This is a genomic window from Stenotrophomonas sp. SMYL8 (assembly GCF_036320065.1).
Lineage (GTDB): Bacteria > Pseudomonadota > Gammaproteobacteria > Xanthomonadales > Xanthomonadaceae > Stenotrophomonas > Stenotrophomonas maltophilia_A.
The window spans coordinates 1-45,478 of the sequence record NZ_JAWIRR010000037.1 but is presented as its reverse complement, the minus strand read 5'-3'; the positions used below and the strand labels follow the sequence as shown (position 1 = coordinate 45,478).

Below are 45,478 nucleotides of genomic sequence, written 5' to 3'. Positions count from 1 at the left end.
GTCCGGTTGCGGGGGACGCCGTGAATCCGTCCATGGAGGCTCGGTCGCGCCATCCATGGCGCTCACGCCCCCGCAACCGGACCCACCCCGCCTTCGACAGTTTCCCGCCATCTGTCGGAACCTGCTGCTGATGGAACCTGCCGCTGTTGGTGGGTGCCGACCGTTGGTCGGCACGGCAATGATCAGTGCTCGAACAATTCGCCCTGCACCATCGGTTCCTTTTCGCGGAAGCCGCCCAGCCCGACGCCGACCAGGCGGTAGCGCGTCTCCGCCGGCAGGTCGACGCGGGCGCGCAGGGCCAGGGCGATGTCGCGCAGTTCTTCCATCGATTCCGGCGGGCGCTCGGGGGTGAAGCTGCGGGTGAGGATGCGGAACTGCGCGGTCTTCAGTTTCAGCACCACGGTGTGGCCGACGCGTTCGGTCTTGCGCGTGGCATTCCAGGTCTTCTCTGCCAACTGCACGATTGCCTCCCCCAGGTCTTCCAACGGCAGGTCTTCGGCGAAGGTGTCTTCGGAGGAAATCGACTGCACCTGCTGGTCCGGTTCCACCGGGCGCTCGTCGATGCCGCGTGCGCGGTTGTACAGACTGCGGCCGAAACTGCCGAACGCCTCTTCCAGATCGATCAGTGCCCACTGCCGCAGGTCGCCGCAGGTGACGATGCCGCGCGCAGCCAGCTTGCCTTCCATTACCTTGCCGACGCCGGGCACGCGGTTCACCGGCAGCGGCAGCAGGAACGCGTCCACCCGCTGCGGTGGAATCACGAACTGGCCATCGGGCTTGCGCCAGTCCGAAGCGATCTTGGCCAGGAACTTGTTCGGCGCGATCCCGGCTGAAGCGGTCAGGTTCGTCTCCTCGCGGATCTGCGCACGGATGGTGCGGGCGATGTCGGTGGCCAGTTCGATGCCGCTCTTCGGCTCGGTCACGTCCAGATAGGCCTCGTCCAGCGACAGCGGCTCGACCAGGTCGGTATGGCGCAGGAAGATCGCGCGTACCTGTTGTGACACCGCCTTGTAACGCGCGAAGTCCGGCGGCACGAAGATCGCGTCCGGGCACAGGCGCTCGGCACGCACGGCAGGCATCGCCGAACGCACGCCAAACACGCGTGCCTCGTACGAGGCCGCGCACACCACCGAGCGTGCACCACGCCATGCCACAACCACTGGTTTGCCGCGCAGTGACGGATCGTCGCGCTGCTCCACCGACGCGTAGAACGCGTCCATGTCGACGTGGATGATCTTGCGCAGTCGGGTCATGTCAGGCGGAAAGGGCGGGGGCGTGCCGAACGGGCCACACGCCGAAGTATGGTCGTTGCACATCAACAGGATGCGCGTATTCCATTGAAAACACTACGGTTGCGTACGGTTGAAATGTTTGATCGGCGCAGTTTCCACGGGCATCCTCGAGCGCTTGTTTCCCTGTTTCCCCGCTTCCAGGATTGTGCTTCATGACCCGTCTCCACGCGTTCAACCGCGAACAGCTGCTGGCCAGCGCACGCGGTGAACTGTTCGGCACCGCCGCCGGCCGTTTGCCCAACGATCCGATGCTGATGTTCGACCGCATCACCGACATCCGCGAGGACGGCGGACCGCATGGCAAGGGCATGGTACGCGCCGAACTGGATATCCGCCCGGACCTGTGGTTCTTCGGCTGCCACTTCATCGGCGACCCGGTGATGCCCGGCTGCCTCGGCCTGGATGCCATGTGGCAGCTGACCGGCTTCTTCCTGACCTGGCTGGGCGCCCCCGGCAAGGGCCGCGCACTGGGCTGCGGCGAGGTGAAGTTCACCGGCCAGGTACTGCCGGAGGCCAAGCTGGTGCGTTACGAGATCGACATCAGCCGCGTCATCAACCGCAAGCTGGTGATGGCCCAGTCGGACGCCCGCATGTATGTGGATGACCGCGAAATCTACAGCGCGCGCGACCTGCGCGTCGGCCTGTTCACCGAAACCGGGAGCTTCTGATGCGTCGCGTCGTCATCACCGGCATGGGCATCACGTCCTGCCTCGGCAATGATCTGGATACCGTTTCGGCCGCGCTGCGCGAAGGGCGCTCGGGCATCACCGCCCTGGCCGACCACGCCGAAGCGGGCCTGCGCAGCCAGGTCGGCGGTCGTGTCGACCTCGATCTGGAGGCGCTGATCGACCGCAAGCAGAAGCGCTTCATGAGCGATGCGGCGGCCTTCGCCTATCTGGCCATGCGCGATGCCATCGCCGATGCCGGGCTCAGCGCCGAGCAGGTCAGCAGCCTGCGCACCGGCCTGATCGCCGGTTCCGGTGGCGGCTCCAGCGAATGGCAGATCGGCGCGGTCGACCTGCTGCGCGAACGTGGGGTGCGCAAGGTCGGCCCGTACATGGTGCCGCGCACGATGTGCTCGACGGTCTCGGCCTGCCTGGCCACGGCCTACCAGATCAAGGGCGTCAGCTATTCGCTGTCGGCCGCCTGCGCCACCTCGGCGCACTGCATCGGCGCCGCCGCGGACATGATCCGCCATGGCGCGCAGGACATCATGTTCGCCGGTGGCGGTGAAGACCTGCACTGGTCGATGAGCGTGATGTTCGATGCGATGGGTGCGCTGTCGACCAGCTTCAACGAGACCCCGGCCAGCGCCTCGCGTCCATACGACAAGGACCGCGACGGCTTCGTCATCGCCGGTGGCGGCGGCATGCTGGTGCTGGAGGACTACGACCACGCCGTTGCGCGCGGTGCGCACATCCATGCCGAGCTGATCGGTTACGGCGTGACGTCCGATGGCGCCGACATGGTCGCGCCGTCCGGTGAAGGCGCGGTGCGCTGCATGAAGATGGCGCTGCAGGGCGTCGATCGCCCGCTGGACTATCTCAACACCCACGGCACCTCGACCCCGCTGGGCGACGTCACCGAGCTCAACGCGATCCGCGAAGTGTTCGGCGACGCGGTGCCGCCGCTGTCCTCGACCAAGGCGCTGTCCGGCCATTCGCTGGGTGCGGCCAGCGTGCATGAGGCGATCTACTGCCTGCTGATGATGCGCGATGGCTTCGTTGCCGGTTCGGCCAACATCGGCGAACTGGACCCGAAGGTGGAAAGCTTCCCGATCCTGCGCGAGAGCCGCGAGCAGAAGCTGGATACGGTGATGTCCAACAGCTTTGGCTTCGGTGGCACCAACGCTGCACTGGTGTTCGGGCGGGTGTGATGGGGCAGGTGTGCCGACCAACGGTCGGCACCCACCAAAGCAGCAAAGAGTGCCGACCCACGGTCGGCGCCCACCGTTACCTCGGCAGCAGCGGCAGCAGCAGCGCGTGCGCGTCCACCAGCGATCCAACGATGCGGTGGCCCAGGGCACGCAACTCTTCATCCGGATGCACCAGGTCAGGCACCTGGATCACGGTCATGCCGGCCGCCAGCGCCGCACGCGTACCGGCCGGTGAGTCTTCCAGCGCCAGGCAGCGTTCCGGCGCCTGGCCCAGCCGCTGCGCGGCCAGCAGGTAGATATCCGGCGCCGGCTTCGGCCGCGCCACATCACCACTGGTGATCACGGCATCGAAATACGGCAGCAGGCCGGCAGCGGCCAGCTTGCGGTTGGCCCGCGGCTGCCGCGTGGTGGTTGCCACCGCGCGCGGTACCGCGTGCGCTTTCAGCAGCTCCAGCAGCTCCAGAATGCCCGGACGCAGCGGCAGGCCGGTCTGTGTGCGTGCTTCGTACAGCTCATGGCAGCGTGCGGCCACCGCTTCGATCACGCTGTCCTCGATACCCTGCGCACGCAGCAGCGCGTGCGTGTCACGGTCACCGAGGCCGACCATGCGCAGGAACACGGTCTCGTCCAGGCCCAGCCCGAATTCGTCGGCCGCCTCGCTCCAGCAGGCCAGCGAGACCCGCTCGCTGTCGATCATCAGGCCGTCCATGTCAAAGATGACGGCGTCGGGCAGGAACGGCAGCGCAGCGATGGTGGTCATGGAGCGAACAGCGTATCCAGATCGGTGGAGGTGAGCTGCCGCCATTGCCCCTCGTCCAGTCCCTGCAGGTCCAGCCCGCCGACGCGGCTGCGGTGCAGGGTCTGCACGTGGTTGCCGGTGGCGGCGAACATGCGGCGTACCTGATGGTAGCGGCCTTCATGCAGTACCAGGCGTGCGCGACGCGCATCCAGCACTTCCAGTTCAGCCGGCAGCAGGGGGGTCTTCTCGGACTCCAGCATCAGCGTACCGCTGGCGAACAACGCCACTTCGTCGCCGCGCAGGTCGTCGCTCAGTTCCACTTCGTAGACCTTGGGCAGCTTCGACTTCGGCGAGATGATCCGGTGCAGCAGGCCGCCATCGTCGGTCAGCAGCAGCAGGCCGCTGGTCTCGCGGTCAAGGCGGCCCACGGTGGACAGCACCGGATCGCGGTCGCGGAAGCGCGGCGGCAGCAGGTCGTAGATCAGGCGGCCGGTGTCCTTGGTCGAACAGGTGTAGCCGGCCGGCTTGTGCAGCGCGATCGACAGCCCCACCGGCGGGTCCAGCGGCTCGCCGTCGACCCGGATCGCCTCGTGCGGCACCTGGTCGTCGGCATACAGCACCTCGCCGTCGGCGTCGGTGACGCGGCCTTCGCGGAACATCCACTGCACCTGCTTGCGGCTGCCATAGCCCAGGTTGGCGATAAGCTTGACCAGCTTCACTTGCCCTTCCCCTTCACCGCTTCCACCAGCTTGAAGCCATCACGCTCGGCGATCACGCGCACCGCGCCAAAGCTCTCGTTGAGCGTGTACTCGTACGGCAGGTGGCGGTTGGCCACCACGTACAGGCGTCCGCCCGGGCGCAGCGCCTGCGCGGCCACGGCGATGAAGCGCTGGCCGATGTCCGGGCGATCGGCGCGCGAGGGCGTGTGGAACGGCGGGTTGCTGATGATGACGTCGTAGCCCGGCTCGATGCCGGCGGTGACGTCCTGCCACAGGAAGCGCAGCGGCAGCGCGCGCGGCGGCGGCGCCAGGTTCAGTTCGGCCAGGGCCAACGCACGCTGCTCGGCTTCGTACAGATCCAGCGCGGTGATCTTCGGGCAGCGTTCCAGCAGCTCGCGCGACAGATAGCCATAGCCCGCGCCGAGGTCGGCGGCACGCCCGGCCAGGTCGGCCGGCAGGTGCTCGGCCAACAGCGCCGACGCCGGGTCGATGCGATCCCAGGCGAACACGCCCGGGCGGCTGAGGAAACGGCCGCCGACGATCGGCCGCACCGCATCCAGTGCCGACCAGCGCTTGGCCAGGTCGGCGTCGTGCTGGCCCTGCATCGGGGCGGTCCAGTACACGCGACAGTGGTTTTTGGTCAGGCTGCCGCCGAGGCCGGTCAGTTGCTTGAGGTCACCCTCGCCCGAACGTGCACCTTCGTTGTTGGACTGGCAGGCGACGATGCGGCCGCCGTCGGCGACCAGCGCCAGCGCGCGCGCGAACAGGGCACGGGCCTCCTCGCGCTGGCGCGGCGGCAGCACCAGCACCAGCGGGTAGCGGCCCTTGCCGGCCACATCATCCAGCTGGCCGCTGACGGTCCAGCCGGCGGCCTGCTGCAGCGGCTGCGCGAACGGGGCAAAGCTCTGCTCGCAATGCACTTCGCGGTTGCCGGCCGCTTCGCGCAGCGGCCAGCCATCGCGGGCACGCAGGAACGCCACCGGGCCCTCCGGCCAGCGCAGGGCGCCTTGGGAGAACGGCAGGAGCAGGGTCTGCAGGGGGGCGTCGTCGCTGGAGGCCATCGGCGCGGGTACTTCAAGCGTGAGGGCCGTCCATTGTACCGGCTTGGCCGCGCCGGCCCCGGCTGGTCGCTTTGCGAAACCCGAACGGGGCCTTGATGTGGCAGAAACATTGAAACGTTCAGGGTAGAGGCTCCCCCGGAAACCCAGGAGAACCTGCATGCGAGCCTTGTTCGTCGGTGGCGTGGTCGACAACAGCGAAATGGACCTGGAAGGCAGCCATCCGCCCGTGCATTACCCCGAGGACACCGGCGGCGGCCACTCACGCTACCGGCTGCACCAGGTCGGCCATGGCGCCGACGGCAGCGTGGCGTATGCGGTGTACGGCGCACCGGACCTGGCCGACGACGAGGTGGCGAGGGTGGCGGAAGAACGCGCCTATGCGCGCCGGTTCGAGGCGACGCCTACGTTGTTCGAGCATTGATCCCAACAGCCACGCATGGCGTGGCTCTACTGCAACCTCTGGAAAATCCACGCTGTGCGTGGACGGCATGAGGCCTGGCCGATGACGAGGTCACGCACATCCATGCGTGGCCCTTTCCAGTAGATCCACGCCATGCGTGGATGGGGTTGGCAGGTTGCCGTCAGACCCTGGGCGGCAACCTGCGGATGCTGGCGATTTCATCCAGCCACACATGGTGCTGCTGCACCGGCGTGTCGTAGTCATCCAGCCGCAGCTGGCCGTTGCTGCCTTCGTCGCCGGCCTCGTTGCGGTATTGCTGCACCGTTGGTTTCACGGCGACGGTGCCGAGCAGCCGGCGACCATCCTGCAGGGTCAGTTCCACCTGCGTTTCGCCTTCCAGCTGCGGCAGCAGGGCTTCCAGGCGCGCGATCTGCGCCGGATCGGTATGGATGCGGGGAGCTGTACGGGACATCGGCGACCTCCTGCGTGCAGGGTCGCCGATCGGCCGTGAATGCTCAGTGCAGCGCGCTGTCCGCGCGTGGCACCTGCACTTTGCGTACCGCAGCCACCAGCTGTGCCACCGAGTACGGCTTGGCCACGTGCTCCTGGAAGCCCGACGCCAGCGCTCGGCGCCGGTCATCGGCACGTGCCAGCGCGGTCACAGCAACCGCCGGCAGGGTCATCGCATCCACGCCCATGTCCTCGCGCAGCGTGCGCACCAGGCCATAGCCATCCATGCCCGGCATGCCGATGTCGGTCAGCATCACGTGGTACTGCAGGTGCCCGGTATCGGCCAGCAGCGCCAGCGCTTCACCGGCCGAGCTGGCTGCCGACACGCTTGCGCCCTGCTCTTCCAGCATGCGCCGCAGGTACTCCAGCACTTCCGGCTGGTCTTCCACCGCCAGCACGTGCATGCCGCGCAGCGGATACGGTTCGACGATCACCGGCTCCAGGATCGGTCCGCTGATCACTTCGCGCAGCGGCCGCCGTTCGGCATCGGGAATGTGCTGCGGCAAGCGTACGGTGAAGGTGGCGCCGTGGCCATGGCCCTCGCTGGCAGCGGTGACGGTACCGCCATGCAGTTCGACCAGCTGCTGCACGATTGCCAGACCCAGGCCGAGGCCACCATGGCGTCGGGTGGTGGTGCCATCGGCCTGGCGGAAGCGGCTGAACAGATGATTGAGGAATTCGGGCGCGATGCCGTCGCCGGTGTCGCGCACGGTGATCACCCAGTGGTTGCCGTCGGCCTGCAGCTGCAGATCGATGCGGCCTTCGGCCGGGGTGAACTTGATCGCATTCGACAGCAGGTTCCACAACACCTGCTGCAGGCGGGTGGCATCGCCCAGCACCAGGCTGGGCTGCTCCGGCAGCTGCAGGCTCACGTCCAGCGCCTTGCCTTCGGCGACCAGCTCCTGCGCGCCGATGGCTTCGCCCAGCAGGTCGCGCAGGTCCAGTATCTCCACCTCCAGCTGCACCTTGCCCAGCAGCATGCTGCTGAGGTCGAGCATGTCCGAGATCAGCCGCTTCTGCGCACCGGCGCTGTTGGCAATCACGTTCAGGCCCTTGTACAGCGGGCTGGTGTTGTCCACGCGCTGCAGCAGCAGCTCGCTCCAACCGAGGATGGTGGTCAGTGGCGTACGCAGTTCATGCGACAGCGTGGCCAGGAACTCGTCCTTCAGCCGCGCCATGTTCTCGGCTGCGCTGCGCGCGGCACGCTCGGACTGCAGCAGCTCCTCGCGGGCCAGTTCGATCTCGCGGCGTTCGGTCACGTCCGGGCTGCTGCCGGCCAGGCCGATGAAGCGGCCCATCCGCGAGAAGCGCGGACGCGCGTTCATCTCCAGCCAACGCCAGTCGCCATCGGCGCGTCGGGCCCGCACCAGCGCATGCATCGACCGCTGCGCCTTCAGCGCTTCCTGCAGTTCGTACTCGAACACCGACGCATCGTCCGGGTGCACCAGGCCACGCCAGACGTCTTCCGGCACGCGCGTCTCGTCGCCGCCGAAGAACTCACTGAAAGCGCTGTTGACGAAACGGGCATGGCCGCGCTCGTCGAGCACCCACACCGGCATCGGCAGACCGTCGGCCAGCGCACTGAAGCGGGCTTCACTTTCGCCCAGCTCCACTTCCATCTGCTTGCGCGCGGTGATGTCGAAGAACAGGATGCCGACCTTGTCCTCACCCGGGCGGCCCACGCGCACCGCATCCACCGCGAACGAGCGGCCCAGCGCACGCGCTTCCATCTCGAACTGTGCCGGCCGGCCACTGCGGGCAACTTCGCCGTAGATGCGGAACCAGTCTTCCTCGTGGCCCGGTTCCAGCGCCGTCATGCGCTGGCCACGCGCATCCTTCAGGCCGGTGTGGCGCTCGAAGGCGTCGTTGACCTCGATGAAACGATAGTCGACCGCACGATCGCCCTCGAACAGCACCTGGATCACGCAGAAACCGGCGTTGATGCGCTCAAGCACGCCATGATGCAGGTCGGGTTCGGGCGCCGGCACCATCATCGGTGGGCGCTCCACGAGGGGCGGCAGTGTGGACAAGGGCGTCAGTGCAGGCCGGGTTGGAGGCACAGCATCTTCCAAAGCGCGTATTCACAGCGTCAAGCGCCGTCAGTCATGGTTGACGACGATGAATTGGCGGCAACCACTCTTGCGCATGACGCAATCTGCCATTGCGGCGCCCCGGCCGCAGGATCACACTCGATCTGTGATCAACATCGTCCCCATCGCGGGGACGCAGGAGACCGTCATGAAACGCTCACTCGCGATTGCCCTGCTGGCAGGCGCCCTGGTGGCGGGCGGCGCCGCCGCTGCACCGCGCACCGTGACCGATGCGGACGCGCCACGTGCGTTGCAGGCCGATGGCCCGGTCAGCGTGAAATGGGAGGACCCGGCCAAATTCACCGAGATCCGCCAGAGCACCAACCGCTTCGAGGCCGAGCGTGGCGACTGGGTACAGCAGCTGGCACGCTACCTGCAGACCACCGCCGCCAAGCCGCTGCAGCCTGGGCAGACCCTCGATGTGACCCTGGTCGACATCAAGCGCGCCGGTGACTACGAGCCGTGGCATGGCCCGCGTGGCCGCGACATCCGGATCATGCGTGACATCTACCCGCCGCGGATCAGCCTGCAGTACACGTTGAAGGACGCCAGCGGCCGTATCGTCAGCGAGGGCGATGCGCGCCTCAGCGATACCGGCTACCTGCACAACCTGGGGCTGAAGAGCGACAGTGATCCGCTGCGCTACGAGAAGCGCCTGATCGATGACTGGGTGAAGCGGCAGCTGACCAGCCAGGCCACCGCGGCGCGATGATCCCGGGCGGCGCGACCCACCGGTAGGTGTCGACCTTGGTCGACACGCATTCACAGCGCCGACCAAGGTCGGCCGCTACCAGAGCCGTGCACGGCCAGCGTTCGGTCAATCCTGATAGACCTTCGCCACGCGCTTGACCGCGCACGGCAGCTGGTACGCACTCACGCCGCAGCGCGGCGCCAGTTCGGACAGCGTCGGTGCACTGCCCCACAGTTCCACCACGCTGCCGATGCCGGCCTGCGCGTGCGCGGTCAGGTCCACGGTCAGCATGTCCATCGACACGCGCCCGATCAGGGCACCGGGCTGACCATCGATCAGCACCGGGGTGCCATTCGGGGCGAACTGCGGATAACCGTCGGCATAGCCGAGCGCGACCACGCCCACGCGGGTGCGTGCCTTGGCCACGAAGCGGGCGCCATAACCCACCGGCTCACCGGCCTCGATCCAGCGCTCGGCGATCACCTTCGACTGCATCGTCATCACCGGGCGCAGGCGCTCGGTCAGTACGGTGTTGTCAGGCAGCGGATTGGCGCCGTACAGCATCAGGCCCGGGCGCACCCAGTCGCTGCGTACATCCGGCCAGCCCAGCAGCGCCGGCGAGTTGCACACACTGGTCTCGCCTTCCAACCCGTCAGTGGCGCGGGCGAAGGTCGCGGCCTGCTCGTGGGTGCGCTCGCTGTCCAGCTCGTCGGCGCGTGCCAGGTGGGTCATCAGCACGATGCGCTCGACCTGCGGCAGCGCCGACAGGCGCGCATGCGCCGCACGGAAGCCGTCCACGTCCAGGCCGAGGCGATGCATGCCGCTGTCCAGCTTCAGCCACACCGTCAACGGACGCGGACTGTCGAAGGCAGCGACGGCTTCCAGCTGCCACGGCGAGCCGACGGCGAACCAGAAATCATGCTCGGCCACCAGCGCCATGTCGCTGGGCTCGAAGATGCCTTCCAGCAGCAGGATCGGCGCACGGATGCTGGCCTGGCGCAGTTCCAGCGCCTCTTCGATGGTGGCCACGCCGAAACCATCGGCCTCGCCTTCCAGTGCCTGCGCACAGCGCACTGCGCCGTGGCCATAGGCATCGGCCTTGATGATCGCCAGGGCCTTGCCACCGCCCAGTTCACGGGCGAGCCGGTAGTTGCTGCGCAGGGCGCCCAGATCGATCAGCGCGCGGGCAGGACGCATGTGCGGTTCTCTTGTTGCGACGCGTGACCGTACTGGCCGTAGCGGAAAATATCCAGGCCTTCGGTGCTGATCTGCGGCTGGCGCGCGCTCATCAGGTCGGCCAGGTAGCGGCCCGAGCCGCAGGCCATGGTCCAGCCCAGCGTGCCGTGGCCGGTGTTGAGGTACAGGTTGCGGAATGGCGTGGCGCCGATCACCGGCGTACCGTCCGGCGTGGCCGGGCGCAGGCCGGTCCAGAACTGCGCGCGCGACAGGTCACCGCCCTTCGGGTAGAGATCGCTGACCACCAGCTCCAGGGTCTCGCGACGGCGCTGCGACAGCGACAGGTCGAAGCCGGCCACTTCGGCCATGCCACCGACGCGGATGCGGTCGTCGAAGCGGGTCACCGCCACCTTGTAGCTCTCATCGAGGATGGTCGAGGTCGGCGCCATCGCCGGGTCGGTGATCGGCAAGGTCAGCGAGTAACCCTTCAGCGGATACACCGGCAGGCGCATGCCCAACGATGCGACCAGCGCCGGCGAGTAGCTGCCGAGCGCGACCACGAAGCGGTCGGCGGTTTCCAGCTTGCCGTCGATGCGTACGCCGGTGATGCGGTCGCCATCGAATTCCAGGCCGGTGATGTCCTGGTCGAAACGGAACTCGACCCCGGCATCCACGCACATCTGCGCCAGGCGGCGGGTGAACAGCTGGCAGTCGCCGGTCTGGTCACGCGGCAGGCGCAGCGCGCCGACCAGGCCATCGACATGGGCCAGGGCCGGTTCGGCCTGGATGATGCCGGCGCGGTCCAGTACCTCGTACGGCACGCCGTACTGGGCCAGGATCTCGATGTCCTGCGCCGAGGCATCCAGCTGCTGCTGGGTGCGGAACAGCTGGGTGGTGCCCAGGTCGCGGCCTTCGAACTCGATGCCGATCTGCGCGCGCAGCTCGTTCAGGCAGTCGCGGCTGTACTCGGACATGCGCACCATGCGCGCCTTGTTGATCGCGTAGCGCTCGTGGGTGCAGTTGCGCAGCATCTGCCACAGCCAGCGGTACTGGGCCAGGTCCATGCCCGGCTTGATCGCCAGCGGCGCATGCTTCTCGAACAGCCAACCGATGGCCTTCTTCGGCACGCCCGGGGCGGCCCACGGCGAGGTGTAGCCGAACGACAGCTGGCCGGCATTGGCAAAGCTGGTTTCCAGCGCCGGGCCGGGTTGGCGGTCGATGACCGTGACTTCAAACCCGGCCTGTCGCAGGTACCAGGCACTGGTGGTGCCGATCACGCCGCTGCCGAGAACTAGGACTCGCATGGGACTTCTCCAACCCGATCATTCCCTGCACTGGAGCGTGCCGGGACCATAATTGGGGAAGTATAGACAGCCATTCCCAGTTGATTTGCCTGATTTGCAATCAACCGGCAGGATGTTCCCCTGCAATTCATTCCCCAAGGTTGACGGCCATGGCCACCCGTACCCGCGAACTGGACAAGATCGATCGCAAGATCCTGCGCATCCTGCAGGCCGAGGGCCGTATCTCCTTCACCGAACTGGGCGAGCGGGTCGGCCTGTCGACCACCCCGTGCACCGAGCGCGTGCGCCGGCTCGAGCGCGAAGGGGTGATCACCGGCTACCACGCCCACCTCGACCCGGCGGCGGTGAAAGCCAGCCTGCTGGTGTTCGTGGAGATCAGCCTGGCCTACAAGTCCGGCGACATCTTCGAAGAGTTCCGGCGCGCGGCCCTGAAGCTGCCCAACGTGCTGGAGTGCCATCTGGTCTCGGGCGACTTCGATTACCTGCTGAAGGCACGGATCAACGAAATGGCCTCCTACCGCAAGCTGCTCGGCAGCACCTTGCTGACACTGCCGCATGTACGAGAGTCGAAGAGCTACATCGTGATGGAAGAAGTGAAGGAAACGCTGAGCCTGCCGATTCCGGATTGAGTCCGGAACGGTAGTGGGGCCAGATCCCGTGCAGCGGGCTCTGACCCCCGGGTCCGTCAGCGCTGCTGCGGATGCTTCTGCGAGCGCTGTTCCTGCTGCTTGCCACCCTTGTGCGGCTGCTGCGGGTCCATCTGTTGCTGTTGCTGTTGCTGCTGTTGCTGTTGCTGCGGGTTGCGGCCCTGCGGTTCCTTGCCGGGATGACGGTTCTGCTGGTTTTTCATGATCGCGATCCAGTGGACGAAGGACATGCGGCGGCGCAATGCCGGCGCACGGTCACGTTGGTCCCGGAACGGTTAATCGCAGGCGAAAAAGCAGTGATCTGCAGCGGGTTGTTTTCGTGCGTTCAGGCCGGACAGCGTGCGGTAGCCGCCAACCTCGTTTGGCACCCTAGATCAGCGCTTGATCTGCTGGCCATCGCCGGCCGGCACGCTGTCGTAATAGCGGCCGGTACGCGAATCGAACACGCGGTTCGGACCGGCCGGGCGCACGCCAGGCACGATGCGGCCATTGCGGTCGTACACCTTGTCGGTCGGCTTCGGCGCCGGGGTGGGCGCGATCTGGGCGGGACCGGTGGACCTGATCGGCTGCGCCGGCTGCGGCGACGGCAGGACCTGCGGCTGCGGGCGAGCGGCCTGCGGCGGCGGCATCACCGGCTGCGGTGCCACGGTGGTGGCACTGCGGGTGGCGGTCGGGCTCGACGACGTCGGTACCTGGGCCTGCGCGACCAGGGGCAACAGGGCCATCAACAGCAGGGAAAGGGTCAGTTTCATATCACGCTCCGGCGTGGATCACATTTACCTTGCACCTGCACCTGTGTGCCGGCCATGAACGGCCATCACACTTGCAAGCGCGCGCCGGCACCCCCACGTTTTCCGCCATCCCCAGGCCATCAACCCCACGGAGCGCCGCCATGACTGCCTTCGACCTGACGCCCCCCACCGCCACCCAGACCGAGGCGCTGATCGCCGGCCTCAGCAGTGAAGAGCGCCGCGTGCTGCTGCAGCACGGTACCGAGGCGCCGTTCTGCGGCGTGTTCCTCGACAACAAGCGCGAGGGCGTCTACTGCTGCCGGCTGTGCGCACTGCCGCTGTTCCGCTCCAGCACCAAGTTCGATTCCGGCACCGGTTGGCCGAGCTTCTTCGCCCCGTTCGACCCGGCACACGTGCGCGAAATCCGCGATACCAGCCACGGCATGGTCCGCACCGAGATCACCTGCGCGCGCTGCGGCAGCCACCTGGGTCACGTTTTCCCGGACGGCCCGCCGCCCACCTACGAGCGCCACTGCCTGAACTCCGTCTCACTTTCGTTCACCGGCAATGGCGAGCCCTGGCCCGACCCGTTGCAGCGTGGCGGCGCAGAAAGCGGCGTGGCGGGCTGAAACACCCCGCTGACCGATTTCACAGAATTCCCTCTTCAGAAAACCGGGCGACGGGCCGACAAGGAGATATCCCCTCTCCTTGCGTCGCCCCATGCTCATCATCGTTGGATTCCTGGTCGTCATCGTCAGCGTGATCGGGGGCTATCTCGGTGCCCACGGCCGCCTGGGTGCCCTCTGGCAGCCCTACGAGCTGGTCATCATCGGTGGCGCCGCGCTCGGCGCCTTCCTGGTCGGCACCCCGGCCAAGACGGTCAAGCAGACCCTGCAGGCCATGGTCGGCGTGTTCAAGGGCCCGCGCTACAAGCAGCAGGACTACATCGATGTCCTCAGCCTGCTCTATGAACTGCTCAACAAGGCCCGCCGCGAAGGCTTCATGGCGCTGGAAGACCACGTCGAGCGCCCGGCCGAAAGCGCGCTGTTCGGCAACTACCCCAAGGTGCAGGCCGACCACCACCTGATCGACTTCATCACCGACTGCCTGCGCCTGATGATCGGCAGCAACATCGAGCCACACGAGCTGGAGCCGCTGCTGGAACTGGAGCTGGAAAAGCACCACGCCGAGGCCATGGCGCCGTCGCAGGTGCTGACCAAGGTCGCCGACGGACTGCCCGGTTTCGGCATCGTCGCGGCGGTGCTCGGCATCGTCATCACCATGGGTTCGATCGGCGGGGATATCGTCGAGGTCGGCGGCCATGTGGCCGGCGCGCTGGTCGGCACCTTCCTGGGCATCCTGCTGGGCTACGGTTTCGTCGGCCCGATGGCGGCCGCGATGGAAGCGCGCGCCGAGCAGGACAGCCGCATCTACGAATCGGTGAAGACCGCGCTGCTGGCCTGCCTGCGTGGCTACAACCCGAAGATCGCGCTGGAATTCGCCCGCAAGACGCTGCCGTCGAACGTGCGCCCGGCCTTCTCCGATTTCGAGCAGCACCTGAAGACGGTCAAGTAAGCCATGGCCGAGACCAAGCCCACCGTCATCGTCCGCCGGGTCAAGAAGGCCGGCCACGCCGCCCATCATGGCGGTTCGTGGAAGGTGGCCTATGCCGACTTCGTGACCGCGATGATGGCGTTCTTCCTGGTGCTGTGGCTGATGGCCACCACCAACAAGAACGACCGTGCGGCCATTTCCGAGTACTTCCGCAACCCCAGCCCGCTGAGCGGGCAGAACGCCACGCCGGCGCCCGGCATGGCCGGCCCGGGTGGCGCCAGCACCTCGATGATCAAGCTCGGCGGTGCCACCGACATCTCGCGGGGCAGCAGCAACGATCCCTTCCAGAACCAGAAGGAAGCCGTGCCGCAGCCGGTGGACCAGCAGCAGCGCGACAAGCAGCAGCTGGAAGCGCTGATGAAGGAACTGCAGGAAGCGATCAGCAAGAGCCAGGCACTGGAGCCGTTCAAGGACCAGCTGCTGCTGGACCTGACCCCGGAAGGCCTGCGCATCCAGATCGTGGACAAGCAGAACCGGCCGATGTTCGACCTCGGCAGCGCCACGCTGAAGCCGTACACGCAGCAGATCCTGCACGAGCTGGCCAATTACCTGAACCACGTGCCGAACCGGATCAGCCTGACCGGCCACACCGACATCACCGCCTATTCGGCCGCGCGCGGCTACGGCAACTGGGAACTGAGCGCCGATCGTGCCAACGCCGCACGGCGCGCACTGGTGGACGGCGGCCTGGAGGACAGCAAGATCACCCGCGTGGTCGGCCTGTCTTCGTCGGTGCTGTTCGACAAGGCCGACCCGCAGAACCCGATCAACCGACGCATCAGCATCGTGGTGATGACCCAGGCCGCCGAAGCGGCCGCCCTGGCCGGTGCCGGCCCGCAGGTGGGGCTGTCGGCCCCCGCCGCCGACCCGGACGTGCAGGCCGCGCAGGGGCCGGCAAAGTAAACGGTAGATGCGGACCTTGGTCCGCACATCCGGGAAAAGCGTGCGGACCAAGGTCCGCACCCACCAGGGGCATGACCCGGCGCACCCGCTACAATGGCGGTCTTTCCGTTTCCAGGTGACTCCACCCCATGTCCCAGAACTCCAAGGCCAAGCGCGACAAGCGCAAGAAGCAGCAGGCCAAGCGCCCGTTCCTCCGCCTGAACGCCCAGCAGCAGGTGCAGAACCATGCCGTGCTGACCAACGAAGACGGCCAGGTGGTCGCGGCCATCGGCCTGCAGGGCCGTGAGTGGCTGCTGGCCATCGGCGGCCAGACCATGGGCAACGCCGAGAACCCGGTGCCGATGCTGGCCATGCTCAAGCACCTGGCCAACGTGCAGGAGAAGGAAGGCCGCAAGGTCAACCTGGAGTACTCCGAACTGCTGCAGAAGCTGCTGGACACCCTGGCCGCCGAATCCGAGCAGACCGCCGACGAGTACCTGGACAAGCTGGTCGCCGAGTTCGAAGGCGTCGACGCTGCTGAGGGCGAGGAAGGCGAAGCCGCCGAGGGCGACGTGGCCGAAGAAGCCGCTGCCGAGGCCGCTCCGGCCGCTGACAGCGACAGCAAGCCGCAGGCCTGAACCGGCCGCGGCGGTGACGGTCTACGTCGATGACGCGGTGCATCCCTGGCGCGGACAGCGCTGGGCGCACCTGATGGCCGACACCCTGGCCGAGCTGCACGCGATGGCGGCGCAGCTCGGCATTCCCCTGCGGGCCTTCCAGAACAAGGCCAGCGGCGCCCACTACGACGTCACCGCCGAACTGCGTACGCAGGCGATCGCGCTCGGTGCGCGGGCGATCTCAAGGCACACCGACCGCGCGCTGGTCAAAGCGGTGATCGCCAACGCCAGGGCGCAGTACCGGCCGTAGATGGGAGCGCCGGGCATGGCCCGGCGCTACCGATCAATCTCAGAACGGGTCGCTGCCCAGCCGGATTTCCACGTTCAGCAGCGAGCACAGCGCCAGCATCGCGTCGTCGTCGCGGGTCAGCGCCATCACGCCGGTGAAGCCGTCGCTGCCGGCATCCACGCTCCACAGCGTGTAGTTGTGCTCGCGCAGGCGGTCGAAGGCGGTGGACATCAGCTGCACGCCGTCCAGGTCTTCGGCGAAGTCCTCGTCGTCCAGGTCGCCGCCCCAGTCCAGCTGCAGGTTGAAGCGCGCCGACAGCTCGTTCACCGCCGACTGCAGCGATTCCAGGTCATCTCGTTCCACCTCGAAACCGGACTTCCAGGCGATGGCCGTGAACAGCGCTGGCAGCCAGTCGCTGTCCGCTTCCAGCGGCTGCCCGTCCTCGGCCAGGTGCTCGCGCCAGCGGTTGAACTGCTGCAGGGCCAGCTCTTCGTCGCCCGGGTTGATCAGTACCAGCAGGTTCCAGACCCGCGCCTCGAAGCCGTCTTCGTCGAAGTCGTGGATGTCTTCCTCGAAGTCGAAATAGTCGCTGTTGTCGGGCATGGCGGAACTTCCTCTGGGGCAGGCCGGCATTCTACGGTTTATCCTGTGCCGCTGAAGCCGGCCTTGGTGGCCGTCACTGTGAATGAAGCGATGAGCGATACCCCTCCCGACCACCTGGCGATCAACCCGGCCAGCCCCTTCCATGATGCGCAGGCGCTGGAGCGCGGCGTTGGCGTGCGTTTCAACGACGTCGAGCGCGACAACGTCGAGGAATACTCGGTCAGCGAAGGCTGGATCCGCGTGCAGGCCGGCAAGGCCCGCGACCGCCGCGGCAACCCGATGACCATCAAGGTCAAGGGCAAGGTTGAGGCGTATTTCCTGGACCAGAAGCCGGAATAACCCGCGCCGTGGGATCGGTAGAGTCGAGCTTGCTCGACTGCTTTGGGAAAGAGCAGTCGAGCAAGCTCCGGCCGCGGGGGGTTTGCGCCCCGGGCGTGGGGCGTTCTCGTCGCGGGCCCCCCCCCCCCCCCCCCCCCCGACTCTACGTTTCGGGGCAGGGTCACTCGCGCTTGCGCGATTCCAGCAGGTCCAGGTTGCGGATCAGGCGCCGCGAGATCTCATCGGAGATCACCCCGCGCCGGGTCAGCCGGAACAGCTCCTCGCGCTCGGCATTGAGGCCGGCGCTGCGCAGCTGGCGGTAGCCCAGTTCCATGCGTCGCACCTTCTCCGGGTCCACGTCGGGCCCGTCGCTGTCCTTCTCCAGGTGGCGCTGGTACAGCAGGCTGACCCGCGAGGCGGCGTCGTTGTACAGCTGCACGTTCTCGGTGTTCTGGTTCATCACCATCTGCTGGCGCATGCGCTCGACCCCGGCCAGCGCCGCCTTCGACGACAGCCGGCGCGCCAGATCCTCTTCCTTGCGCTCACCCGAATCGGACGGCAGCTGCAGGCCTTTCAACAGCCGCGGCAGCGCGATGCTGGCGCCCAGCAGCGAGAACAGGATCACCGACGCGGCCAGGAAGATCACCAGGTCACGCGCCGGGAACGCACTGCCGTCGGGCAGGAACAGCGGCAGGGTCAACACGCCGGCCAGGGTAATCGCACCGCGCACGCCGGCCACCGAGGTCGCCACCACGATGCGCCAGTTCGGCGCCTCGCCCCGCTCCAGGCCGCGACGGCGCGCGCGCAGCAGGTTCCAGCGCAGCGACAGCCACACCCACAGCAGGCGCAGCACGACCAGTGCCAGATTGATCACCACCACATACACCAGCAGCCACCACGCACTCTGGTGGCCGGTCTCGTTCATGGTGGTGGTGGCGCGTTCGACGATGCCCGGCAGCTGCTCGCCCAGCAGCACGAGCATGATGCCGTTGAAGCTGAACTGCAGCATGTTCCAGACCCCGGCGCGCTGCACGCGCATGCTGCCGGAGACGCGGCCGGTCAGCTCGACATAGCTCATCGCGATACCGGCGGCGACCGCGGCGAGGATGCCCGAGGCATGGATCTCTTCGGCCAGCAGGTAGGCCGCGAACGGAATGAGCAGGTTGACCAGCATCGCCGCGCCCGGCTCTTCGCCGAAGCGACGCCACAGCCAGCGCTGGAAGGTGGACACACCCAGCGTCACTGCCACGCCCACAGCAAGGCCGGCCACCGCCACCCATACGAAGGTCAGCGAGGCCGTGGCCAGCGAGAAGGTGCCGGTCATCACTGCCGCCACCGCGAAGCGGAAGCAGACCAGGCCCGAGGCATCGTTCAGCAGCGACTCGCCCTCAAGGATGTGCATCAGGCGCTTGGGAATCGGCGCCTTGGAAGCGATGGCCCCGACCGCCACCGGGTCGGTCGGCGACACGATGGCCGCCAGCGCGAAGCACACCGCCAGTGGCATCACTGGAATCAGCCAGTGGATGAGGAAGCCGGCGCCGATGACGGTGAACACCACCAGGCCGAACGCCAGCTCGAGGATCGCGCCCTTGTCGCGGAACAGGCCCTGTTTGGGAATACGCCAGCCATCCAGGAACAGCAGCGGCGGCAGGAACAGCAGGAAGAACACCTCCGGCTCCAGCGCGTGGCCGCGGTTGAACACGCCGGCGATGACCGCACCCAGGCCGATCTGCACCAGCGGCAGCGGCAACGAGAACGGCAGGACACGAACCAGGTAGCCGCTGGCGACAACGGCCACCAGCATCGCCAGGACGACTTCAATGGTATGCATGCTTCTTCCAGGAAGCGGCGCGCGGGGAGGCTCGCAAGCCAGCGCCGGAAACCCGGAAAAAACTACCACATGCGGCCATGACCGCGACGGCCGGGGCCGCCGCGCGTCAGCCCCGGCTCATGCCCCGTCGAAGCGGTACAGATCCATGGCGAGGAAGCCAGCATCGATACCGGCGTCGATGCGGCGTGCACCGAAGCCGCCCTCGCCGGCCGCGCCCATCGCGAAGAACAGCGGCAGCAGGTGCTCGTCGGTCGGGTGCGCACGTTCGGCGAACGGCGCCTGCCGGCGGTAATCGAGCAGGGCCTGGCGGTCGTCGGCGGCCAGGCGCTGCTCCACCCACTCGATGAAGGGCCGCACGTACGGCGCTTCCTTGCCGTCCTGGTAGTCGCCCCAGTCGTGCAGGTTGTGGGTGATGCTGCCCGAGCCGACCAGCAGCACGCCCTGCTCGCGCAGCGGCGCCAGCGCGCGGCCGAGCGCGAACTGGTGCTCGGGGCCGAGCATCGGCTGGATCGACACCGGCACCACCGGGATGTCGGCCTGCGGGCGCAGCAGCCGCAGCGGCACCCAGGCACCGTGGTCGAGGCCACGCTGCGGGTCGAGTGCCACCGGCAGGCCAGCGGCGGCGATGCGGCCGGCCACCTCTTCGGCCAGCGCCGGATCGCCCGGCGCCGGGTACTGCAGTTCAAACAGCGCGCGCGGGAAGCCGCCGAAGTCATGGATGGTCGGTGGCTGCGGATGCGCGCCGACCAGCGGCTGCCGGCCCAGCCAGTGCGCCGAGGCCATCACGATGGCGCGCGGCGTCGGCAGGTCGCGCGCCAGCTCGGCCAGGCGCACGCCAACCTGGCCCGGATGCAGGGCGGTCATCGGCGAACCATGCGAGATGTACAGCGAAGGCAGGCGGGACATGGAATTCTCCAGTTGCAGGGTCAGGCGGCGATCAGCGCGAACGCAGGGTCCACTTGCCATCGCCGACCAGGAACAGCACTACCAGCGCCAGTGCCCAGAACGCCGGGTATTCCCAGCCGCCGCCGGCATTGGCGAAACCGAAGCCGTTGGCGCCGTGCACGGTGACGATGGTGCCCAGCAGCAGCGGCACACCTACCAGGCCCACCCAGCGTGCGTAGATGCCCAGCAGGAGCGCGACGGTGATCACCAGCTCGACGCCGATGGTGAGGTAGCCGAGCACGCCGGGCAGGCCCAGCGACTCGAAGAACGCCGCCGTGCCGGCCGGGGTGAATACCAGCAGCTTGATCAGCGCATGGACCAGGAACAGCACGCCCAGGGCCAGGCGCAGCAGGGTGGCGCCGTACGGGGCCAGCGGCGAAACAGGAGCGGTCGTGGTGTGCATGGGGAAACACCTTGAAGGGAGTGGGCACAGGTTATTGCGCCTTCGTGGACCAATAAATACGATGGATTGACCGTATTTATTTCAAAAGGCGCAACAATGGACACCCTCGAGGCGATGCGCGTGTTCGTGGCGGTGGTCGAGCGCAACGGCTTCAGTGCCGCCGCCCAGGCCCTGGATATGTCCACTGCCGGCGTCACCCGCCAGGTCGCCGCGCTGGAAAAGCGCCTGTCCACCCGCCTGCTCCACCGCACCACGCGCCGGGTCAGCCCGACCAGTGCCGGTGCCGCCTACTACGCCCAGTGCGTGCGCCTGCTGGCCGAGTTCGACGCGCTGGAGGCCAGCATCGGCGCGCAGGCGCTGGAGCCCTCCGGCACGCTGCGCATCAACGCACCGGTCAGTTGGGGCATCGCCCGCCTCGGCCCGCTGCTGGCCAGCTACCGCGAACGCTTCCCGCAGGTGGAACTGGACCTGGCCCTGTCCGACCGGCTGGTGGACATGGTCGAGGAAGGTTACGACGTCGCCATCCGCATCACCCGCGAGCCGGGGCCGACGTTGATCGCGCGACGTCTGGGCGAATCGCGGGTGAGCCTGTGCGCCGCGCCGGCCTACCTGGCCGCACGCGGTACGCCACAGACGCCGCAGGAGCTGCAGGCCCACGCCTGCCTGAGCTACAGCTACTGGGCCGCCGGCGACCATTGGCCGCTGCAGGGGCCGGGCGGCGAAGTGAAGGTGGCGGTGAGCAGCCTGCTGCACGCCAACAACGGCGACGTGCTGCGCGAAGCAGCAATCGCCGGCATGGGCGTGATCCTGCAACCGGATTTCCTGCTGGAAGACGCGCTGGCCGATGGCCGCCTGGTGCGCATCCTGCCCGAATGGGAGGCCTCGCCGATCGGCATCTTCGCGGTCTATACCAGCCGCAGCCATCTGGCACCGAAGGTGCGCAGTTTCATCGACCACCTGGTGGAGGCCGGGGTGTAGCCGAGTCTGGCGCTTGCCGGTAGTGCCGGCCGCTGGCCGGCAATCAGACACATCCCGGTCCTGGGCGAATGCCGGCCAGCGGCCGGCACTACCACTTAGGCGGCAACCTCATCCAGCGCCTCGATGATCCGTTCCAGCGGCGCCGGCCGCCCCAGCAGGTAACCCTGCACCTGGTCGCAGCCGTGCGCAGCCAGCCAGTCCAGCTGCCCTGGCGTTTCCACGCCCTCGGCGATGATGGTCAGGCCCATGCTGTGGCCCAGCGACAGCAGCGCGCGGCAGATCGAGGCATTGCGTGGGTTGGTTTCCACGTCGGCGACGAAGCTGCGATCGATCTTCAGGATGTCCAGCGGCAGGTGCTGCAGGTAGGACATGCTGGAATAGCCGGTACCGAAGTCATCCAGCGACACGCTGATGCCCTGCTCGTGCAGCCGCTGCATGGTCTGCATCGCCTGCGCCGGCTTGCGCATCAGGCTGCTCTCGGTCAGCTCCACGTGCAGCGCGCCGCGGGCCAGGCCGAACTCCTGCTGCGCGCGGGTGAACTCGGCCACCAGGTCGCTGTTGAAGAACTGCACCGCCGATACATTGACCGCGATCGGCAGCTCGCCCCAACCGGCCTCGACCAGCCGGCGCTGCGCCTTCGCCGCCGCACGGATCACCCAGCGGCCCAGCGCCAGGATCAGCCCGGTGTCCTCACACAGCTGGATGAACTCGTTGGGCGGGATGAAGCTGCCATCGGCCTGCGGCCAGCGCAGCAGAGCCTCCAGCGCGGCCGGGCTGCCATCGCTGGCGTGCCGGATCGGCTGGAAATACAGCTGGAACTCGTTGTCGATGGCGGCGTGGATGCGTCCGGCCAGGCGCAGGCGGTCGGCCAACCGCGTGGTCACCGCCGCGTCGAACCAGACCACCACATTGCCTTCGGCGCGCGCGGCATGCGCGGCCTGTGCGGCCATGCCGATCACCTGCTCGGCGCTGTGGTCGTCGCCGGCAATGTGCACGGCCACGCCGATGCGCGGCTCGAACTGGTGCAGCGAATCCTTGCCGCGCATCGGCGCCGACACGATCTGCAGCAGGTCGTCCAGCACGCGCTGGGTATCGTGCTCGGCACCGATGGCGAACACGAAGTCCTCCGCCGGCTGGAATGCCAGCGTGCCGCAGCGCGCGCCCAGGCCACCGAGCCGGGTCGCCATCGACTGCAGCACCGCATCGCCGATCTCGCGGCCCAGCGTGTCGGCCACCAGCTGCAGTCCTCGCAACTGCACGAAGGCGATGGTGTAGCCCTCCTGCTGCTCGTCCAGCTGTTCGGTCAACGCACGCACGTTGAGCAGGCCGGTGGCCGGGTTGTGCCGCGCCTGGTAGGCCAGGTCGCGCTCGTAGGCCAGCCGCTCGCTCACATCCTCGGCCAGCACCAGGCAGGCGGGCTGGCCATCGAAATCGAGCTTGGACAGGTGTGCGCGCACTTCGAACACACTGCCGTCCTTGCGCCGGTGCAGGCGCACGGTGGCATCCTGCAGCTCGCCGACACGGGCCTTGGCGATCGCACCCTTCACCTCGTCCCAGCCTTCGCGCGGGCGGATGTCGAGGATGCTCATCGCCAGGAATTCCTCGCGGCTGTAGCCGTACTGGCGCACGGCGGCATCGTTGACCTCGATGAAGCGCAGCGTATCCGGATCGAACACCCAGAACGGCGCTGGATTGCGGTCGAACAACAGGCGGAAGCGGCGTTCCACTTCGCTCATCTGCTCGCGGGCCTGGTAGCGTTCGCTCAGGTCGGTCAGCGCACCGATCATGCGGCGCTCGCTGTCGGCCACCTCCACCCGCTGCCCGCGTGCACCCACCCAGCGCACTGCGCCTCCGGGCAGTACCAGGCGGAACACCTGGTCGAGCACCGCGCCACCGGCGAAGGCCTGGTCGAAGGCCTGCTGCAGGCGCGCTGCATCATCACGATGCACGCGCGCGAAGAAATCGGCCACCGGCAGCGCATCGGTCTGCACGCCGAAGATCTCACGCGCCAGCGGTGACCAGCGCAACAGTGCGGCATCCTCGTCCACGTACCAGGTGCAGACGCGCCCGACCTGGTGGGCCAGGCGCAGCTCGGCATGCCCGGTCTTCAGTTCCTCCGCCATCGACTGCTGGCGGCGGGTGCTGCGGCGCACCGCGTACAGCAGGACCAGCAGCACCCCGACGTAGGCCAGCACGATCGCTACTGACGCCTGCAGGTAGGGCCACCATGGCGCCAGCACGTCCTCATCGGCCAACCCGACCTGCACCGCCAGCGGGCTGCGCTCCAGCGTGCTGATGGTGATGATGCGCTGCACACCATCGACCGCGCCCGGCAGGCTGCCCAGCTCGACCACGGCCTGCTTGCCGAGCAGGTCGCGATGCGGGAGATCGTAGCGACGGCCGACCGTACCGTGCGGGTCCGGTACGCGGGCCAGCATGTAGCCTTCCGCATCGCTGATCGAAACCAGCCCGTTCGGGCCAACATCGAGGCCGCCGATGATGCGCTGCAGTTCGCCGCAGCGCAGCCGCGCCAGCAACCAGCGGTCACCGGCCATCGGCAGCGCCAGCGGCACCACCCAGCTACCGTCGCTGGCGCGCAGCGGCGGGCCGATGTACAGCGAACTGCCCAGGCCTCGGCGCTGCGGATCGGTCCACAGCGGCAGGTTCAGGTCACCTTTGCCGGCCGTCAGGGCGCGGCCATAGCTGTCCAGCACCACGATGCTGTGCAGCTCGGCATGCCGGCGCAGCACGCCGCCGATGGAGGCATCAAGCAGCGCCGGCGCCTGCGCGGGCACGCTGCGGAACACTTCAACGGCATCGGCGGCGATGCCGGACATCGCCCGCTCCAGGTTGCGCAGCTCCAGCGCCAGCAGGCGCTCGCTGCCCACCGCCAGTGCACGGCTCTGGCGCTGTGCGGCCTCCAGCCGGCGGTGATGGTCGTTGGCCAGCATGGTGGTCAACCCGGCCACCAGCAGAATGCCCAGCAACACCCCGCCCCAGGTAATGGCGCGCAGCGGCCGGGCCAACGCCCGTTTCAGCGCGGGCATCGGTTGGTCTTCCTTGTGCAGTCGGCTGGCTTCATGCGCGAACGAATCCTCCACATCCCCGACCTCAACGGCCGGCGGACGCCATTCTTGACGCCTGACCCGCCCCCGCATGGCCACCTCCCCGTGTCCGCGCAGGGCTCCTGAGGCCAGCATGCACCACACCGGTGACGGCGTGAAGATCGCTTCCGCGCGTTCAGCCAGATCCCGCACAGGGCGGGCGGCACTACGGGAGGGCCAGCCGGGGCGGAGCGGATTAGACTTGGGGTTTTCCGCTGCAAGAGAAGTCCATGTCCAAGCTGCGCCGTCCCACCCTGGCACTGGCCATCGTTGCCAGCCTGTCCCTGGCCGCCTGCGACCGCCCGGCCGATCCGGCTGCCGGCACCGCCGCGCCTGCCGATGCCGCACCTGCGGCCGCCAAGCCGATGCTGGGCAGCTTCGGCTTCGATGCCAGCGGCATGGACCGCAGCATCAACGCCGGCGATGATTTCTTCGGCTTCGCCAACGGCACTTGGGTGAAGAACACCGAGATCCCGGCCGACCGCTCGCGCTTCGGCAGCTTCAACGTCATCGCCGAGAAGACCCTGGCCGACACCCGCGCCATTCTCGAAGGCGCCGCCGGCAACACCCAGGCCAGCGGTGACGACAAGCTGATCGGCGACTACTACGCCGCCTACATGGACGAAGCCGGCATCGAGCAGCACGGCATCGCGCCGGTGCAGCCGCAGCTGAAGGCCATCGATGCGATCGCCGACAAGGCCGGGCTGGCCCGTGCCCTCGGCGGCGACGTGCGTGCCGATGTCGACCTGCTCAATGCGACCAACTTCTACACCGACCGCCTGTTCGGCCTGTGGGTGTCGGTGGACCTGCTGCAGCCGGACCGCAACGCGCCCTACCTGGTGCAGGGCGGCCTGGGCATGCCCGACCGTGACTTCTACCTGGGCGGCGGCCGCATGGCCGAGCTGCGCAAGCAATACCAGGCCTACATCGCACAGATGCTGCAGCTGGCCGGTGTCGCCGATCCGGCGGGCAAGGCGCAGCGCATCCTCGCGCTGGAGACGAAGATCGCGCAGGCGCACGCCACTCAGGAAGAAACCAATGATGTGACCAAGGGCGCCAATCCCTGGACCCAGGCCGACTTCAATGCCAAGGCGCCGGGCATGGACTGGAACGCCTTCCTCGACGCGGCTGCGCTGGGCAAGCAGCAGGACTTCATCGTCTGGCAACCCAAGGCCGTGGCCGGCCTGTCCAAGCTGGTCGCCACCGAGCCGCTGGATGTCTGGAAGGATTACCTGGCCTTCCACGCGCTGGACCGCGCCGCTGCCTACCTGCCGAAGAAATTCGCCGATGCCCGCTTCGCCTTCCACGGCACCACGCTGAGCGGCACGCCGCAGCAGAGCGACCGCTGGAAGCGTGCAGTGGACGACGCCAACCATGCCATCGGCGAAGCGATCGGCAAGCGTTACGTCGAGAAGCACTTCGACGCCAAGACCAAGGAACGCGCGGACGAGATGGCGAAGAACATCATCGCCGCCTTCGCCAAGCGCATCGACGCGCTCGCGTGGATGTCTCCGCAGACCAAGGCCAGCGCCAAGGCCAAGGTGGCCGGGCTGACCGTGGGCATGGGTTACCCGGAAAAGTGGCGTGATTACACCGGCCTGGAGATCCGCCGTGATGACGCGCTGGGCAATGCGCAGCGCGCCGAACTGTTCGAGTACCAGCGCAACATCGCCAAGCTGGGCAAGGCGGTCGACCACAGCGAGTGGGCGATGCTGCCGCAGACCATCAACGCGATGAACGTGCCGCTGGAGAACCGCCTGGTGTTCCCGGCCGCGATCCTGCAGCCGCCGTTCTTCGACGGTGCTGCCGACGACGCGGTGAACTACGGCGCCATCGGCGCAGTGATCGGCCACGAGATCAGCCACGGCTTCGACAACGCCGGTGCGCTCTTCGACGAGACCGGCAAGCTGCACAACTGGTGGACCGCTGAAGACCTGAAGCAGTTCAACGCCGCTGGTGATGCGCTGGCCGCACAGTTCAGCAGCTACGAGCCGTTCCCGGGCGTGCATGTGAACGGCAAGCTGACCCTGGGCGAGAACATCGCCGACGTGGCTGGCCTGGGTACCGCCTACGATGCCTACCAGCTGTCGCTGCAGGGCAAGCCGGGCCAGACCCTGGAAGGCTTCACCCCCGACCAGCGCTTCTTCCTCGGCTTCGCCCAGGCGTGGCGCAGCAAGAGCCGCGAGCAGGCGCTGCGCAACTCGCTGCTGACTGATGTGCATGCACCGGGCCAGTTCCGCGCACTCACCGTGCGCAACATCGACGCCTGGTACCCGGCGTTCGAAGTGAAGGAAGGCCAGAAGCTGTACCTGGCCCCGGACAAGCGGGTCAAGGTGTGGTGATGTAACCGGAACGGGCGCCAAAAGGCGCCCGTTTCATTTCCTGGTAGCTGCCAACCCTGGTCGGCACATGCCCCGCTCTGGTGGGTGCCAACCTTGGTTGGCACGGGGCAGGAATCCACGCATGGCGTGGATCTACCTGCGGGTGGTGGCAACCATCAGGAGAGCGCTCGCAGCCAACACCGCAGCAGCCCAAAGCGTGGCGTACGGCCCGACACCATCCAGCAGCCGTCCACCGCCCCACGCGCCAAGCGCGATGCCGATATTGAACACGCCCACATACAGGGCGGTGGCGATCTCCACGGCCTGCGGCACCGCTTTCATCATCCAGCTCATCAGGCCCACCGATACACCGCCATAGGCCAGGCCCCATAGCAGCAGCACCGCAATGCCACCGCTCGGCGTGCCCCCCACCCACAGCAACAGCAGCGGGGTCAGCAGCAGGCCCGATGCGATCGCCAGCAACGTACCGCGCGGATGGCGTGCTGCCAGCGGCCCGGCAATGAAGTTGCCGGCGATGCCGGCCAGGCCGTAGGCAAACAGCAGTGCCCCGATCCACGACGCCTCCATGCCCGAGACGGACGTCAGCAGCGGCCGCACGTAGGTGAAGGCGATGAAGTGCCCGGACACCAGCAGCACGGTCAGCCACAGGCCACGCCGCAGGTCGCGCTGGCCAAGCTGCTGCACGAACTGCCGCAGCCGCACCGATGTACTTACAGGTAACGCAGGAACCACCCGCAGATGCAGCAGCATCACCGCCGCACTGAACAACGCCATCGCTGCAAAGGCGCTGCGCCAACCCACTGCATCCCCGATCAGCGCGCCCAACGGAACGCCCAGCACCGACGCTGCGGCCACGCCGCCGAAGATGATCGAGGTAGCCAGGCCGATGCGGTCAGCCGGCACCAGGCGCGCAGCCAGACCGCCGGCGATGGCCCAGATGCCGCCCATGCAGAACCCCACCAGCACCCGTGCGGCCAACAGCCAGCCGATGCCCGGTGCCAGCGCCGACGCGAGGTTGGCGACCAGCAGAAGCGCAAGCAGCGCGCACAGGATGCGACGGCGATCGATGCCACCGGCTGCGATCACCACCAGCGGTGCGAATACTGCCGCCAGCAGGGCCGGCAGCGAGATCATCAGGCCGGCGGTGCCGGTGGACGCGCCGAGATCTTCGGCGATCGGGGTCAGCAGGCCGACCGGCAGCATTTCGGTGGTGACCACCGAGAACGTGGCGAGGCCGACGGCGGAAACCGACCACCACGGATGACGAGGCACAGGCGCGGCGTGCGCAGGCGATGAAGCGCTCACGGGACGATTCCTTCAGGGGATGTGGTCGAGGCAGACGGGCGCAGTGCACGGTGCGCGAGCACGGCGAACAGCAGCACACCACCGCCTGCCACCAGCGCAACAGCAAAGCCGCTGCGCACGCCCCCCGCATCGACGCTCTGCCCGGACAGTGCCGCGCCCAGCGCCACGCCGATGTTCAATCCGGCCAGCAACCAGGTCATGCCTTCGGTCAGGCGCGATTCGGGCACGTACTGTTCGACCAGCGACATCGCCACGATCATCGTCGGCGCGAAGAACACCCCGGCCAGCAGCACGGCAACGGCCAGGGCAGGCAGGCTGCCGACCCACAGCAGCGGTAGCGTGGCCAATGCAGTGGCCGCTGCTCCGGTCAGCAACAGGCGCGGCAACGGGATCTGCAGCTTCAGCGCACCAAACAGCAGGCCCGCCGCGCAGCTGCCCAGCGCATAGGCCGACAGCACCCAACTGGCAGCCAGTGGCTGCCCGCGCTGTTCGGCGAAGGCCACGCTGGTGATGTCGACGGTACCGACAATCACACCCATCGCCAGCATCAGCAACGCCAGCAGGCGGATCTCCGCTTGCCGCAGCAGCGAGCGCGAGGGTGTTGCGCCTTCGCAGCACTGCAGCGGTGGTTCGGTACCGCGTTGCAGGACCAGTGCGGTCACCCCGAGCACCAGCAGCAGGGCGGCGGCCAGCACGCCGGCCTGCGGCCATACCGCCACCGACAACCCGATGGACAACGGTGGCCCGGCGATGAAGGTCACCTCGTCGAACACGGTCTCCAGCGAATACGCAGTCTGCAGCTGCGGGCGTCCGCGATGGATCGCGGTCCAACGCGCGCGCACCATCGCCGACACGCTGGGCATGCAACCGGCCAGCATCGCCGCAACGAACAGCGTCCAGTCCGGCGCGGCCAGCAGCGTGCACGCAAGCAGCAACAGTAACCCGGCCGCACTGGCCGCGGTAGCCCACGGCAGCACCCTGCCCTGCCCTCGCCGGTCGACCCAGCGCGATACCTGCGGCGACAGCAACGCGTAGGTCAGCACGAAGGTGGCCGACACCGCACCGGCCAGTGCATAGCTGCCGCGCAGCTGGGACAGCAGGGTGATGATGCCGATACCGGTCATCGGTAGAGGAAGGCGTGCCAGCAGCCCGGCCAGGGCGAGGCCGGCGGTGCCGGGGGCCGCGAACAGGTCGCGATAGGGGGTGGCCATCAGGTTCTCCAGGGCAGTGACTTGCCTGGCGCACCGGGCGCCACGACAATACATACAGAGCGTATGAATAAGATGCTACATTCATACGTACCGTATGTAAATAATCATGCACTGTGTATGTAAGGAGCTCCGGATGGTTCGTCGCACCCGCGCCGAGATGGAAGAAACCCGCGCCACCCTGCTGGCCACCGCCCGTCGGGTGTTCAGCGCGCATGGCTATGCCGCCACCTCGATGGACGACCTGACCGCCCAGGCCGGGCTGACCCGCGGCGCGCTGTACCACCACTTCGGCGACAAGAAGGGTCTGCTGGCGGCTGTCGTCGCCCAGCTCGATGCCGAGACCGACCTGCGTCTGCAGGCGATCAGCGATGGCGCGGATGATGCCTGGGACGGCTTCGTGCAGCGTTGCCGCGCCTATCTGGAGATGGCACTGGAGCCGGAAATCCAGCGCATCGTGCTGCGCGATGCGCGCGCGGTACTGGGTGGCGCCTCACCGGAATCCCAGCGCCACTGCGTGCACTCGATGCAGCACCTGATCGAACATCTGGTGGCGCAGGGCGTGGTGGCAGCGGTGGATGCGCAGGCACTGGCGTCGCTGATCTACGGCAGCCTGGCCGAAGCCGCGTTCTGGATCGCCGAGGGCGAGGATGGCGACGCGCGCCTGCGGCAGGCGACGGCGGCGCTGGAGATGCTGTTGCGTGGGTTGAAGTCGGCCGGGTAACGCCCATCCACGCATGGCGTGGATCTACTGCGGAATCCGCTCTGGTAGAGGCCAACCTTGGTTGGCGCTTCTGCGGCACCGCGCGAAATGCGTGCCAACCAAGGTGGGCACCTACCGGAGCAGTTCGGGCCACTCGCGCAACACCGCCACCGGCACGCCCATGCGCGTGCAGGCGCGGCTGGCCAGGCCATCGGGCAGCGCGCGGCGGAACAGCGGCGCCATGCCCTGCATCAGCTTCGCCGACGCTGCAGCTTGTGCGCGCTGGCGCGCATTGCGTTCCAGCATGCCCTCGGCCCAATCCGGCAGCAGCGCCGCACCGGCGCCGAGGAACACTTCGCGCGACAGGCCCGGCACCGGTACCGGCAGGCGCACGCCGGACAACACCTCCAGCACTTCGCGCGAGCGTTCGTCGACGCGCAGTTCCGGCTGCCGCGCGCAGAAGTACGCGGCCACTTCCGCTTCACTGCGCGGCACATCCACCGCACCCAGTGCCTCGGCCACGCAGCGGTACTCGTCGTAGTAGCGATCGGCGATGTGCGCCGGCACCTCGCGCCCGTAGCGGCGGAAGCCTTGCAGGAAGCCAAACGCCTCGGTCACGTGCACCCACGTCAGCAGCTGCGGATCGTCCGCCGCATAGGGCTCGCCCTGCGCGGTCTGGCCGCGGATCTGCGCATGGATGCGGCGTACCTTGGCCACCAGCGCCTCCACCTCGCCGCTGGGCGCATAGCTGGTGCCGGCAACGAAGGCGGTGGTGCGGCGCAGGCGTCCCACCAGGTCCTGGCGGAAATTGGAGTGGTCGTAGACGCCGGCCAGCGCGCGCGGGTGCAGGGTCTGCAGCATCAGCGCACACAGACCACCGGCCAGCATCGAGGGGAACTCGGCGTGCAGCCGCCAGGTGACGCTGTCCGGGCCGAACCAGCCCGGGTCTCCCAGCGGGTGGTCGTAATCGATGCCGCTCTGGCCACGCGGGAAGGCCTCCAGTACCCAGCGCCGGATAGGCGCGGTGACGGGGCGGGAGAGTCGCTGCAGCAGAGCCGGCATCACAGGTCCAGGAAAGGCGGAAGAGCGGCCGCAGGTTGCGCGGTCGGCCCCGATTCTGGGCGATCACGACGCCGACGGCGAGTCTCCGCGCTCAGCCACGGTTTCATGTGCAGCCGCAGCACGTTTCACCCTGCGACATCCTGTCGCAGGCTGCGACGATGATGTTGCAATGCAACAACATTCACCCATTCAGACAAAACCCTTACGCCGCTAGGCATTGCGCCCATTGCACGGCTCGCTGGAAGTGCTAGAACTGAACCCGCCACACCGTCCAACGCTGATCGATGCACGTTCCACAAGGAGCCAGCCATGATTGCTTTGTTCAAGGGTTTGGGACTACTGCTTCGCGACAACGAGCTCTACAGCAGCCCGTTCGAAAAACAGGTCGCGCACTGGCGCAGCCTCAGCGAGCAGCAGATCCGCGATGAAGTGGCTGTGCTGGCCCAGGCCAAGTGCCAATGGCTGATCGCCTCGATCGTCGGCTGGCAGGCGGCCTCGCTGCTGATCCTCGGGCTGATCACCAACTACCTGTGGCGCGACGATTACCACATCACCTTCACCCGCGTGGTCGTGGTGTTCGGCTCATGGATCTCGATCCTGTTCGTGATCTGGTTCATGGCCAACATGTTCGACCGCACCGCCGGTTTCGAGCGTTGGATGAAGGCCTTCAACAGCCGCGCCCGCATCAGCTCCAAGGCCGACAGCGTCGAGAACGTGGCTGAGGCACTGGACCTGGCCGAGCACTACCCGGAAGTGCTGGACTACAAGCAGGCCGTCACCGCCAAGCGCGAGCTGCGCCATGAGGACATCCGCATCATGACCGAGATCGGGCGCATGAAGCAGCACTCAGAACTGGTCGGCCGCCTGAACCATGTGGGTGAGAACGAGCACCACCACGACCTGACACTGCAACCTGCCTACTGACCCTTCAGGGAAGCGGGGGGACCCACAATGCCACCGTGATCACTCACGGTGGCATTGTTCTATCGGGTCCTGGCTGACGCACTGGCGGAAGCCGTTGGGCAGGCCACGCATGGCCTCGGTCTTTCCCACCGCCACCGCGAACCGGCGCAGCGGCGGCGTGGCACACGCGGCCCCGCTGCTGCATGCAGGGTCCAGCACCACGTAGTGGCAATGGCCACTGCTGCTGGCGATGCACTGGAACCGCGCCTCGCCATCGACCACGGTGCGTTTGCTGTACAGCGTATCCACGCCGTTGGCATTGGTACGGGTGATCGAGGTTTCGCTGGACTTCTCGCAGCCGGCCAATGACAGCGCAGCAACGCAGGCAAACAGGAACAGGCGCATGGTGCCTCCAGGGTGCGGCTACATGCCGCGGAACAAGCTCATGAAGGGTTGGCTGACCACCAGCGTCTCCGTACGCCCACGCAGGCGCAGCACCCCGCGCCCGGTATCGTCGCGGCTGACCGCTGCCACCGCCTTCATGTTGACGATGGTCGAGCGATGGATCTGGCGGAAGTGCTGCGGATCGAGCACTTCCAGCAGCTCGCGCAACGGTGTGCGCAGCAGGCTCTCACCGGCCGCGGTCATCACGGTGGTGTACTTGTTGTCAGCACGGAAGTAGGCCACGTCTTCCAGCATGATCAGCTGCGTCTCGCGGCCGTTGCTGGCGGTGATCCAGGCCAAGGGCGGGCGCTCTGCCGCCCTCTGCGACGGCCCCAGGCGCTGAAGCAGGCGTTCGAGTACGGCATCGTCCTGGCGCGTTGATGGCAGCCGCGACAGGATGCGTTCGCGCGTGGCCAGCAGGCGCTCATCGCTGACCGGCTTCAGCAGGTAGTCCATCGCACCCTGCTCGAACGCGTCGATGGCGTACTGGTCGTAGGCGGTAACGAACACCACCTGGGTGCGCGGGCTCAGTTCGGACAGCGAACGCGCCACTTCAATGCCACTGATGCCGGGCATGCGGATATCGAGGAAGGCGATGTCCGGCTGTTTCTCGGCCAGCTGTTCCAGCGCACTGGCGCCATCCTCGCACTCTGCCACCAGCTTCAGGTCCGGCCACAACCGGCCCAGCTGCTCGACCAGCGACTGCCGCAGCAGTTCCTCGTCTTCGGCAATGAGCGCCTCAAGCGGCATGGCTGCGCTCCTTGCTCGACTGCGGCAGGGTCATGGTCGCGGCCACGCCGCTGGGGAAGTTGGCGACGATCGCCACGCCGGCCTGTTCGCCGCAGGTCAGGCGCAGGCGCTCGCGCAGGTTCTTCAGGCCGATGCCGGTACCGCTGGTGCCCTGGCCGAAGCCGAGGCCATCGTCGGCCACCGTCACCGTTACATGGTCATCGAAGCCACGCGCCAGGATCCAGATCGTGCCACCGCCGGGCTTCGGTTCCAGGCCATGCTTGATCGCGTTCTCCACCAGCGTCTGCAGCGCCATCGCCGGCAGCTGCACGCCGTGCAGTTCGTTCGGTACCTGCACCTCCACCCCCAGCCGTGCGCCCATGCGGATACGCAGGATCTCCAGGTAGGCACGGGTGCGCTCCAGCTCCACGCCCAGCGTGGACAGCGATTCGTCCACCTGTGGCAACGAGCTGCGCAGGTACTGGATCAGGTGGCCCAGCATCTGGTCGGCACGTGCCGGGTCAGTGCGGGTCAGCACCTGCGCGTTGGCCAGCGTGTTGTAGAGGAAGTGCGGTTCCACCTGCGCATGCAGCAGGTTCAACCGGGCCACCGACAGCTCCTTTTCCACCTGGGTCTGCTCAGCCGCGGCCTGCTCGTCGCGACGCTGGTCGGCAACACGGCGGCTGATCGCGCGGGTGACCGCTTCGGCGTTCTCGAAGTTGCTGCCCTCATCCAGTGCCAGCAGGTCGGCCCACCAGCCGGCATCCGGCTCAAACAACAGGGTGACGGTACTGGTGCCCTGCCCCGGCGTGACCGTCGCCAGCACGCTGTTGCGCTTGATCGCCAGCCGCGCCGGCAGGTTCCAGCGCGACGGCTGGCGACCATTCCAGAGGTCCACCCGGCGCACGTAGGCGCGCACCTGCAGGCTGCCGGCCGAACTTTCCACGTCTTCTACGCGCGGCAGTTCGGCAATTGCCGCTTCCACCACGGCATAGGCCTGGCCGGCATCCATCGGCAGTTCCACCTGGCGGCGCTGGCGCCCGGACAACGTGGTCGAATCCAATCGGCCGGCCACCAGCCAGACCCGGCGCACATGGGTGATCGCGCTGCCCAGCGCGGAGATCATCAGGAACATCGCCAGCAGGCCGAACACCCAGCCCGGGCCATCGTTCATGCCGCTGAAAATGCCGCTCCAGACCATGCCGGCGACGAACAGCGCCGCAGCCCAGGCCAGCAGGTGACGGAGCAGGAGAGAGAGGCTGGCGAACACGGCGGCGCCTTGGAGGAAGGGGGTGAGCCGAGCATAGGGCGGCCCGCCGGGCAAACAAGCGGGTTGCGACGAAGGGCCGGAAAGCGGGGATGGAAGCCATTCTGGTAGAGCCGGCCGCTGGCCGGCTCCCCATGACCTCCACAAGCATCACAAGGTTGCCGGCCAGCGGCCGGCACTACCCGGGAGGCGCCGGGCGAACCCGGCGCATTCCCTTACTTGCGCTGGTCGGCGCTGGCGTCACGCACGGCGCGGAACGATTCGTCCTTGCTCCAGTTCGGCCAGCTGCGCGAGTTGGCCAGCTGGTTGCCCAGCGTGTACAGCACTTCCAGGTCGCGGGCGGCACCGGCGAACACCCAGTCCGGCTGCCACTCGTCGCCCTGCTGGTGGTAGCGCTTGGCGGTGTAGTCCTCGGAGGCCTTCTTGCCTGCGGCCACGCCACCGTCCACCCAGTCCTGGCCGGCCGACCAGGACAGCGCCGGCACGCCACGCTTGGCGAACGGGAAGTGATCGGAGCGGAAGAACAGGCCCGCTTCCGGCTTCGGGTCCGGCGTGTAGCGGATATCCCAGCCCTTGGCCACGTCCTTCAGCTGGTCCAGCAGCTCGAAGCGCGCGGCACCGTAGATGCCGAAATCACGCGACGGCCCGAACGGCGCCATGCCATCCATGTTGATCACCGCCACGGTCTTTTCCAGCGGATACAGCGGATGGGTGGCGTAGTACTCCGAACCCAGCAGGCCCTTTTCCTCGGCGGTGACCGCCAGGAACAGCAGCGAACGCTGCGGGCGCTTGGCCTTGGCGAAGCCACGGGCCAGTTCGATCAGCGATGCGGTGCCACTGGCGTTGTCCAGAGCGCCATTGAATATCCGGTCGCCACTTGCGTCGGGCTCGCCCACGCCGATGTGGTCCCAGTGCGCGCTGTAGACGATGGTCTCGTCCGGGTGGCGGCTGCCTTCCAGGCGCGCGGCCACGTTGTGCGAGGTGATCACTTCGGTCTTCACCGCGTACTTCGCGTCCAGGCTGGCGCCGGTCAGCGGCACCGGGGTGAAGTCGCGCTGCTGCGCCTTCTTCTTCAGCACCTCGAAGTCCTGCCCGGCCGAGCGGAACAGCTCCACGGCCAGGTCGCGCTGGATCCAGCCTTCCAGCAGCGGGTGGCTGTCGGCCGGGTTGTCGCGCACCACATCGAACATGGTGTTGGTGTTGGAACCGGCCACGGTGGCCCAGCCGTACGACGCCGGTGCGGTCTCGTGCACGATCAGCACGCCCAGCGCGCCCTGGCGGGCGCCTTCTTCATACTTGTAGGTCCAACGGCCGTAGTAGGTCATGCCCTTGCCGTCGAAATCACCCTGGCCGGTCTCGAAGTCCGGGTCGTTGATCAGCACGACGGCGATCTTGCCCTTCAGGTCCACGCCCTTGAAGTCATCCCAGTTGCGCTCCGGGGCCTTCACGCCGTAGCCGAGGAACACCAGCGGGGCCTTGCTGATGTCGACGTTGCTGGCGCCGTTCATGGCGGCGCGCACGGCGATCTGCTTGCCCTGTTCCAGCGCAACGGTCTTGCCGTCTTGGTGCAGCGCCAGCTGCGGTGCGCCGACGATGTCGCCCTTGCGCAGCGGCACGGCCTGGGTCCACAGGCGCTTGCCGTCCTTGAGGTCGCCGCCCGGCTGCAGGCCGGCGTCGGCAAACTGCTTGCTGAGATAAGCGACGGTCTTTTCTTCGCCGGCGGTGGCCGGCGAGCGGCCTTCGTAGGCGTCGGAGGCGAGTTCCTTGACGTCGGCGGAGATCCGCGCGCCATCGAATTTCGGGGTGGCCGCCATCAGTGCGCTCGACACTGACAGGGCCAGCACGCCCAGTACTACTCGTTTCATTGCTCTCTCCAGCAGGGAAATCCTTCTGGAGTGTAATGGGATTCGGCAGGGCTGCGCCCTGCACCCGCAGAAACAACGGCAACGGCCGAAGCAACAGCAAAAGCTGGGTTCCTGAGGGTAGACGGGGTAGGTCCGGTTGCGGGGGACGCTGCAAGTACGTCCATGTAAGCTCGGTCGCCGCATCCATGCGGCTCACGCCCCCGCAACCGGACCCACCCCGCCTTCGACAGTTTCCCGCTGCTGTTGGTGGGTGTCGACCTTGGTCGACACACCGCTGTTGGTAGGTGTCGACCTTGGTCGACACACCGCTGTTGGTAGGTGTCGACCTTGGTCGACACACCGCTGTTGGTAGGTGTCGACCTTGGTCGGCACGCCGCTGTTGGTAGGTGTCGACCTTGGTCGGCACGCCGCTGTTGGTAGGTGTCGACCTTGGTCGACATACTGCTGTTGGTAGGTGTCGACCTTGGTCGACACGGACGGAAACAAGAAAGGGTCAGAGCCCTTTCCCGGCGGGAAAGGGCTCTGACCCCATCTGTGTGCTGCCTTGGCGTGTTACCAGTTCGGGTCTTCGGCCGGGGCGGCAGCGGGCTTGGGCTTCGGCTTGGCCGCCGGGCGCGCGGCGGCAGCCGGTGCAGCCGAGGCCGTTGCGCCGGCAGCGGCAGCGGCCGGCTTGCTGCCCAGCTTCTGGCGCAGTTCGATCTGGCCCGGACGGAAGCCGCCGCGCATGGCGTCGACACCGTCTTCGATGGTGCCGTACGAGGTCTGTGCGGCCACGCGGTCGATGCGGATGGTGCAGCACGGATGTTCGCTGCGACCCAGCGAGCGGCCGGTCTGCGGGTCCTTCAGTTCTTCGCCCAGGCGCACGGCCTGCCAGCGCTGGCCGGCCTGCACGGTGTCACCGCCCTGGCTCAGCACCACCTGGTCACCGTCCACCGACACCACTGACACCGGGAACAGGGTGGTGACGATGGTGGTACCGATCTGGCCGGACAGCGATTCCATCATCGCCGCGGCCATGTTGCGGCCATTGACCACGCGCGGCAGGGTGCTGGGGCCGGTCGAGGCCAGCTGGTGATCGAAGCTGTCGGACATCACCACCTGGCCGGTGGTGGCGTTGATCAGGCGCAGGGTAATGCGGCCGCCACCGGAGTACGAGGTCACCTGGCGGTCGGACATGCGCAGGTTGCGCACGCTGCGCGGGTACTCGAAGCGTTCGATGGTCGGGATCAGGATCAGGTCGGTCGCCAGCTGCTGGCCGACGCGTGCGGTGTCCTGCAGGCGCACGTTGCCGCTGTTGATGTGGTCGATCTCGGCTTGCAGTTCGTCGCCGAACTCTCGGTCCAGCACGATGAAGCGCTGGGTCTGGGTCAACGTGTCGGACAGGCGTGCGCGGATCGCGTCGGCCACTTCGTCCGCGTCCACGCGGCCGTCGCCCACGGCATAGCTGCCGGCCTTGGTGCGCGGCAGTGCAACCACGATCTTCGGCTTGCCCTGCTCGTCCGGTGCGCGGTACTGGGCGATCTGTGCACGCACGCGCACCTTCCAGTAGCTGCGCATGCTGCGATGGGTCACGTCGGAATCGAACGAGCTTGCACCACGCTTGGCATCGACGCTGACCTTCTCGTCGTAGCTTTCCCTGACGCTGGCCGAGGCCGAACCGCTCTTTGCCGAGGCTTCGCCGGACGCAGTGGCCGACGCCGAGCCCTTGAAGCTCCAGCCTTCATCGCTGGCGCGCACGCGGGCGATGGTTTCCTCGTCCAGCTGCCGCACTTCATCCTGCGACAGGATTTCATAACCCAGCACCGCGCCCTGCGAGCCGGCGATCATCTGCTGGGTGAACGCGTCGGCGCGGATATCGCCGACGTGTCCGCCATCCACATCCACATGCAGGCCTGCGCGCAGGCCCTGCATCTGGCTGGCCACGCGTACGCCGTTGACCTGCGCCACGGCCGACTGCAGCGCCGCCAGCACCGCCAGTTCCGGGGTGCTGCCGATGCCGTCGGCCTCGCGCGCGACCTGGGTGGTGCCGCCGAAATCCGGCGTGCCACGCAGGGGCGCTGCTTCCACTGGCGCATTGCTGGCCAGTGCACTGGTTGCCTTGTCCTTGGCGGGCGCGGCGGCCGGGGTGTCCTGCTTGCCACAGGCTGCAAGCAGCGTGGCAGCCAGGCCCAGGCCGATCAAACGGTAGGTCATACGCATGGAGATTCGCCTCGGATCAGAGCGTGTCGAGCATCGAATCGGCGTTGGACGGCACCTTCACCTTGCTCTTCTTGGCGAAGGTCACGGCCGACTTGGTCGAACCGTACAGGCCCTGGATGAAGCCCGGCGATTCCTTGGCCACCCATGCACCTGCTGCCAGCTTGCGGCCGACGGTGGCCAGCTGGGTCGCGCCCAGGTTCTTCATGCCGGCGGTGAAGTTGCTGGCTTCGCCGCCCAGCTTCTGTGCTTCGGCCGCCGAGGACAGCAGCGAGACCAGGCCTTCGGCGTAGTGCTGCTTGGATTCAGCGTTCAGTTCCGGCTGTGCGGCCTGGCGCTCGTTGATCGCCGCCTGCGCAGCTTCACTGACCGACACCGACTTCTTCATCGCATCGACGCTGACCGAACCCGACGACAGCGCCTGGCGCTCGGCTTCCAGCAGCTGCACCTGCTCGGCCAGGCCGAAGGCGCGGGCAAACGAGGTCTGGGCCTGCAGCGAGTGCGACTGCGAGCTGACGAAACGACGCACCAGCGCTTCCTGCGCGGCTTCGTCCGGAGCGGCGGCGCTGGAGGCGCTGCTGCTGGAGGTGCCGGTAGCGGCGCCAGCCAGGTCCTTCAGCTTGCCCAGGCCAGCGTGGGCCGGCATCGACAGGGTGGCGGCAGCGATGGCCACGACAAGAGCGGTATTGCGGATCATGTGAGTGTCCTTTTGGGAGAGACGGCCGCAAAGCGGCACGTGGGAAATCGGTAACCCCAGGGCGATGTCGAGCGAGCTCGGCGCCCACCGGGGTGGCGGATCAACGAACCGCCTTGACGTTCAGTTCGTTGATCATCTGCTGGGCAGCCTTTTCAGCCGCCAGCTGCAGCGCGTTGGTACGGGCGACGGTTTCGTTCGGGCCGGTACCGGAGAACTGCACCGGGCCCACCGACGACACGGTGCGCGGGAAGCGACCGGTCACGTCCAGCACCTTGCCGGTGACCGTGACGAACACGCGGGTGTTGCCGCTGGCCGGGTCGCGGTCGCGCATGCCGACGTCGAGGGTGCCGACGGCGATGTACGGGATGTTGGCCGCGCGGATGCCGTTGGCGGTATCACGCAGGGTGGCCGGGGCCAGGTCGTTGCCGGTGCTGAAGTCCTTGCGGATACGCTCGATGCTGAGCAGACCGCGCGATTCGCCTTCCACGTATTCGGCTTCAACCACTTCGTAGCCGGCGGCGCTGAAGGCGCCGGTCATCGCGGTGTTCACTTCGGCGGCGTTGGCCACCTTCCAGCTGATGTTGTCGCTGCGCTGGGTGGTGCTGCCGCCGCTGGTGACCGACATCGAACCGTTCTGGTTGATGCTGCCGTTGGTGCTGACCGAGTTGCCGCGGAAGCTGTCGCCTTCACGGGTATTCTCGCTGTAGCTGCTGCTGGCGTCGACGCGGCGGTATTCCTTGTCCTGGAACGACTGCACGGTGTCCTGCGAGCGCGCCATGAACAGGAAGGTCAGCAGCGAACGCTGGGCGGCGGTGGCACCGGCCACGGCCGAGCCGGCATCCAGCTTGGTCTGCAGCAGCGTGGTGTTGATCTCGGCGCGGACGGTGACGGTGTAGGTCTTGGCCTTCTTGTCTTCGGTGTCCGACAGCTGCACGGCACTGAGCACGTAGCGGTCGATCTCGCCGATGAACTCGGCGCGACGCGCTTCGAACAGGCGCAGCTTGGCCGCACCGGTTTCGGCGATGTACGCCTCCAGTGCATTGACCTTGGCCTTGTTCAGGGCCTGGGCGCGGGTGTCGGCACTCAGGCGCAGGCCGTAGCTGGCCGAACCGGTACCGCGCGAACTGGCAGTCTGTGCAGCGACCGGCGAGGCCACCACCAGGGCGATGAGGATGAGCAGGATGGTACGCATCAACGACATGACTTGATCAACTCCTGGAGGGCTTGGGTCTGCTGCTGCAACGGGCGGCCGCCCGGCTTCTGTTCGTCCAGCCAGCCGCGCGAATCGGCGCGCTTGGCGGCGGCGCCGGCGAAGGCGTCGAAACCGGCCAGCAGGGTTTCGTAGCTGGCCGACCACTGGTCAACCTGCCACTGCGTGACCGGCACCACCTTGGTGGCGCCCTTGCGCAGCGGCTGTTCGAAATAGACCTTGCCGGAGAACGGCTCGGTCACCTTGGCGGTGAAGAACGCGCCGAACAGCATCGTCTTCATCGCCGGCGTTTCTTCGATCACGCCGTTCTTCAACGCATCCACCTGCAGGTTGATGACGTAGTCCGGCTCGGGGATCTTCAGCTGGTAGACCTTGCCGTCGGCAAAGCGCGCCGCCATCGCACCACCGATCGCCTGGCCCGAGGCCGGCGGCAGCAGGCCGACACCGGTATTGGACGACAGCGTCTTGGACAGCTCATGGGCCAGCGTGGCGCGCAGCGGGGCATCCCACTTCGGGTCGGGCAGCTTGGCGCGGACCGCGTCGGACAGGGTCACGCCACCAACCTGCAGGCGACGCACGGCGGCATCGGGCAGCCTGGCCTGGGCGAGGCTGGCAGCCAGCACCTGCGACAGGCTGGTATCGGCGCTGCCATACAGGAGATCGGCGACGATCGCGTCGATATCGTCGTTGTCCGGCCGGTAATCCTGCACGTCGATGCGCTGCAGGGTAAGCGGATAGGACGCGATCACCTGGCGCTCGCGGAAATCGAAGAACAGCGCCTGCAGCGCCACTTCCACCAGCACCTTGTACTGGTCGCCGATCGGCTCGACCGAGACCAGTTCGCGGTCCAGTGCCGCGGCCAGCACTGTCGCACTGGTGGTGCCGTCGAGCATCGCCACCGGCTGGTCTATAAGTTCCAGATTGGCCGGCGGGCGACGCTTGAGCCCCTGCCCCAGGGTCTGGTTGAGCGGGATCAAGCCACGCTTTTCCAGCACGGCGTGCGCATGCGGCGTGGTCGCCTGCACGGCAGCGGCATCAGCGGTATAGGCAAAACCGGCCCAATAGGCCTGCTGTGATTTGTCTGCCGCCTGTACGGCCATCGGCCATACGGCCAGGCACAGGGCACAGGCAAGCAGGCGCGCAAAAGCGCGCGATGCGCTCTTCGTCCTTGAATACATCCAACCGCTCCTCGGTCAATACGCATGGAAAGTGGACGCTGACGCGTCCGCTGGGCGCGAAACATAACGGCTCGCGGGCCCGCCGACAAGTGCTGCCTTCGTCGAGGTCACTCCGTGGGAGGCAGGCCGGCCCGTTGCCGCAGCAGGCCCCGCTCTGCCTGGTTCTGGCTGAGTCTGGCGGCTTCCGCAAAAGCGTGACGTGCGTCCAGGTCGCGCCCCAGCGCCTGTAGTAACTCCCCGCGCACCACCTGCAGCGGCGCGTACTCACGCAGTCGCGCGTCCACCAGCAACGGCTGCAGCTGCGCCCACGCCGCGAAGGCACCGTCACTGCGCAGCACCGCCACGACCCGGTTCAATGCAACAATCGGCGAGGGCTGCACCTGCAGCAGCTGCGTATAGAGCGCTGCGATGCGCGGCCAGTCGGTATCCCCGGGGCGGCGCGCCGCTGCATGGCACGCTGCGATACGCGCCTGCAGTACATAGGGATCATCAGCGCCACCGGCGGCCAGCGCGCGCGCCAGCACCTGCTGCCCGCGTTCAATCTGCAGCCAGTCCCAGCGCGCGCGGTACTGCTGGTCCAGCAGTACCGGCACGCCCTGCGCATCGGTCCGTGCTGCGGCACGCGAGGCCTGCAGCTCCATCAGCGCCAGCAGGCCCAGCACCGGCGGCACCGGCAGCCGATGCGCCAGAATGCGCGAAAGCCGCAGTGCCTCCTCGCACAGCGCCGGACGCATCCAGTCGTCACCGGCACTGGCCGCATAGCCTTCGTTGAACACCAGGTAGATCGCTTCCAGCACCGAACCAAGCCGCTCGGGCATCGCGTCAGCACGCGGGACCTCGTAGGGCACCTGCTTCTGCGCCAAGGTGCGCTTGGCGCGCACGATGCGCTGGGCGATGGTCGGCTCGGGCTGCAGGAAGGCGCGCGCGATCTCGACAGTGGTCAGGCCACCCAGCAGGCGCAGGGTCAATGCCACCCGTGCATCGGCCGGCAGCACCGGATGGCAGGCCACGAACATCAGCCGCAGCAGGTCGTCACCCAGATCATCTTCCAGCGCTTGACTGTCATCGGGCGCCGGCAGCGGCGCCGGATGCAGCTCCTCGCCCCACTGCGCATGCTGCTGCGCCACCCGCTGGTGCTGGCGCAGCACATCAATGGCACGGTTGCGCGCAGTGGTCATCAGCCAGGCTCCGGGATTGTCCGGGATGCCCTGCTCCGGCCAGCGCTCCAGCGCGGCCAGCCAGGTGTCCTGGGCCAGCTCCTCGGCGCGGCCGACATCGCCCCCGAGCAGCCGCGCCAGGCGCGCGATCAACACCGGCGACTCCATCCGCCAGAGGGTTTCCAGACGCTGCGTCAGTGCGGGCTCGAGCATGCGCCGATCACAGCACGCACGCCCGGCCCGCACAAGCGCCGCAGCTCACGCTTCAACTATCGGCTTGAAGCCGCCCCAGAACATGCGTTTGGTGTCGAACGGCATGTCCTTCGGGCCCAGTGACGCCAGCCGCGGGTCCGCCATTACTTTCGCGTTGATACGGTCGCGCGCCGCGCGCGAACGGAACACCACGAAGGCGACGATCACCGTTTCGCCCGGTTTGGCCTTGACCGCACGCGGAAACGACGTGCTCTTTCCCGGTTCCACATCGTCAGCCACGCATTCCATGTACTGCAGCGCGCCATGGTCCTTCCACACCGCACCGGCCTTGCGGGCAAGGCGGCGGTAGGCCGCCACCTTGTCCTGGGGGCACGGCAGCACGTAAGCATCCACGTAAGCCATGAGGATTCTCCCTGCGGCGGCCGTCAGCCCGGCTCGCCGTCCATGTGTGCGATTTCCCAGAGATGGCCATCCAGATCCTGGAAGCCGCGCTGGTACATGAAGCCCAGGTCGCGCGCCGGCTGCGGTTCGCTGCCGCCGGCGGCCAGTGCCTTGTCCACCAACTCGTCAACTGCCTTGCGACTGGGTGCCGAGAGTGCGTTGATCACTTCCGTGTGGGTGTGCGCATCGGCAATCGGCTTGTTGGTGAACTGCTGGAAAAAAGGTTGGGTCAGCAGCATCACGTAGATGCTCTCGCTGATGACCATGCCTGCCGCGTCATCGTTGGTGTAAGTTGGATTGAAGCTGTAGCCCAGCGCGGTGAAGAAGGCCTTGGATTTCTCCAGGTCCTTCACCGGAAGATTGACGAAGATCATCTGCGGTTGCGGTGCACTCATCGGTGAAGCTCCTTGTGGATGAAAAGAAGAGGGATCAGGGCTGCTTCATGCAGTTGACCATCCACGGCTTGCCGTAGCGGTCGATCAACATGCCCCAGCGGTGCGCCCAGAACGTTTCGGCGATCGGCATCTGTACCTGGCCACCTTCGGCCAGCGCCGCGAACACGCGTTCGGCTTCTTCGATGCTGTCGACGTCGACATTGATGGTGGTCGAACCACCCTCGCCACCACCGGGACCGTCGGCCGCCATCACGATGGCACTGCCGATTTCCAGCTGGCTGTGCGCGACGTGGTCCAGGGTTTCCGGCGGCATCTCGTTGCAGCCTGGCGAACCATCGGAGGGCGGCATGTCGCGGTATTTCATTTCCGAAGTGACCTGGCCACCGAGTGCCTTGGCATAGAACGCCATCGCCTCATGGGCCTGGCCACTGAAGCCGAGGAAGGGAATCAATTTCATGGCAATGCTCCGTCGTGGATTTCAGGGTGGTAGCGCCGGGCCATGCCCGGCGGCGGAATTGAATCGGGTCAACCTTCCAGCTGTGCACGCAGACGCTGTTCCTGCTGCTGTAATTCGGGGGTGAAGGCTTCGCCGAAGTCTTCAGCGGAGATCAAGGGACGCAGTTCGAGGGTGCCGCCACTGCCGAACGGCGCACGGCTGGCCCACTCGACGGCCTCGTCCAGCGAGCGCACGTCCCACAGCCAGAAGCCGGCGATCTGGTCGCCGGCGGGGCCAAACGGACCGGCCTCGACCTTGGGCGCGCCACTGCCGAAATGAATGCGACGTCCGCGCTGGGTGGCATGCAGGCCTTCACCGGCCAGCATGATGCCGGCGGCCACGAGTTGTTCGTTGAAGGCGCCCATTTCGGACAATTCCTGTTCGCTGGGCATGCGGCCGGCTTCGGAGTCGGCGTTGGCCTTCACGATCACCATCACTTTCATTGCGGTCTCCCGTGGGGACGCGTGGTGCGTGCCCTTCACTGGGTACAACGAACCAGGGGGCGGGGAATCGACACGTCTTCTGAAAATTATTTCTTCCGCGGAAAGCACGCCTTCGGCGGAGGTCAGCGAACGGCGGAGCCCCTCCGTGGTGGGGGTGGGTTGGTCGCTGAAAAGCTCGGGTTCATGGGTTTGGCCGGGTGGGTAGGCGGGTCGGGGGACGCCGTAAACCCGTCCCTGAAGTGACCCCCGGGAGTTGGACGCTAGATCCAACCCCGAGGGATACATGAACAAATACGACGCGCGTTTCAAACTGCAGGTCGCCAAAGAGGCCTGCAAGACCTCCACATCGGTCAAAGCCATTGCCCGTCGCCACGGCCTGGAGTTCTCCACGGTCAGGCGCTGGG

At 67.3% G+C, this 45,478-nt stretch carries 47 protein-coding genes; 16 read left to right on the top strand and 31 right to left on the bottom strand.

Annotation, left to right across the window (positions count from 1 at the left end):
* Positions 1-182 precede the first annotated feature (182 nt).
* A complete protein-coding gene (dinB, locus tag V3B25_RS20090) occupies positions 183-1,253 on the bottom strand; it encodes a DNA polymerase IV (protein WP_049424829.1) in 1,071 nt (356 codons plus the stop codon).
* Between the two features lie 191 nt (positions 1,254-1,444).
* Between dinB and fabA the strand changes: the two genes are divergently transcribed.
* Both fabA and fabB read left to right on the top strand, forming a co-directional pair.
* Positions 1,445-1,960 (top strand): 3-hydroxyacyl-[acyl-carrier-protein] dehydratase FabA, encoded by a 516-nt coding sequence (fabA, locus tag V3B25_RS20085; RefSeq protein ID WP_005407930.1) that lies wholly within the window; start codon positions 1,445-1,447, stop codon positions 1,958-1,960.
* A complete protein-coding gene (gene fabB, locus V3B25_RS20080) occupies positions 1,960-3,168 on the top strand; it encodes a beta-ketoacyl-ACP synthase I (RefSeq protein WP_012479031.1) in 1,209 nt (402 codons plus the stop codon). The genes fabA and fabB overlap by 1 nt, the downstream gene beginning before the upstream one ends.
* Before the next feature lie 76 nt (positions 3,169-3,244).
* Here the strand turns inward: fabB and V3B25_RS20075 are convergent, their stop codons facing one another.
* The 3 genes from V3B25_RS20075 to V3B25_RS20065 are packed head-to-tail and all read right to left on the bottom strand — an operon-like array spanning position 3,245 to position 5,687.
* Positions 3,245-3,928 (bottom strand): HAD family phosphatase, encoded by a 684-nt coding sequence (locus tag V3B25_RS20075; RefSeq protein WP_049424823.1) that lies wholly within the window; start codon positions 3,926-3,928, stop codon positions 3,245-3,247.
* Entirely contained in the window at positions 3,925-4,626 is a 702-nt protein-coding gene (locus V3B25_RS20070) for a pseudouridine synthase (RefSeq protein WP_049424821.1), read from the bottom strand. Before V3B25_RS20070 ends, V3B25_RS20075 begins: the two co-directional genes overlap by 4 nt.
* Positions 4,623-5,687: a class I SAM-dependent methyltransferase gene (locus tag V3B25_RS20065; RefSeq protein ID WP_201118091.1), complete on the bottom strand. Its 1,065-nt coding sequence runs from the start codon at positions 5,685-5,687 to the stop codon at positions 4,623-4,625. Before V3B25_RS20065 ends, V3B25_RS20070 begins: the two co-directional genes overlap by 4 nt.
* A 157-nt stretch (positions 5,688-5,844) precedes the next feature.
* Between V3B25_RS20065 and V3B25_RS20060 the strand changes: the two genes are divergently transcribed.
* Complete coding sequence (locus V3B25_RS20060) at positions 5,845-6,108, top strand: hypothetical protein (protein ID WP_005407925.1); 264 nt, start codon at positions 5,845-5,847, stop codon at positions 6,106-6,108.
* Positions 6,109-6,268: 160 nt separating this feature from the next.
* Here the strand turns inward: V3B25_RS20060 and V3B25_RS20055 are convergent, their stop codons facing one another.
* Both V3B25_RS20055 and V3B25_RS20050 read right to left on the bottom strand, forming a co-directional pair.
* The gene (locus V3B25_RS20055; RefSeq protein WP_032128738.1) at positions 6,269-6,559 is read right to left on the bottom strand and encodes a DUF3247 family protein; all 291 of its coding nucleotides are present in this window, start codon (positions 6,557-6,559) and stop codon (positions 6,269-6,271) included.
* A 43-nt stretch (positions 6,560-6,602) separates the two neighbouring features.
* Complete coding sequence (locus V3B25_RS20050; protein WP_049424820.1) at positions 6,603-8,591, bottom strand: ATP-binding protein; 1,989 nt, start codon at positions 8,589-8,591, stop codon at positions 6,603-6,605.
* Between the two features lie 244 nt (positions 8,592-8,835).
* On the opposite strand from V3B25_RS20050, the gene V3B25_RS20045 reads away from it, so the two are divergent.
* Positions 8,836-9,399: a DUF3016 domain-containing protein gene (locus V3B25_RS20045; protein ID WP_329811450.1), complete on the top strand. Its 564-nt coding sequence runs from the start codon at positions 8,836-8,838 to the stop codon at positions 9,397-9,399.
* A 105-nt stretch (positions 9,400-9,504) separates the two neighbouring features.
* On the opposite strand, the gene alr is transcribed toward V3B25_RS20045, so the two are convergent.
* Positions 9,505-10,575 (bottom strand): alanine racemase, encoded by a 1,071-nt coding sequence (gene alr, locus V3B25_RS20040; protein ID WP_329811449.1) that lies wholly within the window; start codon positions 10,573-10,575, stop codon positions 9,505-9,507.
* The gene (locus V3B25_RS20035; protein ID WP_049424813.1) at positions 10,554-11,858 is read right to left on the bottom strand and encodes a D-amino acid dehydrogenase; all 1,305 of its coding nucleotides are present in this window, start codon (positions 11,856-11,858) and stop codon (positions 10,554-10,556) included. The genes alr and V3B25_RS20035 overlap by 22 nt, the downstream gene beginning before the upstream one ends.
* A 149-nt stretch (positions 11,859-12,007) precedes the next feature.
* Here V3B25_RS20035 and V3B25_RS20030 point away from each other — a divergent pair, with 149 nt between their 5' ends.
* A complete protein-coding gene (locus V3B25_RS20030) occupies positions 12,008-12,487 on the top strand; it encodes a winged helix-turn-helix transcriptional regulator (RefSeq protein ID WP_329811448.1) in 480 nt (159 codons plus the stop codon).
* A 56-nt stretch (positions 12,488-12,543) separates the two neighbouring features.
* Here V3B25_RS20030 and V3B25_RS20025 read toward each other — a convergent pair whose 3' ends face one another.
* Both V3B25_RS20025 and V3B25_RS20020 read right to left on the bottom strand, forming a co-directional pair.
* The gene (locus V3B25_RS20025) at positions 12,544-12,735 is read right to left on the bottom strand and encodes a lana protein (RefSeq protein ID WP_135272167.1); all 192 of its coding nucleotides are present in this window, start codon (positions 12,733-12,735) and stop codon (positions 12,544-12,546) included.
* A 144-nt stretch (positions 12,736-12,879) separates the two neighbouring features.
* The gene (locus V3B25_RS20020; RefSeq protein ID WP_329811447.1) at positions 12,880-13,257 is read right to left on the bottom strand and encodes a classical arabinogalactan protein 4; all 378 of its coding nucleotides are present in this window, start codon (positions 13,255-13,257) and stop codon (positions 12,880-12,882) included.
* 140 nt (positions 13,258-13,397) lie between these two features.
* Between V3B25_RS20020 and msrB the strand changes: the two genes are divergently transcribed.
* From msrB to V3B25_RS19995, 5 genes are all read left to right on the top strand, one after another.
* Entirely contained in the window at positions 13,398-13,865 is a 468-nt protein-coding gene (msrB, locus tag V3B25_RS20015; protein WP_005415117.1) for a peptide-methionine (R)-S-oxide reductase MsrB, read from the top strand.
* Between the two features lie 91 nt (positions 13,866-13,956).
* Entirely contained in the window at positions 13,957-14,811 is an 855-nt protein-coding gene (gene motA, locus V3B25_RS20010) for a flagellar motor stator protein MotA (protein WP_032128746.1), read from the top strand.
* Between the two features lie 3 nt (positions 14,812-14,814).
* Positions 14,815-15,753, top strand: a complete 939-nt coding sequence (motB, locus tag V3B25_RS20005; RefSeq protein ID WP_049398339.1) for a flagellar motor protein MotB — start codon at positions 14,815-14,817, stop codon at positions 15,751-15,753.
* 128 nt (positions 15,754-15,881) lie between these two features.
* Entirely contained in the window at positions 15,882-16,370 is a 489-nt protein-coding gene (locus tag V3B25_RS20000) for a hypothetical protein (RefSeq protein WP_005407913.1), read from the top strand.
* Positions 16,371-16,383: 13 nt separating this feature from the next.
* The gene (locus V3B25_RS19995) at positions 16,384-16,659 is read left to right on the top strand and encodes a DUF4031 domain-containing protein (RefSeq protein ID WP_132809056.1); all 276 of its coding nucleotides are present in this window, start codon (positions 16,384-16,386) and stop codon (positions 16,657-16,659) included.
* Between the two features lie 39 nt (positions 16,660-16,698).
* Here the strand turns inward: V3B25_RS19995 and V3B25_RS19990 are convergent, their stop codons facing one another.
* A complete protein-coding gene (locus V3B25_RS19990) occupies positions 16,699-17,241 on the bottom strand; it encodes a hypothetical protein (protein ID WP_329811446.1) in 543 nt (180 codons plus the stop codon).
* Positions 17,242-17,331: 90 nt separating this feature from the next.
* On the opposite strand from V3B25_RS19990, the gene V3B25_RS19985 reads away from it, so the two are divergent.
* Positions 17,332-17,580: a DUF3297 family protein gene (locus tag V3B25_RS19985; RefSeq protein ID WP_032128750.1), complete on the top strand. Its 249-nt coding sequence runs from the start codon at positions 17,332-17,334 to the stop codon at positions 17,578-17,580.
* A gap of 160 nt (positions 17,581-17,740) precedes the next feature.
* Here the strand turns inward: V3B25_RS19985 and V3B25_RS19980 are convergent, their stop codons facing one another.
* The 3 genes from V3B25_RS19980 to V3B25_RS19970 all read right to left on the bottom strand — a co-directional run bounded on the left by V3B25_RS19980 (position 17,741) and on the right by V3B25_RS19970 (position 20,738).
* Entirely contained in the window at positions 17,741-19,390 is a 1,650-nt protein-coding gene (locus tag V3B25_RS19980; protein WP_329811445.1) for a Na+/H+ antiporter, read from the bottom strand.
* A gap of 117 nt (positions 19,391-19,507) precedes the next feature.
* Positions 19,508-20,296, bottom strand: coding sequence for a class III extradiol ring-cleavage dioxygenase (locus V3B25_RS19975; protein ID WP_049424806.1), 789 nt, complete (start codon positions 20,294-20,296; stop codon positions 19,508-19,510).
* Between the two features lie 31 nt (positions 20,297-20,327).
* A complete protein-coding gene (locus tag V3B25_RS19970; RefSeq protein ID WP_049424804.1) occupies positions 20,328-20,738 on the bottom strand; it encodes a DoxX family protein in 411 nt (136 codons plus the stop codon).
* Positions 20,739-20,834: 96 nt separating this feature from the next.
* On the opposite strand from V3B25_RS19970, the gene V3B25_RS19965 reads away from it, so the two are divergent.
* A complete protein-coding gene (locus V3B25_RS19965) occupies positions 20,835-21,716 on the top strand; it encodes a LysR family transcriptional regulator (protein ID WP_049424802.1) in 882 nt (293 codons plus the stop codon).
* Between the two features lie 95 nt (positions 21,717-21,811).
* Here V3B25_RS19965 and V3B25_RS19960 read toward each other — a convergent pair whose 3' ends face one another.
* Positions 21,812-24,874, bottom strand: coding sequence for an EAL domain-containing protein (locus tag V3B25_RS19960; protein WP_329811451.1), 3,063 nt, complete (start codon positions 24,872-24,874; stop codon positions 21,812-21,814).
* A gap of 176 nt (positions 24,875-25,050) precedes the next feature.
* Between V3B25_RS19960 and V3B25_RS19955 the strand changes: the two genes are divergently transcribed.
* Positions 25,051-27,162 (top strand): M13 family metallopeptidase, encoded by a 2,112-nt coding sequence (locus V3B25_RS19955; RefSeq protein WP_032128756.1) that lies wholly within the window; start codon positions 25,051-25,053, stop codon positions 27,160-27,162.
* 132 nt (positions 27,163-27,294) lie between these two features.
* Here V3B25_RS19955 and V3B25_RS19950 read toward each other — a convergent pair whose 3' ends face one another.
* Both V3B25_RS19950 and V3B25_RS19945 read right to left on the bottom strand, forming a co-directional pair.
* Positions 27,295-28,467 (bottom strand): MFS transporter, encoded by a 1,173-nt coding sequence (locus tag V3B25_RS19950; RefSeq protein ID WP_329811444.1) that lies wholly within the window; start codon positions 28,465-28,467, stop codon positions 27,295-27,297.
* Positions 28,464-29,678 carry an MFS transporter gene (locus tag V3B25_RS19945; RefSeq protein WP_329811443.1) on the bottom strand — a complete coding sequence of 405 codons (1,215 nt, stop codon included), beginning with the start codon at positions 29,676-29,678 and terminating at the stop codon, positions 28,464-28,466. The genes V3B25_RS19950 and V3B25_RS19945 overlap by 4 nt, the downstream gene beginning before the upstream one ends.
* A gap of 133 nt (positions 29,679-29,811) precedes the next feature.
* Here V3B25_RS19945 and V3B25_RS19940 point away from each other — a divergent pair, with 133 nt between their 5' ends.
* A complete protein-coding gene (locus V3B25_RS19940; protein WP_134952257.1) occupies positions 29,812-30,399 on the top strand; it encodes a TetR family transcriptional regulator in 588 nt (195 codons plus the stop codon).
* 111 nt (positions 30,400-30,510) lie between these two features.
* Here the strand turns inward: V3B25_RS19940 and V3B25_RS19935 are convergent, their stop codons facing one another.
* Positions 30,511-31,440: an oxygenase MpaB family protein gene (locus V3B25_RS19935; RefSeq protein ID WP_149909013.1), complete on the bottom strand. Its 930-nt coding sequence runs from the start codon at positions 31,438-31,440 to the stop codon at positions 30,511-30,513.
* A gap of 309 nt (positions 31,441-31,749) precedes the next feature.
* Here V3B25_RS19935 and V3B25_RS19930 point away from each other — a divergent pair, with 309 nt between their 5' ends.
* Positions 31,750-32,364 carry a hypothetical protein gene (locus V3B25_RS19930; protein WP_032128761.1) on the top strand — a complete coding sequence of 205 codons (615 nt, stop codon included), beginning with the start codon at positions 31,750-31,752 and terminating at the stop codon, positions 32,362-32,364.
* 39 nt (positions 32,365-32,403) lie between these two features.
* On the opposite strand, the gene V3B25_RS19925 is transcribed toward V3B25_RS19930, so the two are convergent.
* The 13 genes from V3B25_RS19925 to V3B25_RS19865 all read right to left on the bottom strand — a co-directional run bounded on the left by V3B25_RS19925 (position 32,404) and on the right by V3B25_RS19865 (position 45,074).
* Positions 32,404-32,748, bottom strand: coding sequence for a hypothetical protein (locus V3B25_RS19925; RefSeq protein ID WP_329811442.1), 345 nt, complete (start codon positions 32,746-32,748; stop codon positions 32,404-32,406).
* Positions 32,749-32,766: 18 nt separating this feature from the next.
* Positions 32,767-33,537 carry a LytTR family DNA-binding domain-containing protein gene (locus V3B25_RS19920; protein ID WP_032128763.1) on the bottom strand — a complete coding sequence of 257 codons (771 nt, stop codon included), beginning with the start codon at positions 33,535-33,537 and terminating at the stop codon, positions 32,767-32,769.
* Positions 33,527-34,786, bottom strand: coding sequence for a histidine kinase (locus V3B25_RS19915; RefSeq protein WP_329811441.1), 1,260 nt, complete (start codon positions 34,784-34,786; stop codon positions 33,527-33,529). The genes V3B25_RS19920 and V3B25_RS19915 overlap by 11 nt, the downstream gene beginning before the upstream one ends.
* Before the next feature lie 212 nt (positions 34,787-34,998).
* Positions 34,999-36,648, bottom strand: coding sequence for a M28 family metallopeptidase (locus V3B25_RS19910; protein ID WP_329811440.1), 1,650 nt, complete (start codon positions 36,646-36,648; stop codon positions 34,999-35,001).
* A 552-nt stretch (positions 36,649-37,200) separates the two neighbouring features.
* A complete protein-coding gene (locus V3B25_RS19905) occupies positions 37,201-38,847 on the bottom strand; it encodes a CsgG/HfaB family protein (protein WP_201118067.1) in 1,647 nt (548 codons plus the stop codon).
* 16 nt (positions 38,848-38,863) lie between these two features.
* Positions 38,864-39,541 carry a hypothetical protein gene (locus V3B25_RS19900; RefSeq protein ID WP_049398327.1) on the bottom strand — a complete coding sequence of 226 codons (678 nt, stop codon included), beginning with the start codon at positions 39,539-39,541 and terminating at the stop codon, positions 38,864-38,866.
* 100 nt (positions 39,542-39,641) lie between these two features.
* Positions 39,642-40,742, bottom strand: a complete 1,101-nt coding sequence (locus tag V3B25_RS19895; RefSeq protein WP_019337987.1) for a hypothetical protein — start codon at positions 40,740-40,742, stop codon at positions 39,642-39,644.
* The gene (locus V3B25_RS19890) at positions 40,733-41,929 is read right to left on the bottom strand and encodes a hypothetical protein (RefSeq protein ID WP_329811439.1); all 1,197 of its coding nucleotides are present in this window, start codon (positions 41,927-41,929) and stop codon (positions 40,733-40,735) included. The genes V3B25_RS19895 and V3B25_RS19890 overlap by 10 nt, the downstream gene beginning before the upstream one ends.
* A 107-nt stretch (positions 41,930-42,036) precedes the next feature.
* Positions 42,037-43,299, bottom strand: a complete 1,263-nt coding sequence (locus tag V3B25_RS19885) for a sigma-70 family RNA polymerase sigma factor (RefSeq protein WP_329811438.1) — start codon at positions 43,297-43,299, stop codon at positions 42,037-42,039.
* A gap of 45 nt (positions 43,300-43,344) precedes the next feature.
* Positions 43,345-43,701, bottom strand: a complete 357-nt coding sequence (locus tag V3B25_RS19880; RefSeq protein WP_032128771.1) for a DUF1428 domain-containing protein — start codon at positions 43,699-43,701, stop codon at positions 43,345-43,347.
* Positions 43,702-43,724: 23 nt separating this feature from the next.
* Entirely contained in the window at positions 43,725-44,135 is a 411-nt protein-coding gene (locus V3B25_RS19875) for a VOC family protein (RefSeq protein ID WP_107431239.1), read from the bottom strand.
* Positions 44,136-44,169: 34 nt separating this feature from the next.
* Entirely contained in the window at positions 44,170-44,592 is a 423-nt protein-coding gene (locus V3B25_RS19870; RefSeq protein ID WP_005407887.1) for a VOC family protein, read from the bottom strand.
* 68 nt (positions 44,593-44,660) lie between these two features.
* Positions 44,661-45,074: a YciI family protein gene (locus V3B25_RS19865; RefSeq protein WP_100437770.1), complete on the bottom strand. Its 414-nt coding sequence runs from the start codon at positions 45,072-45,074 to the stop codon at positions 44,661-44,663.
* Between the two features lie 283 nt (positions 45,075-45,357).
* On the opposite strand from V3B25_RS19865, the gene V3B25_RS19860 reads away from it, so the two are divergent.
* A partial coding sequence (locus V3B25_RS19860) for a transposase (protein WP_329810563.1) occupies positions 45,358-45,478 on the top strand: 121 nt, incomplete at its 3' end.

What these genes read in the sequence shown, in the direction of transcription:
- dinB (WP_049424829.1), bottom strand. Translation starts at nt 1,253, where the DNA reads ATGACCCGACTGCGCAAGATCATCCACGTCGACATGGACGCGTTCTAC.
- fabA (WP_005407930.1), top strand. Translation starts at nt 1,445, where the DNA reads ATGACCCGTCTCCACGCGTTCAACCGCGAACAGCTGCTGGCCAGCGCA.
- fabB (WP_012479031.1), top strand. Translation starts at nt 1,960, where the DNA reads ATGCGTCGCGTCGTCATCACCGGCATGGGCATCACGTCCTGCCTCGGC.
- V3B25_RS20075 (WP_049424823.1), bottom strand. Translation starts at nt 3,928, where the DNA reads ATGACCACCATCGCTGCGCTGCCGTTCCTGCCCGACGCCGTCATCTTT.
- V3B25_RS20065 (WP_201118091.1), bottom strand. Translation starts at nt 5,687, where the DNA reads ATGGCCTCCAGCGACGACGCCCCCCTGCAGACCCTGCTCCTGCCGTTC.
- V3B25_RS20060 (WP_005407925.1), top strand. Translation starts at nt 5,845, where the DNA reads ATGCGAGCCTTGTTCGTCGGTGGCGTGGTCGACAACAGCGAAATGGAC.
- V3B25_RS20055 (WP_032128738.1), bottom strand. Translation starts at nt 6,559, where the DNA reads ATGTCCCGTACAGCTCCCCGCATCCATACCGATCCGGCGCAGATCGCG.
- V3B25_RS20050 (WP_049424820.1), bottom strand. Translation starts at nt 8,591, where the DNA reads ATGATGGTGCCGGCGCCCGAACCCGACCTGCATCATGGCGTGCTTGAG.
- V3B25_RS20045 (WP_329811450.1), top strand. Translation starts at nt 8,836, where the DNA reads ATGAAACGCTCACTCGCGATTGCCCTGCTGGCAGGCGCCCTGGTGGCG.
- alr (WP_329811449.1), bottom strand. Translation starts at nt 10,575, where the DNA reads ATGCGTCCTGCCCGCGCGCTGATCGATCTGGGCGCCCTGCGCAGCAAC.
- V3B25_RS20035 (WP_049424813.1), bottom strand. Translation starts at nt 11,858, where the DNA reads ATGCGAGTCCTAGTTCTCGGCAGCGGCGTGATCGGCACCACCAGTGCC.
- V3B25_RS20030 (WP_329811448.1), top strand. Translation starts at nt 12,008, where the DNA reads ATGGCCACCCGTACCCGCGAACTGGACAAGATCGATCGCAAGATCCTG.
- V3B25_RS20025 (WP_135272167.1), bottom strand. Translation starts at nt 12,735, where the DNA reads ATGTCCTTCGTCCACTGGATCGCGATCATGAAAAACCAGCAGAACCGT.
- V3B25_RS20020 (WP_329811447.1), bottom strand. Translation starts at nt 13,257, where the DNA reads ATGAAACTGACCCTTTCCCTGCTGTTGATGGCCCTGTTGCCCCTGGTC.
- msrB (WP_005415117.1), top strand. Translation starts at nt 13,398, where the DNA reads ATGACTGCCTTCGACCTGACGCCCCCCACCGCCACCCAGACCGAGGCG.
- motA (WP_032128746.1), top strand. Translation starts at nt 13,957, where the DNA reads ATGCTCATCATCGTTGGATTCCTGGTCGTCATCGTCAGCGTGATCGGG.
- motB (WP_049398339.1), top strand. Translation starts at nt 14,815, where the DNA reads ATGGCCGAGACCAAGCCCACCGTCATCGTCCGCCGGGTCAAGAAGGCC.
- V3B25_RS20000 (WP_005407913.1), top strand. Translation starts at nt 15,882, where the DNA reads ATGTCCCAGAACTCCAAGGCCAAGCGCGACAAGCGCAAGAAGCAGCAG.
- V3B25_RS19990 (WP_329811446.1), bottom strand. Translation starts at nt 17,241, where the DNA reads ATGCCCGACAACAGCGACTATTTCGACTTCGAGGAAGACATCCACGAC.
- V3B25_RS19985 (WP_032128750.1), top strand. Translation starts at nt 17,332, where the DNA reads ATGAGCGATACCCCTCCCGACCACCTGGCGATCAACCCGGCCAGCCCC.
- V3B25_RS19980 (WP_329811445.1), bottom strand. Translation starts at nt 19,390, where the DNA reads ATGCATACCATTGAAGTCGTCCTGGCGATGCTGGTGGCCGTTGTCGCC.
- V3B25_RS19975 (WP_049424806.1), bottom strand. Translation starts at nt 20,296, where the DNA reads ATGTCCCGCCTGCCTTCGCTGTACATCTCGCATGGTTCGCCGATGACC.
- V3B25_RS19970 (WP_049424804.1), bottom strand. Translation starts at nt 20,738, where the DNA reads ATGCACACCACGACCGCTCCTGTTTCGCCGCTGGCCCCGTACGGCGCC.
- V3B25_RS19965 (WP_049424802.1), top strand. Translation starts at nt 20,835, where the DNA reads ATGGACACCCTCGAGGCGATGCGCGTGTTCGTGGCGGTGGTCGAGCGC.
- V3B25_RS19960 (WP_329811451.1), bottom strand. Translation starts at nt 24,874, where the DNA reads ATGCGGGGGCGGGTCAGGCGTCAAGAATGGCGTCCGCCGGCCGTTGAG.
- V3B25_RS19955 (WP_032128756.1), top strand. Translation starts at nt 25,051, where the DNA reads ATGTCCAAGCTGCGCCGTCCCACCCTGGCACTGGCCATCGTTGCCAGC.
- V3B25_RS19945 (WP_329811443.1), bottom strand. Translation starts at nt 29,678, where the DNA reads ATGGCCACCCCCTATCGCGACCTGTTCGCGGCCCCCGGCACCGCCGGC.
- V3B25_RS19940 (WP_134952257.1), top strand. Translation starts at nt 29,812, where the DNA reads ATGGTTCGTCGCACCCGCGCCGAGATGGAAGAAACCCGCGCCACCCTG.
- V3B25_RS19935 (WP_149909013.1), bottom strand. Translation starts at nt 31,440, where the DNA reads ATGCCGGCTCTGCTGCAGCGACTCTCCCGCCCCGTCACCGCGCCTATC.
- V3B25_RS19930 (WP_032128761.1), top strand. Translation starts at nt 31,750, where the DNA reads ATGATTGCTTTGTTCAAGGGTTTGGGACTACTGCTTCGCGACAACGAG.
- V3B25_RS19925 (WP_329811442.1), bottom strand. Translation starts at nt 32,748, where the DNA reads ATGCGCCTGTTCCTGTTTGCCTGCGTTGCTGCGCTGTCATTGGCCGGC.
- V3B25_RS19920 (WP_032128763.1), bottom strand. Translation starts at nt 33,537, where the DNA reads ATGCCGCTTGAGGCGCTCATTGCCGAAGACGAGGAACTGCTGCGGCAG.
- V3B25_RS19910 (WP_329811440.1), bottom strand. Translation starts at nt 36,648, where the DNA reads ATGAAACGAGTAGTACTGGGCGTGCTGGCCCTGTCAGTGTCGAGCGCA.
- V3B25_RS19905 (WP_201118067.1), bottom strand. Translation starts at nt 38,847, where the DNA reads ATGCGTATGACCTACCGTTTGATCGGCCTGGGCCTGGCTGCCACGCTG.
- V3B25_RS19900 (WP_049398327.1), bottom strand. Translation starts at nt 39,541, where the DNA reads ATGATCCGCAATACCGCTCTTGTCGTGGCCATCGCTGCCGCCACCCTG.
- V3B25_RS19895 (WP_019337987.1), bottom strand. Translation starts at nt 40,742, where the DNA reads ATGTCGTTGATGCGTACCATCCTGCTCATCCTCATCGCCCTGGTGGTG.
- V3B25_RS19890 (WP_329811439.1), bottom strand. Translation starts at nt 41,929, where the DNA reads ATGTATTCAAGGACGAAGAGCGCATCGCGCGCTTTTGCGCGCCTGCTT.
- V3B25_RS19885 (WP_329811438.1), bottom strand. Translation starts at nt 43,299, where the DNA reads ATGCTCGAGCCCGCACTGACGCAGCGTCTGGAAACCCTCTGGCGGATG.
- V3B25_RS19880 (WP_032128771.1), bottom strand. Translation starts at nt 43,701, where the DNA reads ATGGCTTACGTGGATGCTTACGTGCTGCCGTGCCCCCAGGACAAGGTG.
- V3B25_RS19875 (WP_107431239.1), bottom strand. Translation starts at nt 44,135, where the DNA reads ATGAGTGCACCGCAACCGCAGATGATCTTCGTCAATCTTCCGGTGAAG.
- V3B25_RS19870 (WP_005407887.1), bottom strand. Translation starts at nt 44,592, where the DNA reads ATGAAATTGATTCCCTTCCTCGGCTTCAGTGGCCAGGCCCATGAGGCG.
- V3B25_RS19865 (WP_100437770.1), bottom strand. Translation starts at nt 45,074, where the DNA reads ATGAAAGTGATGGTGATCGTGAAGGCCAACGCCGACTCCGAAGCCGGC.